Source organism: uncultured Dysosmobacter sp. (assembly GCF_947631635.1).
Lineage (GTDB): Bacteria > Bacillota > Clostridia > Oscillospirales > Oscillospiraceae > Oscillibacter.
Window position 1 is genome coordinate 1 of the sequence record NZ_CANRMB010000010.1, and the last position, 56,282, is coordinate 56,282.

52 protein-coding genes, 1 pseudogene and 1 riboswitch (1 of these 54 running past the window's edge) are annotated in these 56,282 nt (G+C 60.6%); of the genes and pseudogenes, 28 read left to right on the forward strand and 25 right to left on the reverse strand.

Annotated features, from left to right (window positions below; genetic code table 11):
• Positions 1–854, reverse strand: an 854-nt coding sequence (locus tag Q0Z71_RS06945) for a PEP/pyruvate-binding domain-containing protein (RefSeq protein ID WP_298019974.1), incomplete at its 3' end; no start/stop codon positions are given.
• A gap of 469 nt (positions 855–1,323) precedes the next feature.
• On the opposite strand from Q0Z71_RS06945, the gene Q0Z71_RS06950 reads away from it, so the two are divergent.
• The 3 genes from Q0Z71_RS06950 (at position 1,324) to Q0Z71_RS06960 (ending at position 4,652) form a co-directional block, all read left to right on the forward strand.
• Positions 1,324–2,184, forward strand: a complete 861-nt coding sequence (locus Q0Z71_RS06950) for a DNA polymerase III subunit delta' (protein ID WP_298019977.1) — start codon at positions 1,324–1,326, stop codon at positions 2,182–2,184.
• A gap of 5 nt (positions 2,185–2,189) precedes the next feature.
• Positions 2,190–3,482 carry a stage 0 sporulation family protein gene (locus tag Q0Z71_RS06955; protein WP_363316690.1) on the forward strand — a complete coding sequence of 431 codons (1,293 nt, stop codon included), beginning with the start codon at positions 2,190–2,192 and terminating at the stop codon, positions 3,480–3,482.
• A 324-nt stretch (positions 3,483–3,806) separates the two neighbouring features.
• Positions 3,807–4,652 carry an HAD-IIB family hydrolase gene (locus Q0Z71_RS06960; RefSeq protein ID WP_298019984.1) on the forward strand — a complete coding sequence of 282 codons (846 nt, stop codon included), beginning with the start codon at positions 3,807–3,809 and terminating at the stop codon, positions 4,650–4,652.
• A gap of 424 nt (positions 4,653–5,076) precedes the next feature.
• On the opposite strand, the gene Q0Z71_RS06965 is transcribed toward Q0Z71_RS06960, so the two are convergent.
• Both Q0Z71_RS06965 and Q0Z71_RS06970 read right to left on the reverse strand, forming a co-directional pair.
• On the reverse strand, positions 5,077–5,247 hold the full coding sequence (locus tag Q0Z71_RS06965) for a helix-turn-helix transcriptional regulator (RefSeq protein ID WP_298019987.1): 171 nt from the start codon (positions 5,245–5,247) through the stop codon (positions 5,077–5,079).
• Between the two features lie 39 nt (positions 5,248–5,286).
• Positions 5,287–5,508, reverse strand: coding sequence for a helix-turn-helix domain-containing protein (locus Q0Z71_RS06970; protein ID WP_298019990.1), 222 nt, complete (start codon positions 5,506–5,508; stop codon positions 5,287–5,289).
• A gap of 152 nt (positions 5,509–5,660) precedes the next feature.
• Here Q0Z71_RS06970 and Q0Z71_RS06975 point away from each other — a divergent pair, with 152 nt between their 5' ends.
• From Q0Z71_RS06975 to Q0Z71_RS06995, 5 genes are all read left to right on the forward strand, one after another.
• On the forward strand, positions 5,661–5,843 hold the full coding sequence (locus tag Q0Z71_RS06975; RefSeq protein ID WP_298019993.1) for a hypothetical protein: 183 nt from the start codon (positions 5,661–5,663) through the stop codon (positions 5,841–5,843).
• 105 nt (positions 5,844–5,948) lie between these two features.
• Positions 5,949–6,341: a GntR family transcriptional regulator gene (locus Q0Z71_RS06980; protein ID WP_298019996.1), complete on the forward strand. Its 393-nt coding sequence runs from the start codon at positions 5,949–5,951 to the stop codon at positions 6,339–6,341.
• A complete protein-coding gene (locus Q0Z71_RS06985; RefSeq protein ID WP_298019999.1) occupies positions 6,322–7,017 on the forward strand; it encodes an ABC transporter ATP-binding protein in 696 nt (231 codons plus the stop codon). The genes Q0Z71_RS06980 and Q0Z71_RS06985 overlap by 20 nt, the downstream gene beginning before the upstream one ends.
• A complete protein-coding gene (locus Q0Z71_RS06990; RefSeq protein WP_298020002.1) occupies positions 7,011–7,826 on the forward strand; it encodes a hypothetical protein in 816 nt (271 codons plus the stop codon). Before Q0Z71_RS06985 ends, Q0Z71_RS06990 begins: the two co-directional genes overlap by 7 nt.
• Before the next feature lie 66 nt (positions 7,827–7,892).
• Positions 7,893–8,363 (forward strand): small multi-drug export protein, encoded by a 471-nt coding sequence (locus Q0Z71_RS06995; protein ID WP_298020005.1) that lies wholly within the window; start codon positions 7,893–7,895, stop codon positions 8,361–8,363.
• A 46-nt stretch (positions 8,364–8,409) separates the two neighbouring features.
• Here Q0Z71_RS06995 and Q0Z71_RS07000 read toward each other — a convergent pair whose 3' ends face one another.
• The gene (locus Q0Z71_RS07000) at positions 8,410–8,598 is read right to left on the reverse strand and encodes a hypothetical protein (RefSeq protein WP_298020008.1); all 189 of its coding nucleotides are present in this window, start codon (positions 8,596–8,598) and stop codon (positions 8,410–8,412) included.
• Between the two features lie 99 nt (positions 8,599–8,697).
• Between Q0Z71_RS07000 and Q0Z71_RS07005 the strand changes: the two genes are divergently transcribed.
• The gene (locus tag Q0Z71_RS07005) at positions 8,698–8,940 is read left to right on the forward strand and encodes a helix-turn-helix domain-containing protein (RefSeq protein ID WP_298020011.1); all 243 of its coding nucleotides are present in this window, start codon (positions 8,698–8,700) and stop codon (positions 8,938–8,940) included.
• 33 nt (positions 8,941–8,973) lie between these two features.
• Here Q0Z71_RS07005 and Q0Z71_RS07010 read toward each other — a convergent pair whose 3' ends face one another.
• A complete protein-coding gene (locus Q0Z71_RS07010; RefSeq protein WP_298020014.1) occupies positions 8,974–10,245 on the reverse strand; it encodes an amidohydrolase family protein in 1,272 nt (423 codons plus the stop codon).
• 66 nt (positions 10,246–10,311) lie between these two features.
• A riboswitch (purine riboswitch) is annotated at positions 10,312–10,414 on the reverse strand.
• Between the two features lie 96 nt (positions 10,415–10,510).
• Between Q0Z71_RS07010 and Q0Z71_RS07015 the strand changes: the two genes are divergently transcribed.
• Together Q0Z71_RS07015 and Q0Z71_RS07020 are read left to right on the forward strand one after the other, a co-directional pair.
• Complete coding sequence (locus Q0Z71_RS07015) at positions 10,511–10,903, forward strand: hypothetical protein (protein WP_298020018.1); 393 nt, start codon at positions 10,511–10,513, stop codon at positions 10,901–10,903.
• Positions 10,904–11,034: 131 nt separating this feature from the next.
• Positions 11,035–11,793 carry a ZIP family metal transporter gene (locus tag Q0Z71_RS07020; RefSeq protein WP_298020021.1) on the forward strand — a complete coding sequence of 253 codons (759 nt, stop codon included), beginning with the start codon at positions 11,035–11,037 and terminating at the stop codon, positions 11,791–11,793.
• Between the two features lie 171 nt (positions 11,794–11,964).
• On the opposite strand, the gene Q0Z71_RS07025 is transcribed toward Q0Z71_RS07020, so the two are convergent.
• From Q0Z71_RS07025 to thiI, 3 genes are all read right to left on the reverse strand, one after another.
• On the reverse strand, positions 11,965–12,645 hold the full coding sequence (locus Q0Z71_RS07025) for a PHP domain-containing protein (protein WP_298020024.1): 681 nt from the start codon (positions 12,643–12,645) through the stop codon (positions 11,965–11,967).
• Between the two features lie 119 nt (positions 12,646–12,764).
• Positions 12,765–14,027: a competence/damage-inducible protein A gene (locus Q0Z71_RS07030; protein ID WP_298020027.1), complete on the reverse strand. Its 1,263-nt coding sequence runs from the start codon at positions 14,025–14,027 to the stop codon at positions 12,765–12,767.
• A gap of 58 nt (positions 14,028–14,085) precedes the next feature.
• Positions 14,086–15,264 (reverse strand): tRNA uracil 4-sulfurtransferase ThiI, encoded by a 1,179-nt coding sequence (gene thiI, locus Q0Z71_RS07035; protein ID WP_298020222.1) that lies wholly within the window; start codon positions 15,262–15,264, stop codon positions 14,086–14,088.
• Between the two features lie 518 nt (positions 15,265–15,782).
• Between thiI and Q0Z71_RS07040 the strand changes: the two genes are divergently transcribed.
• From Q0Z71_RS07040 to Q0Z71_RS07050, 3 genes are all read left to right on the forward strand, one after another.
• Positions 15,783–16,382, forward strand: coding sequence for a tyrosine-type recombinase/integrase (locus Q0Z71_RS07040; RefSeq protein ID WP_298020030.1), 600 nt, complete (start codon positions 15,783–15,785; stop codon positions 16,380–16,382).
• Between the two features lie 36 nt (positions 16,383–16,418).
• Entirely contained in the window at positions 16,419–17,048 is a 630-nt protein-coding gene (locus Q0Z71_RS07045; RefSeq protein ID WP_298020033.1) for a DNA glycosylase AlkZ-like family protein, read from the forward strand.
• Between the two features lie 305 nt (positions 17,049–17,353).
• Entirely contained in the window at positions 17,354–20,335 is a 2,982-nt protein-coding gene (locus tag Q0Z71_RS07050) for an S-layer homology domain-containing protein (RefSeq protein ID WP_298020036.1), read from the forward strand.
• Positions 20,336–20,405: 70 nt separating this feature from the next.
• Here Q0Z71_RS07050 and Q0Z71_RS07055 read toward each other — a convergent pair whose 3' ends face one another.
• On the reverse strand, positions 20,406–21,002 hold the full coding sequence (locus Q0Z71_RS07055; protein ID WP_298020039.1) for a hypothetical protein: 597 nt from the start codon (positions 21,000–21,002) through the stop codon (positions 20,406–20,408).
• Positions 21,003–21,317: 315 nt separating this feature from the next.
• Here Q0Z71_RS07055 and Q0Z71_RS07060 point away from each other — a divergent pair, with 315 nt between their 5' ends.
• From Q0Z71_RS07060 to Q0Z71_RS07075, 4 genes are all read left to right on the forward strand, one after another.
• Complete coding sequence (locus Q0Z71_RS07060; RefSeq protein WP_298020042.1) at positions 21,318–21,944, forward strand: flavodoxin family protein; 627 nt, start codon at positions 21,318–21,320, stop codon at positions 21,942–21,944.
• 122 nt (positions 21,945–22,066) lie between these two features.
• Positions 22,067–22,555 (forward strand): RNA polymerase sigma factor, encoded by a 489-nt coding sequence (locus tag Q0Z71_RS07065; protein ID WP_298020045.1) that lies wholly within the window; start codon positions 22,067–22,069, stop codon positions 22,553–22,555.
• A gap of 8 nt (positions 22,556–22,563) precedes the next feature.
• Entirely contained in the window at positions 22,564–23,391 is an 828-nt protein-coding gene (locus Q0Z71_RS07070; protein ID WP_298020048.1) for an RsiV family protein, read from the forward strand.
• A 10-nt stretch (positions 23,392–23,401) separates the two neighbouring features.
• A complete protein-coding gene (locus tag Q0Z71_RS07075) occupies positions 23,402–23,722 on the forward strand; it encodes a hypothetical protein (RefSeq protein WP_298020051.1) in 321 nt (106 codons plus the stop codon).
• A gap of 52 nt (positions 23,723–23,774) precedes the next feature.
• Here the strand turns inward: Q0Z71_RS07075 and Q0Z71_RS07080 are convergent, their stop codons facing one another.
• Together Q0Z71_RS07080 and Q0Z71_RS07085 are read right to left on the reverse strand one after the other, a co-directional pair.
• A complete protein-coding gene (locus tag Q0Z71_RS07080; protein WP_298020054.1) occupies positions 23,775–24,038 on the reverse strand; it encodes a hypothetical protein in 264 nt (87 codons plus the stop codon).
• A gap of 5 nt (positions 24,039–24,043) precedes the next feature.
• Positions 24,044–25,561: a YifB family Mg chelatase-like AAA ATPase gene (locus tag Q0Z71_RS07085; protein WP_298020056.1), complete on the reverse strand. Its 1,518-nt coding sequence runs from the start codon at positions 25,559–25,561 to the stop codon at positions 24,044–24,046.
• A 333-nt stretch (positions 25,562–25,894) separates the two neighbouring features.
• On the opposite strand from Q0Z71_RS07085, the gene nifJ reads away from it, so the two are divergent.
• Complete coding sequence (gene nifJ / locus Q0Z71_RS07090; protein WP_298020060.1) at positions 25,895–29,521, forward strand: pyruvate:ferredoxin (flavodoxin) oxidoreductase; 3,627 nt, start codon at positions 25,895–25,897, stop codon at positions 29,519–29,521.
• Between the two features lie 129 nt (positions 29,522–29,650).
• On the opposite strand, the gene Q0Z71_RS07095 is transcribed toward nifJ, so the two are convergent.
• The 9 genes from Q0Z71_RS07095 to Q0Z71_RS07135 form a co-directional block, all read right to left on the reverse strand.
• A complete protein-coding gene (locus Q0Z71_RS07095) occupies positions 29,651–31,381 on the reverse strand; it encodes a hypothetical protein (protein ID WP_298020062.1) in 1,731 nt (576 codons plus the stop codon).
• Between the two features lie 182 nt (positions 31,382–31,563).
• Complete coding sequence (locus Q0Z71_RS07100; protein ID WP_298020065.1) at positions 31,564–34,674, reverse strand: efflux RND transporter permease subunit; 3,111 nt, start codon at positions 34,672–34,674, stop codon at positions 31,564–31,566.
• Between the two features lie 6 nt (positions 34,675–34,680).
• Complete coding sequence (locus Q0Z71_RS07105; RefSeq protein WP_298020068.1) at positions 34,681–35,916, reverse strand: efflux RND transporter periplasmic adaptor subunit; 1,236 nt, start codon at positions 35,914–35,916, stop codon at positions 34,681–34,683.
• 78 nt (positions 35,917–35,994) lie between these two features.
• The gene (locus Q0Z71_RS07110) at positions 35,995–37,389 is read right to left on the reverse strand and encodes a TolC family protein (protein ID WP_298020072.1); all 1,395 of its coding nucleotides are present in this window, start codon (positions 37,387–37,389) and stop codon (positions 35,995–35,997) included.
• A gap of 11 nt (positions 37,390–37,400) precedes the next feature.
• Positions 37,401–38,024 (reverse strand): TetR/AcrR family transcriptional regulator, encoded by a 624-nt coding sequence (locus Q0Z71_RS07115; protein WP_298020075.1) that lies wholly within the window; start codon positions 38,022–38,024, stop codon positions 37,401–37,403.
• A gap of 357 nt (positions 38,025–38,381) precedes the next feature.
• Positions 38,382–39,131, reverse strand: coding sequence for a type 1 glutamine amidotransferase (locus tag Q0Z71_RS07120; RefSeq protein ID WP_298020079.1), 750 nt, complete (start codon positions 39,129–39,131; stop codon positions 38,382–38,384).
• Positions 39,132–39,135: 4 nt separating this feature from the next.
• Entirely contained in the window at positions 39,136–40,464 is a 1,329-nt protein-coding gene (locus Q0Z71_RS07125) for a Mur ligase family protein (protein ID WP_298020082.1), read from the reverse strand.
• Positions 40,461–41,132 (reverse strand): cyclase family protein, encoded by a 672-nt coding sequence (locus tag Q0Z71_RS07130; RefSeq protein ID WP_298020085.1) that lies wholly within the window; start codon positions 41,130–41,132, stop codon positions 40,461–40,463. Before Q0Z71_RS07130 ends, Q0Z71_RS07125 begins: the two co-directional genes overlap by 4 nt.
• 77 nt (positions 41,133–41,209) lie before the next feature.
• Complete coding sequence (locus Q0Z71_RS07135; RefSeq protein ID WP_298020088.1) at positions 41,210–41,434, reverse strand: helix-turn-helix domain-containing protein; 225 nt, start codon at positions 41,432–41,434, stop codon at positions 41,210–41,212.
• Positions 41,435–41,510: 76 nt separating this feature from the next.
• Between Q0Z71_RS07135 and Q0Z71_RS07140 the strand changes: the two genes are divergently transcribed.
• Positions 41,511–41,726 (forward strand): hypothetical protein, encoded by a 216-nt coding sequence (locus tag Q0Z71_RS07140; RefSeq protein WP_298020092.1) that lies wholly within the window; start codon positions 41,511–41,513, stop codon positions 41,724–41,726.
• An 8-nt stretch (positions 41,727–41,734) separates the two neighbouring features.
• Here Q0Z71_RS07140 and mnmG read toward each other — a convergent pair.
• The 3 genes and pseudogenes from mnmG to Q0Z71_RS07155 form a co-directional block, all read right to left on the reverse strand.
• Positions 41,735–43,597, reverse strand: a pseudogene (mnmG, locus tag Q0Z71_RS07145) (tRNA uridine-5-carboxymethylaminomethyl(34) synthesis enzyme MnmG); the annotation flags it as partial.
• A gap of 20 nt (positions 43,598–43,617) precedes the next feature.
• On the reverse strand, positions 43,618–44,067 hold the full coding sequence (locus tag Q0Z71_RS07150; RefSeq protein ID WP_298020095.1) for an aminoacyl-tRNA deacylase: 450 nt from the start codon (positions 44,065–44,067) through the stop codon (positions 43,618–43,620).
• Between the two features lie 54 nt (positions 44,068–44,121).
• A complete protein-coding gene (locus Q0Z71_RS07155) occupies positions 44,122–44,973 on the reverse strand; it encodes a metallophosphoesterase (RefSeq protein ID WP_298020098.1) in 852 nt (283 codons plus the stop codon).
• A gap of 112 nt (positions 44,974–45,085) precedes the next feature.
• Between Q0Z71_RS07155 and Q0Z71_RS07160 the strand changes: the two genes are divergently transcribed.
• The 8 genes from Q0Z71_RS07160 to Q0Z71_RS07195 all read left to right on the forward strand — a co-directional run bounded on the left by Q0Z71_RS07160 (position 45,086) and on the right by Q0Z71_RS07195 (position 53,348).
• Positions 45,086–45,316, forward strand: coding sequence for a hypothetical protein (locus Q0Z71_RS07160; RefSeq protein ID WP_298020101.1), 231 nt, complete (start codon positions 45,086–45,088; stop codon positions 45,314–45,316).
• Between the two features lie 431 nt (positions 45,317–45,747).
• A complete protein-coding gene (locus tag Q0Z71_RS07165) occupies positions 45,748–46,395 on the forward strand; it encodes a hypothetical protein (RefSeq protein ID WP_298020104.1) in 648 nt (215 codons plus the stop codon).
• A gap of 319 nt (positions 46,396–46,714) precedes the next feature.
• Positions 46,715–48,802, forward strand: coding sequence for a sodium-translocating pyrophosphatase (locus tag Q0Z71_RS07170; protein WP_298020107.1), 2,088 nt, complete (start codon positions 46,715–46,717; stop codon positions 48,800–48,802).
• A gap of 213 nt (positions 48,803–49,015) precedes the next feature.
• The gene (locus Q0Z71_RS07175; RefSeq protein ID WP_298020110.1) at positions 49,016–49,576 is read left to right on the forward strand and encodes an RNA polymerase sigma factor; all 561 of its coding nucleotides are present in this window, start codon (positions 49,016–49,018) and stop codon (positions 49,574–49,576) included.
• A complete protein-coding gene (locus tag Q0Z71_RS07180; protein ID WP_298020113.1) occupies positions 49,573–50,751 on the forward strand; it encodes a hypothetical protein in 1,179 nt (392 codons plus the stop codon). Before Q0Z71_RS07175 ends, Q0Z71_RS07180 begins: the two co-directional genes overlap by 4 nt.
• Positions 50,752–51,181: 430 nt before the next feature.
• Positions 51,182–51,874, forward strand: a complete 693-nt coding sequence (locus Q0Z71_RS07185; RefSeq protein WP_298020115.1) for an iron-sulfur cluster assembly scaffold protein — start codon at positions 51,182–51,184, stop codon at positions 51,872–51,874.
• 18 nt (positions 51,875–51,892) lie between these two features.
• A complete protein-coding gene (locus tag Q0Z71_RS07190) occupies positions 51,893–52,891 on the forward strand; it encodes a GGGtGRT protein (protein WP_298020119.1) in 999 nt (332 codons plus the stop codon).
• Positions 52,872–53,348 carry a hypothetical protein gene (locus tag Q0Z71_RS07195; protein WP_298020122.1) on the forward strand — a complete coding sequence of 159 codons (477 nt, stop codon included), beginning with the start codon at positions 52,872–52,874 and terminating at the stop codon, positions 53,346–53,348. The genes Q0Z71_RS07190 and Q0Z71_RS07195 overlap by 20 nt, the downstream gene beginning before the upstream one ends.
• 320 nt (positions 53,349–53,668) lie before the next feature.
• On the opposite strand, the gene Q0Z71_RS07200 is transcribed toward Q0Z71_RS07195, so the two are convergent.
• Both Q0Z71_RS07200 and Q0Z71_RS07205 read right to left on the reverse strand, forming a co-directional pair.
• Positions 53,669–55,093 (reverse strand): sodium:alanine symporter family protein, encoded by a 1,425-nt coding sequence (locus Q0Z71_RS07200; RefSeq protein ID WP_298020126.1) that lies wholly within the window; start codon positions 55,091–55,093, stop codon positions 53,669–53,671.
• Positions 55,094–55,127: 34 nt separating this feature from the next.
• Positions 55,128–56,282, reverse strand: the 3' portion of a protein-coding gene (locus Q0Z71_RS07205) for a PLP-dependent aspartate aminotransferase family protein (protein ID WP_298020129.1). The gene runs 36 nt beyond the window's last position; the window shows 1,155 of its 1,191 coding nt (coding positions 37–1,191); the start codon falls outside the window, past its right edge — the gene reads right to left on this strand; its stop codon occupies positions 55,128–55,130.

Here is a 56,282-nt window from a genome sequence, read left to right on the forward strand (position 1 = left end):
ACGCCGGCCACCACGTCCTCGCCCTGGGCGTTGGTCAAAAACTCACCGAACAGCTTCTTCTCGCCGGTGGCGGGGTTGCGGGTGAACGCGACGCCGGTGCCGCAGTCGTCGCCCATGTTGCCGAAGGCCATGGACTGCACGTTGACGGCGGTGCCCCAGGAATAGGGGATGTCGTTGTCGCGGCGGTAGACGTTGGCGCGGGGGTTATCCCAGGAACGGAACACGGCCCGGATAGCGCCCATCAGCTGCTCCTTGGGATCGCTGGGGAACTCGTCGCCGATCTTGCTCTTGTACTCGGCCTTGAACTGGCCAGCCAGCTCCTTCAGGTCCTCGGCGGTCAGCTCCACATCCTGGGTGACGCCGCGGGCCTCCTTCATCTTGTCGATCAGCTGCTCAAAGTACTTTTTGCCCACTTCCATGACGACGTCGGAGTACATCTGGATAAAGCGGCGGTAGCAGTCCCAGGCCCAGCGGGGATTGCCGGACTTCTTGGCCAGCACATCCACCACGGTCTCGTTCAGGCCCAGGTTCAGGATGGTGTCCATCATGCCGGGCATGGAGGCGCGGGCGCCGGAACGGACGGAGACCAGCAGGGGGTTCTCCATATCGCCGAACTTCTTGCCGGTGATGGCCTCCATTTTCTCGATGTACTCCATGATCTCGGCCTGGATGTCGGGATTGATCTGGCGGCCGTCCTCATAGTACTGCGTGCAGGCCTCGGTGGTGATGGTGAAGCCCTGGGGGACGGGCAGGCCGATGTTGGTCATCTCGGCCAGGTTGGCACCCTTGCCGCCCAGAAGCTCGCGCATGTTGGCGTTGCCCTCGGTGAACAGGTAACAATATTTTTTGCTCATTTTCATTCCTCCGTTTTTTGTCGCGGCCCGATGGCAGATAAAACTATCGACCATATTCGGTTAAACGATTAGCTAAATTGACGATAATATTATAATAGGAAGCCCTCTGGAAAACAATACATAAATAGCATAAGAAAAAGGCCAAAATTTCAAAGAATTCCACAAAAGCGTAGCAATTTTATACGAAAACAGCAGACATGGCTATGGGAAAAACACCACGTCCAGGAAAACGATTAAAGAATGAGACCCATCTCCGGGCGGTCATGGACCCGGTGAGAGCCGGTTGATCCGCCGATGGGAAAGAACATGCGGCCAGCTGCGGGGCCGGTTTCTTCTGTCCGCTCTGCCGCCGTGTCCGGCGGCTGCTTCCGTGCTTTCTTCCGTCAAGACGCAGTTTCCCGCTTTCTTTTTCCGGGAAATCGTGATAAAATATCAAAAGATTTGCAAGACCATGGAGAGGAGCGCCGCTATGACCCCATTTGGCCTGCCTGAAAATGACCCCATTTCCACCCGGATCCGGGAGGCCGCCACCCGGGGGACCCTGTCCCACGCCCTGCTGTTCACCGGCAGCGGAGACCGGCTGTCCGCCGCCCGCTACGCCGCTGCGGCCATGGAGTGCGCCGGAGCAGGGGCGCGGCCCTGCGGCGTGTGCCCGGCCTGCCGCAAGGTGCTGGGGGATATCCACCCGGATGTCGTCACCGTGCGGGACGATCAGCACAAAAATATCGCTGTGGACGTGGTGCGGGGAATTCGCGCGGACGCCTATATCCGGCCCAATGAGGGACAGCGGAAGGTCTATCTGTTTCCGGACTGCACCCTGCTGACGGAGCAGGACCAGAACGTCCTTTTGAAGATCGTGGAGGAGGGACCGCCCTACGCGGCATTCCTGTTCTGCGCGGAGAACTCCGCGGTGGTGCTTCAGACGCTGCGCTCCCGCTGTGTGGAGCTGAAGCTGCGTCCGGCGGAGGAGACGGCGGGCGGCGCATCCGAGGCGGGGGAGGCACTCTGCCGGGCCGTCGGAAAGCGGAAGCACGGCGCGGCGGCGGAGCTGTGTGTCCGGCTGGAGAAAAAACGCATTGCCCGGGAGGATCTGTCGGCCATGCTGGAGCGGAGCCGGGCCGCCTTCGCGTCGGCGCTTTTGCTGCTGTACGGCGGCCAACCGGAGGAAAATGACCGGGAAATCGCACCATATCTTGCGAAAAACTTGACAAAAAGCCAAATCATGCGCACAATAGAACTATTGCAGAAGTATCACGGGGAATGCGCCTACAATGTTGGCACCGGCCATGTGCTGGGCGCCCTCGCTGCGGAATTGGAGGGTATCCTTTGACGGAAGTGATCAGCGTCCGCTTTCGGGGCGGATGTAAGAATTATTATTTTGACCCCAAAGGGGTACAGGTGCGAATGGGGGACCAGGTGATCGTGGAGACCGCCCAGGGCCCGGAGTTCGCCACCTGCACGGAGGGCAACCACGAGGTGGCGGATTCCGCCATCGTCAAGCCCCTGTGCGCCATGCTGCGGAAGGCGACGGAGGCCGACTGCCGCACCGTGGAGCAAAACAAGAAAAAAGAGAGAGAGGCCTTTGACATCTGCGAGAGGAAGATCGCGGACCACGGCCTGGAGATGAAGCTGGTGAATGTGTCCGCCAGTTTTGACGGCAATAAGATCGTCTTCTATTTCACCGCCGATGGCCGGGTGGATTTCCGGGAGCTGGTGCGGGACCTGGCGTCTGTGTTCCGGGCCCGGATCGAGCTGCGGCAGATCGGCGTTCGGGACGAGGCCAAGATGATCGGCGGCCTTGGCATCTGCGGCCGTCCCTTCTGCTGCTCCCAGTTTCTGGACGGGTTCATGCCCGTCTCCATCAAGATGGCCAAGACCCAGAATTTGAGCCTGAATCCCACGAAGATCTCCGGCACCTGCGGCCGCCTGATGTGCTGCCTGAAATATGAGCAGAACGCCTATGAGGACGCGGCCAAGCGGATGCCCAAGGTGGAGTCCTTTGTCCAGACGCCGGACGGCCCCGGCAACGTGAAGAGCGTGGACCTGCTGCGGGAGACCATGAAGGTCAGCCTGGACTCCGCCCTGCCAAGCGAGCCGCTGAAGACCTACCGCAGCTGTGAGATCCGCGTTCTGCGCAACGGCAAGGGCAGCCGGGACGGCATCGAGATCCCGGAGCGCCCTGCCCGCTATGTGGAGGAGAAGCCGGAGGAGGAATTTATCACGCCGGTCATCACCGCCACGCCGTTCTATATGGATTCCCATCTGGAGGACGCGCCCATCCGGGAGAAGATGGGCGTAGAGGGCAGCGACAGCGGCAAGCCCCGCCGCCGCCACCGGGGCGGCCGCCGCCGGGGCGGGAAACCCGCCGGTGATCTGGTCAAGCCGGACGCCAAGCAGGCCCAGCCCAAGTCCGGCGAGGAGAAAAAGGGCGGCCAGGGGAGCCAGAAGCCCCGTCCGCCCAAGCAGCAGGGACCCAAACAGCCCCAGCAGCCCAAGCCCGAGACGGCAAAGGCCGCCGAGGGCGGCGACGGCGGAGAGGCCAAGCGCCGCCGCAGGCCCCACCACCGGGGCGGCCGCCGCCGGAACAAAGGCGGCGAGGGCGGCGGTCCCGCGCCCAAGAGCGAATAAGAGAAAGACAACCTGCCGTCCGCATTGCGGGCGGCGGGTTTCTTAAGAAAGAATGCCTATGGAGGACCGTATATTTCTGAAAGGGTACATGAGGGCACATAAAGGTACATGATAATCGGCGCCGCCACGCTTATCGCAGCGGCCATATTCCGGCGGGGATTCCGGCTGGGGACCGGCAGTGAATACCCTTGCCGGGATCAAAAAATGGCGAGGGACTGGCGGAACCTTTTATGGGCCGCCAATGGCGCAGAGATTTTTATTGGGCTGCTCTTCGGGGCCTGCGCCATTTTGTGACGCAATGTTTGATGATAAAGGAGAAGACTTATGGGGAAGTTTACCGGCGTACTGCTTGCCAGCGATTTTGACAACACCATTGTGGATACAGCCTCCTCATTCCGGGGCGGGGCCGATATGCCTGCGCCATCTGCAAGAACGCTGGAAGCGCTGGATTACTTTATGAAACATGGCGGGCGGTTTACCGTGGCCACCGGCCGGGCGCTGGCCTCCTTTATCCGGCTGGCGGACAGCGTTCCGATGAACGCACCGGCTGTTCTGTGCAATGGCGCGGCATTGTACGACTTTGCTGCCGGAGAGTATCTGGATACCAATTTCCTGGACGAAGAGGCGCATCAGCGGGTCCAGACGGTCCTGGACCGCTATCCGGCGGTGGCGGTGGAGGCGTACCATATCGGCAATACCATCCACGCGGTCCAGCCCAACGAGATCACCCGGCACCACGAGCACATCACCCATGTCGCGGTGACGGAGTCGCCTTCCCTGCTGGATGTGCCCGCCCCTTTGGGAAAGCTGATGTTTGAGGGCAGCCACGGGGAGTTGGCGGAGATCAAGGAGTACTTGGAGGGACAGGCTTGGTCGGATGCATACGAGTTGATTTTTTCCGACCCCACGCTGCTGGAGATGACGGCCCGAGGCGCCAACAAGGGCGGCATGGTCCGCCGTCTGGCGGCGCGGCTGGGCATTTCCATGGACCATGTGTACTGCGCAGGAGATGAGGGCAACGACATCTCGATGCTGACCGCAGCAGCGGAGGGCTTTGCCCCCGCCAACTGTGCGCCGCTGGTCCGGGAATGCGGCGCTACCATTGTGGCCGACGTCCGGGAGAGCGCCCTGGCGGACATTGTGGGGATTTTGGACAAGCGGTATTCTTAGAACCTGTATTCATAAGCGTTTAACACCGTCTGGGCGGGTCTTTTCCCGCCATACTGCGCTGCTTTTCCTTGAAATACACAAACTTCCTGCGTCAAAGCGCCTTGCCTGCCGGGAAAATCCCTCGTCCACCCGGCATTCCCCGCTTGTGAATACAGGTTCTTAAAAAACGGACCGGCCCTATGATGGGCCGGTCTGCTTTTTGGACGGATAGGGTGTGGGAATGTCTGTCAGCTCCAGGAGATAGTCGGTGCTGACATGGTATAGTCAATTAACTTGAAAAATAGCAAAGCTGTTTTTCAAGCGGGCAATGCCCACCGTGCGCGAAGCGCACGGTTAATGACTATGAAATCCAAATCAAGGCCGCTTTCGCGGCCTGTCACAGCGCATATGCGCTGTGACACTTGAAAAGTGGTTTTACCACTTTTCAAGTTATTTGATTATAAAACCGGGCCAGTGCGCAGAGCACCTGCGGCGGAAGCATCCGCTGGCCGTTTTCATAATAAGCGTATGTTCGCTGTGAAACGCCCACCGCGGCGCCGATCTGCGCCTGTGTCAGATCGTGATCCTCCCGCAGGGCGCGGATTCGCTGAAACATATCATCACCCACAGAGAGCATATAGCAGAAGGAGGGACCTCATTTAGGAGGATAAGGGAGAGAGATATCCGTCAGTCCCAGGAGATAATCCGTGCTGGTATGATAGATGTGCGCAATGGCAATGAGGATATCTAGCGGAAGCGCGTTTACACCGTTCTCATATGCGGAATAGGTCCTGCGGTTGATATGCAGCATATCTGCCAGCTCCTGCTGGGTCCAGTCTCTGTCCTCCCGCAGCGCGCGGATGCGTTCCAGTGTCATGCCATCACCTCACAGCCATCATAGTATGGCATGAATTCTGCCATTGTGCTTTGGCAGAATTTATGGCACAATGATTTGTGAGGTGATGATATGACCAGTTACAGGGAGCTTTCCTTTTATTTATTTGCCGCCATGCAGATGCGGTGGAGGATTTGGAGCGCGGGGAGGCCATCCTGGGGATCCGGCGGTTGACCACGGCCCTGCAAGAGGCGGAGGACCGCGCCACGGAGATGGATATCGTGCCGGAGATCTGCGAGGACCGCCTGGAGGGCGGCCCGGGCAGGACCCGGACGCCCGCTGGCCCCCCTGCGGGAAAAAACCATGGCCTTCCATAAAAAGGACCGCGCCCGGCGCAGCTTTTTTTATTTTCCCCCTTGACAAATTCAAAAGCTGTGTTATTGTACTATTTAGATAATACAAATGAAGCGGGAGGTGTATTCATGAAGTGGCAATTTTCCAACGATGCCCCCATCTATACACAGCTGATCCAGCAGATCAAAGTGGGGATCGTGTCCGGCGGGTTTCCGCCGGGGGAGCGTCTGCCGTCGGTGCGGGACCTGGCCACGGAGGCCGGCGTCAATCCCAACACCATGCAGCGGGCGCTGATGGAATTGGAGCGGGACGGCCTGGTATACAGCCAGCGGACCGCGGGCAGATTTGTGACGGAGGACAAGGCGATGATCGAGACAGCAAAACGCGGTCTGGCGGAACGGCATATCAAGACGTTTCTGGCGGCCATGACCAATTTGGGCTTCCAACGGGAGGAGATTGTGTCCCTGCTGCGGCAGGAGTCGGGAGAGGAGGAGACGGCGCATGTCGGTTCTGGAATGTAAGGACCTCTGCAAAAATTACGGCCACGCTCCGGCGCTGGACCAGGTGAGCCTCGCCGTGGAGCCGGGCCACATCGTGGGCCTGCTGGGCCCCAACGGCAGCGGCAAGACCACCCTCATCAAGCTGGCCAACGGCCTGCTGACGCCCACCAGCGGCGAGATCCTGGTGTGCGGCATGAGGCCGGGGAAGGAGACCCACGCCTGCGTCAGCTATCTGCCGGAGCGGACGGCCATCCCCACCTGGATGTCCACCGCCCAGCTGCTGGACTTTTACGGGGATTTTTACGCCGATTTCCGCCGGGACGCGGCGGAGGAGATGCTGGCCCACCTGAACATCCAGCCCAGGCAGCGCATCAAGCAGATGTCCAAGGGCACCCGGGAGAAGGTGCAGCTCATCATGGTCATGAGCCGGGCAGCCAAGCTCTATCTGCTGGATGAGCCCATCGGCGGCGTGGACCCCGCCACCCGGGATTATATCCTCTCCACCATCATCGGAAACTACAATCCGGAGGCGGCGGTGGTCATCTCCACTCATTTGATCTCCGATGTGGAAAAGGTGCTGGATGAGGTTATCTTTATCAACCAGGGCCGTGTGGTGCTCCAGTCCTCCGTGGACCAGATTCGGGAGGAGAAGGGCATGAGCGTGGATGAGCTGTTCCGGGAGGTGTTCAAATGCTGAGAAAACTGATGAAGCACGAGTTTCGTGCCACAGGGCGGATCATGCTGCCCCTGTTCCTGATCCTGCTGGTGACGGCCTTCGGCGCCAACCTCTCCACCCGGGGCCTGATGAGCACGCAGTACCGCATCCTGGATGTGCTGGGCGGTCTGCTGATAACGGCGTTCTTTGTCGCCATCGTGGGCGTGTGCGTCATGAGCTTTGTTTTGATGGTCCAGCGGTTTTACAAGAATCTTCTGCAGGACGAGGGCTATGTGATGATGACCCTGCCGGTGTCCGTGCACCAGCAGGTGTGGAGCAAGCTCATCGTCTCCTCGGTGTGGTTCATCCTCACCGTTCTGGCGGTGATCTTGGCGGCCTGCATCATGGCCTTCAACGTGAGCTTCCTGGGAGAGTTTTTCCAGGGCCTCCGGGGGCTGTTCCGGGAACTGCGGGAGATCGGCGCGTACTACGCCATCAACGGCACGGCCATCGCGGTGGAGCTGATCGCGCTGACCTTCCTGAGCCTGGTGGCCTTCTGCCTGCAGTTCTACGCCGCCCTGGCGGTGGGCCACAGCTTTGCCAACCACAAAATGGCCTGCTCCGTGGCCTTCTTCTTCGGCTTCCAGTTCGTCCTCCAGTTCCTGGGCGGCACGGGTATCTTCGCTTTCGACGCGCTGAACCTCTTTGATTTTCTGCCCAGCTGGCAGCTGAACGGCATGGCCGCCGTGCACGCGGTGCTGATCTTCTGCATCGTGCTGGTGGTGCTCTATAGCGCGATTTTCTACGCCATCACCACATTCTGCTTGAAAAAGCGCCTGAATCTGGAGTAAACTGTCCATAACGCTTCACGGGCCGGGAGCGTGTCCCGGCCCGTGTATCCTGTTTTGGAGGAACCTATGCCCTTTTTGGAGACTGCATTTGGAAAACTGGTGATGACCTTCGGCACCGCCATGGTGCCGGTGGTGGAGCTGCGGGGGGCCATCCCCATGGGCGTGGCGGCGGGACTGCCGCCCGCCGTGGCCTGCGCCGTGGCGGTCCTGGGCAATCTGCTGCCGGTGCCCCTCATTATGCTGCTGGCCCGCCGGGCGGCGGACTTTCTGCGGGGAACGGCGTTTTTCGGGCCGAAGATCGACTGGCTGGAGCGCCGGGCCCACCTGAAGGGCCGCATCGTGCGGAAATACCGCCTGCTGGGACTGGTGGTCCTGGTGGGAATCCCCCTGCCGGGGACCGGCGCCTGGACCGGCGCGCTGGTGGCCTCCGTGCTGGATATCCGGATGCGCCACGCCCTGCCCGCTATCTTTTTGGGCCTGGTCATCGCGGGGATGCTCATCACTCTTTTGACCATGGGATTGATCCACCTGTTTTGATGGATAGAAAGGAAAAAAGAGAGCCGAAAGGCTCTCTTTTTCACGTCTATCCAAAATCGTGCCTGCCGCCGCAGGAGATGCCCATATCCTCCAGCAGGGACACGATGGCCTCGATCCGGTGAAAGCACGCCGGATCGTCCAGGGAGTCGTCGGCCAGGATCTTTTGGATCGCCCGCAGCGCCCGGCTGCTGGCGTCAGAGGCCAGACAGCGGTAAAATTCCTGTTCGCTCTGCATCATATCACCTCATTGACAGAATAACATATTTTTCAAAAATACGCAAGTGCGTATACGCAGACGCGAAATGATGGATACCATATCCGTGAGGTGATGGATATGGCGGTCAAGGACGCTGTGGCAGCGCGCTTTTCAGCGATTTGCCGCCAGCGCGGCATACGGTATAACGAACTAGCGGTTTGTGCCGGAGTTACGCCGTCTACGGTATACAGCATGATGGACCCTAAGCGCAGAAATGTGTCTATCACAACGATCAAGATATTGTGCGACGGACTGGAGATATCCTTGGAGGAATTTTTCTCCGGCCCGGAGTTTGCAGACCTGGAACAGGAGATCCGATAGAACAAGGACCGTCCATTTGGACGGTCCTTGCTGTTATTCTGCGGAGAACACCTTCCGCCCGGCGCTCCACACCGCCCGGACAGCATCTTTTTGCCGCAGGTAGACGCACCGCTCCAGCCGCTCCGCCGGGGTCAGGGGGTGGGGCTGGGGGAGCCGGCTGTCGTCCAGCACAATGGCGTGGAGGGGATTTCCCGGCGCAAAGCCCGGCTGTTCGCCGAAGAACGCCGCGCCGGAGGAGGTGGCCAGGAACCACGCCTCCGGGACAGTGAGGAAGTCCGTCTCCCAGTTGTCCAGCACCCGGCGGGCCTTGGAGGCCCGGAGGGCGGCGGCGGTCACGTCGAACATACACAGATGGTCGCCTCCGGCGATGTCGCTGCCCAGGGCCACCTTGCCGCCCTCGTTCAGCATCGCCCGCACCGGGGCCACGCCGGAGCAGAGGTTTTGATTGGAGTCCGGGCAGTGGACCATGGTGACGCCTGCGTCCCGCATGGCCTGCCGCTCCCGCTGGTCGGACCAGACGCAGTGGGCCATGACGGTGCGGTCGTTCCACATGCCGTATTTGGCATAGGTCTCCCAGTACTGCCGGCAGTCCGGATGCAGCTCCCGCACCCAGTCCATCTCCGCCCGGTTTTCCGACAGGTGGGACTGCACGGGAAGTCCCCGCTCCGCCGCCAGCCTGCCCAGAAAGGCCATCAGCCCGTCGGTGCAGGAGGGGGTAAACCGGGGCGTCAGCATGGGCTTGATGTGCCGGAGGTCCTGACATTCCTCCAGCCACCGCAGGGTCTCCCCCATGGAGTCCTCCGTGGTCTCCTCCAGCACGCCGGGGAGGGCGTTGCGGTCCATGTTCACCTTGCCCACATAGCCGGTGACGCCCGCCTTTTCCAGCTCCTCCATCAAGATGAGGGTGGCCTGGCGGTGGAGGGAGGAGAACATGCACACCCGGGTGGTGCCGTTCTCCACCAGCTCCCGGGCCAGCCCTTGGTAGATCTCCCGGGCGTAGTCCGGGTCCGCGAACCGGGCCTCGGTGGGGAAGGCGTAGGCGTTCAGCCAGTCCAGCAGGGGCAGGTCCATGCCCATGCCCAGCATGGGATACTGGGGGGCGTGAAGGTGCAGGTCCGCGAAGGACTGGAGGATGAGGGCGTCTCCAAAGTCCTCCACAGGCGCGCCTGCGTATTGCTCCGGCAGAACGGGGAACACGCCGGTGATCCTTCCGTCCTCCGCGATCAGATATCCGTTTTCCGCAACGTCCAGTTTGCCCAGGGCGGGGGCGGACACAATAGTGCCCTTCAAGATCGCAACAGCCATACAAATACCTCATTTCACAGGATTTCGACACAAAAGAAAAGGAGCGCCCGCCCGAACAGAGATCCTCTCCATCGGTCAGACACTCATAGCAGAGCCTTTCGGCGGCTCCGTAGAAACTTTCGCGCCATCCGCACAGCGAAATTATATGAGCCCTTTTCACTTGTATGCCGCTGTCTATACTGTAGCACGGGGAGAGCGGAAAAGCAAGATGCGATTGAAAATGAGGACGGAGATATGATATGGTGGAAAAAAGGGGGGGCGGCGTATGAAGATCTATAACAAGTCCGATTTTTTCCGGGGACTGGGCTGCCTGCTTATTGCCGTGGCTTCGGGAGCCGGCGGCGTATTGCTCCATAAGGGGGTCTACATGCTGATGGCCCTTGCGTGGGCCGGGCAAGCTGTGTTCAACCTGTACCGCGCCATGCATGAAAAGCGGGCGGGGGAGAGCCGGGAGGCCTCTGCCCGGCGCGAAGCCGCGGCCCGGAAACTGTTCGGGAAATGGCGGCTGGCCGTGGAACTGTTCGGAGTGGTTCTGGTCGTGCTCTCCCTTGCATTGGCGGCTGTTTTGCGCGAGAGCGGGATCCCCGTTTTGCTGATGCTGGGGGGATTCCTTTACACGGTCGCCGTCTTGAACTGGATCACAGACGAAATGGAATAAGCTGCGGGATGCAGCGGCGATCAGGACCGGGCGGCGGCAGCCGCCCGGTCTTTGCACCTTCTCCGGGAACGGCGCTTATACTGGCATACGGGCGGTGCTCCGCCCGAACCCAAGAAGAAGGCGTTGATAGTATGCTGCGATCTTTACAGTGGGCGGCGCTGGGCACCGGGTTCACCTTTCTGATGACCACCCTGGGCGCGGCCATGGTGTTTTTCTTCGCCGGGGAGCCGAAGCCCCGGTTCCAACGGGCCATGCTGGGCTTTGCCGCCGGCGTGATGACAGCGGCCTCCGTGTGGAGCCTGCTGCTGCCCGCCATCGACCAGGCGGCGGCGGACGGGAGCTTCCCGGGCTGGCTGCCCGCGGCGGCGGGGATGCTGCTGGGCGTGGTGTTTCTGGCGGCGCTGGACGCACTGCTGCCCTATCTGCGGCGGGAACAGAAGGACGCCGCCTGGAGGCAGAACACCCTGCTGATGACGGCCATCACCCTACATAATGTGCCGGAGGGCATGGCGGTGGGCCTGGCCTTCGCGCTGGCGGCGTCCGGGGAGAACTTTGCCGGAGCGGCGGCGCTGGCCCTGGGCATCGGCATCCAGAATTTCCCGGAGGGCGCCGCCATCTCCCTGCCCCTGCGGCAGGAGGGGCAGTCCCGGCGGAAGGCCTTTGCGGGCGGGATGCTGTCCGGCATCGTGGAGCCTGTGTTCGGCATCCTGGTGGTGCTGGCTGCGGGTTGGGCGCATCCCCTGATGCCCTGGCTGCTGAGCTTTGCCGCCGGGGCGATGCTGTATGTGGTGGTGGAGGAGCTGGTGCCCCAGGCCCACAGCCGGGCGGGCACCTGCGGCTTTGTGGTGGGGTTTCTCATCATGATGGTGCTGGACGTGGCTCTGGGCTGACCACGCGCGGAGAGGACGCTGTCCTCCCTGAAACCGTCCCAGGTAGAGGCAGTCCTGGTGCAGGGGCTCTGGAGATCTGCTGTCCTGAAAAGAACCGGCACGGAGAAAAGTCTCCGTGCCGTCTTTCATTGTCAACCGCTGTGCGCTTTTTCAAGTAAATTGACTATATAGTCAGTCCTTGGGCGGTTCAATCAGCGTGTAATTTCCGGACCGGATCAGGTCCGCAAATGCAAAGGTGTTGGCGGGCAGGGTGTCGGACAGGATGCCGCTGCGGGCGATGTCCGGCGTCTGGTGGCAGTCGGAGCCGGCGGTCTGGATCAGGCCGAACTGCTCGGCGTAGGCCTTGGCCCAGTCGTTGTGGCTGTCATGCCGGGGATGGGCGTTGATGACCTCCACACCGTCCAGATAGCAGGCGATGGCGGGGGTGCACTTCTTCCGGTAGGGGTGGGCCTGGATCAGCAGGGCACCTGCCTCCCGAGCCAGCCTGGAGAACTCCACCACGCTCATTTTCAGATTCCGGGGCATGTCCCGCAGCAGCTCATCGTGCCAGCCATAGAGCAGATAGTCGTTGTCGCACTCGTCAAAGCGCAGTTCTGCGCCCTTGTAGACGCGGATGCCAAGCTCGCCGCAGGCGTCCTCCATCCGGTGGAAGCCGTCCAGAAATTTTTCCAGCAGGCCGTCGGTGCGGGTGAGGTCCAGGTGCAGGTATTCCACCGTGTCCCGGTTGTAGTGGTCGGTGACAGCGATGGCGTCATAGCCCGCTTCCTTGTAAGCTTTGGCCAGGACGGGGGCCTCCAGATGGCCGCATTTGCTGGTGTGGGTGGTGTGGAGATGGGTTTCGATCTTGTACATGGCAAATACGCTCCTTTTCTCAGCTTTCAGCGTCCCAGAAAGGGCGCAAACGTTTTCGATATACAAATACACGAAATCATCCCGCCTGTCAAGAGAGCAGGCGGGATTTTTAAAGCTTTTCAGCGGATCTGGATAGGCAGGCCCGTGAGATAGCGCCGCAGGACGTCAAAGGCGTGGTTGGCGGCCAGGTCCTGGATGCGGTCCCGGCGGCGCTTGCCGAAATCACAGGGGCGGCAGAAGGTGCCGTCCGGCGTCGCCAGACCGATATACACAATGCCCACGGGCACGCCGCGCTCGTCCGGGTCCGGTCCCGCCACGCCGGTGACGGACACGGCGATCTCCGCACCGGTGATGGTCCGGGCGCCCTCCGCCATGGCCCGGGCGGTCTCCTCGGATACCGCGCCACAGGTGTCCAGGATTTCCTGGGGAACGCCCAGTACACGGGCCTTCACGCTGGTCCAATAGCTCACCGCGCCGCCCCGGTAGACGGCGGAGGCGCCGGGGAGAGCGGTGATGCGCTCCGCGATCCGCCCGCCGGTGCAGCTCTCGGCGGTGGCAAAGGTCCTGCCCTGTTTTTTCAGCAGGTCCATGCAGACGTTTTCCAGACCGGGGACGTCGATGCCATACACGACATCGCCCAGGAGAGCGGTGATCTCCTCCACCACCGGAGCCAGCATGGCCTCGGCCTCCTCCCGGCCGGCGGCCTTGGCGGTGGCCCGGAGGCGCACCTCGCTGGGCTTGGCGTAGGTGGCCAGGGAGGGATTTTCCATGTGGGACATCTTTTCCCGCAGCAGCTCCTCCATAGGGCTCTCCCCCAGGCCGAAGGTCATGATGTCGTGGGAGACGATGACCTCGCTGGAAAGGCCCCGGAGATAGGGGAGGGCGTGATCCCTCAGCATGGTCAGCATCTCAAAGGGCGGGCCGGGCAGCATCAGCACATGGATGCCGCCGGTCTCAAAGGCACAGCCCGGAGCGGTGCCCACAGGATTGCCGAATACGGTGCAGTCCTCCGGCAGCTCCGCCTGCTGAACGTTGTTCTCCGGCATGGCCATGTGGACGTTTTTCTCGAAGTAAGCGCGAATGTTGTCCAGAATGTCCTGGTGCAGCACCAGCTTGCGGCCAAAGGCCTCACAGATGGTCTGCTTGGTCAGGTCATCGTAGGTGGGGCCGAGGCCGCCGGTGGTGATGATGATATCCGCCCGGCGGCGGGCGATATCCAGGGCATCCTTCAGACGGGCGGGGTTGTCCCCCACCACGGTGTGCCAAAAGACATTGACGCCTACGGCGGACAGGGCCTGGGAGATGTCCCGGGCGTTGGTGTTGACGATATTGCCCAGCAGCAGTTCCGTGCCCACGGCGATGATCTCAGCGGTGTGTGACATAAAAACCCCTTCCTGCATGAATGATTGGCAGTTGATGGTTGCACAGAAAGCCCCCTGGTTACGGCTTCACCCGCACCCAGGTCTCGCCCTCCAGGGCCTTTGCCACCAGGGCGTCCACATCCAGAGCGGATTCCGCCTTCCGCACGTCCTCCAGGTGGGGGCGGGTGCAGGGATGGCGGGGGGTAAACACGGTGCAGCAGTCCTCGTAGGGCAGGATGGAGGTGTCGTAAGTGCCGATCTCCCGGGCGATGCGGATGATCTCCACCTTGTCCATGCCGATGAGAGGCCGCAGGACGGGCATGGTGGTCACGTCCTCCGTGACGCCCAGGGCCATCATGGTCTGGCTGGCCACCTGGCCCAGGGATTCACCGGTGATCAGGGCCTTGGCTCCGGCCTTTTTCGCCACGGCCTCCGCCAGGCGCATCATGAACCGCCGCATGATGAGGGTGAAATACTCCTCCGGGCAGTTTCTGCGGATCTCCTCCTGGATTTCCGTGAAGGGCACGATGTGGACGATCATGCGGCCGCAGTAGGCCGTCAGCAGATGGGCCAGCTCCAGTACCTTGTTCTGGGCCTGCTGGGAGGTGTAAGGGGGGGAGACGAAGTGGACCATCTCCAACTCCACGCCCCGGCGGGCCATCATCCAGGAGGACACAGGGGAGTCCAGACCGCCGGACAGCAGGGAGACGGCATGGCCGCCCATCCCCACCGGCAGGCCGCCGGCACCGGGGACGGAGGGAGCGTGGACATAGGCGTACTTCTCCCGGATCTCCACATAGACGGTCAGGTCCGGATGGTGGACGTCCACCGCCACATGGGGGAACAGCTCCGCCAGATCGCCGCCCACGGCCTGGCTGATCTGAATGGAGTTCATGGGGAAATTCTTGTCCGCCCGCTTGCTCTCCACCTTGAAGGACCGGGCGGCGGCAAAGGCGTCCGCCAGATAGGTCTTTGCGGTCTCCACGATGGCCTCCATGGTTTTCTCACAGGGGACGGCCCGGGCCACGGAGACGACGCCGAACACCTGCCGGGCGGCGGCATAGGCCGCCTCCATGTCGCAGTTTTCGGTGGTGGGCTCCACGTAGATGGTGCTCTGACGGATATAGACCTGGAAGCTGCCGCAGCTTTTCAGCCGCCGGCGGACATTGGACACCAGCTTGTCCTCAAAGGATCTGCGGTTCAGGCCCTTCAGGACCACCTCGCCCAGCTTCAGCAGCAGCATTTCGTTGTTGTTCATCATGGGAAGTTCCTCCAAATCGGTTATTTCAACATACGAAAGCATGATATCACATTCAGAGCCGAAGGAAAAGTCTGATTTTTGCAAAAAAGTGTCCAGCATCCACTTACCGCGCGCACAGGGCTCCCGCAGTCAAAACAGCTGGGGACCTGTTCCGCCAGCCGCGGCTCCTGGAGCGTACATGGGACCGGCAGGGCGTTTCTGACAGGCAGGCCCCGCTGGTTCCGCTCCCATGCCGCGGCCCATTGTGGGCCGCGGAAACATAAAATATGCGATGTGATATTGATTTTTGCTATCTGATGATGTATTTTGCAGATATAGAAAACTTTGGAACCGTTGCGGCGCAACGGTTTCAGCAATTTTGTTATAAAACAATAAATGTATTCCATAGTTGTACCAAATAATTTGAATGGATTTTACTGGATTTTTTCGGATAAACCTGGAAATTTCCGAAAAAGCAGGGAGAAAATGACAGTCAATTATGAGATACATAATTGTAACAAAACTGGAGGGGCACTATGCAGGAATATGTCGTCAACCGCCCGGATGAGGGGGCCATGGATCGCATTCTGAAACAAAATTTTTACAATGCGGCGGGGGTCATTCTGCGCCTTGCCTGGCAGGCGGGGCTGCTGCGGGACGAGATCCAGCACCTGACCTGGGCGCAGATCGATTTCCTGGACCAGCAGATCCTTCTGCCGGACCGCGCCGTCCCGGTTCCGGATGGATTGGCAGACTGGCTGGCCGGTTTGAGAGACAGCCGTAACCGCCGCTCCGAGGTGGTGGTGCTTTCAGACCGGGACCAGAGGCCCCTGACGCCCCAATCCATCTCCCGGCTGGCCCGGACGGCCCTGGACAAGGAGGGCCAGACCGGCATCCGCCTGATCGACCTGCGCCACGACTTCATCCTGCGGCAGCTGGAGGAGCACGACTGGCAGTACGTCTCCCGCATCACCGGCGTGGAGGCTGCCGCGCTGAACGTCCACTTCGGCGCGCACCTGGAGGAGAAAAGGGTCTCCACCCGCATTCGCCGGGACGAGCCCGCCCAGATCGACGAATTTGCCCTTTGGAAGCTGCTGCAGGCGGAAAAGTCCACCCCGGCAGGGGTGACGCTGTGACTGACATGGCAGCTGGGCCTGCGGCTGGAGGAGATCGTGGCGCTGACCTGGGACCAGGTGGACCTGGAGGGCGAGGCGCTGTGCCTGCCGGACCGGAGGATCGCCCTGACCAGTGGTGTGTATCACGTTTTAAAAGATTGGAAGGCGGCTGGGCCGGGCAGCGGCTTTGTCCTGACCGCGCCCCGCAGCGGCCAGCCCTACGACCGCACCCGCCTGTCCAAGCTGGTCCGGGCGGCGCTGATCCGGGGCGGGCTGGACGACGTGACCCTGCGGGACCTGCGGCTGGACTGCGACATCCGGGTGGGCGGCGAAAACCAGATCGTCTCCGCCCTGCGCCGCAGGCAGTCCATCACCCGGAACGAGGTCATGGACCTGCTGGGCGTGTCCAAGACCACGGCGTACAACCGCCTGAAGCAGATGGTCCGCCGGGGCAAGCTGACCCAGGTGGGCGCGCGGTATTACCTGCACGACGCGGTGGTGCCGCCGGAGCGGCAGGAGGCGGTCATCCTGGAGTATTTGACAAAGGAGGGCTTCGCATATCGGCAGGATATCGCCCGCATCCTGCGGATCGATCCCCGCCAGTGCCGCCCCATTCTGCAGAAGATGGTGGCCCGGGGCCAGATCGTCCAGAAGCGCCAGCGCTACATATTGAAAAAGGAGGCATGAGCCTCCGGAATGCGGCGGCCGCGCCCCTGGCCCGCCGTGTTCTGCTGCTCTGATTGTTACAACTATTTTTCACAAAAATACCGGAAGAACATCCCGTTTATCAATCAAATTACAACTTCGGCGAATCTATAGACAAATAAAACCGGGCTTGGTAAATTGAACCTGCGAAGGCCGAACGGGAGGCCAGCTCCGGCATAGATACGGGGTACGGCTAGCCACTGTATGTGCGCCGGAGACGGCGGGCCGGGCGGCATTCGTAAAATAAGGCGGCTCTTCACCGCCGAATCTTACAAGGAGGAAAAACCATGAAGAAGTTCCTTTCTCTGGTTCTGGCTCTGGTGATGGTCATGTCCCTGGTCACCATCGGCGCCGGCGCCAAGGACTTCACCGACGACAGCAAGATCAACTATGAAGAAGCTGTTGACGTGATGTCCGCCCTGAAGGTTATCGACGGTTATCCCGACGGTTCCTTCGCTCCCCAGGGCAGCCTGACCCGTGGTGCTGCCGCCAAGATCATCTGCAACCTGATCCTTGGCCCCACCACCGCTTCCGCGCTGTCCGCCGACACGGCTCCCTACAAGGATGTCCCTGTCAACCACACCTTTGCCGGTTACATTGCCTACTGCCAGGAGCAGGGCATCATCTCCGGCTACGCTGACGGTTCCTTCCGTCCCGCCGCTACTCTGACGAACTACGCGTTCCTGAAGATGCTGCTGGGCGCTCTGGGCTACAACGCCGAGATCGAGGGCTACGTTGGTGACAACTGGTCCATCGCCGTTGCCAAGCAGGCCCTGCACATCGGCCTGACCAAGGGCTTGGAGGGCGACCTGAACGGCACCGAATACGCCACCCGTGAGCAGGCCTGCCTGTATGCGCTGAACACCCTGAAGGCCACCATGGTGGACTACGAGGCCAAGATCACCGCCAATGTGAACGGCGCTCAGGTCATCGTGGGCAACTCCGTGGCCAACGACGTGAAGTGGAACATCTCCAAGAACACCGACGGCCACATCAAGGACGACGGCTATGTTCAGTTCGCTGAGAAGTACTTCGAGAAGCTGGAGCTGGAGATCGGCAACGGTATGTATGGCCGCCCCGCCAACACCTGGAAGCTGAAGAAGTCTGAGATCGGCACCTACACCTCCATCGATCCCACTCTCGTCTACACCGAGGGCACCAAGAACAAGGACGTGTACAAGGACCTGAGCAAGGACGTTATCGAAGACTATGACTGGACTGCCTTTGTCAACGGCAAGGAAGTCGACGAGGCTGTCACTCCCGTGAAGAACGGCAGCAAGGAGTACATCTACACCGGCGAGGGCACTGTCACCGAGATCTATGTGAACGACGACGACGAGAGCGTCACCGTGGTTGAGATCAACTACTACCTGGGCCAGGTCTCCAAGGTCAAGACCGACGACGACGGCGAGTACATCACCGTCAAGGAGCTGTCCAAGGGCTCCAAGCTGGACGACAAGACCTTCTATGTTGAGGACTATGCTGAGGACGACTATGTGGTCTTCACTGTGGACTATGACGAAGAGGACGAGGACTATGTCATCGGCGAGGTCTGCGAGCCTGAGGTCGTGACCGCCGAGGTCACCCGCGTCGAGAACGACAAGGAAGAGGTCTCCACGGAGAACGGCGGCGTTCACGGCAACACCTATCTGAAGGCTGACGGCTCCAAGTACACCTATACCGATGGCGCGAACTCCTGCAAGACCGACGTTCAGGACCATATGGTCTATGACGTGGAAGATCCCACCGAGCCTGAGCATCCCGAGCTGAACGAGGAGTATGTCCTCTATCTGGATCCCAACGGCTATGTTCTGGGCTTCGAGAAGGCTGAGGCCGACGCCTCCAAGTACCTGTGGGTCAAGGACTCCGACGAGGAGCTGCGCGACTGGATCGCCAAGGTCGTTCTGGACGACGCCACCTCTGCCAAGGTCGAGGTGAAGGATGAGGTCGTTGGCCTGGATGAGAACAACGACGACGAGGACGATGAGATCAAGTGGACCGTCAACAAGGATACCGACGGCAAGAACATGACCAACATCGACGAGCACATCTGGAAGTACACCGTCAATGACAAGGGCGTGTACACCCTGAAGAACGTCGAGACCCTCTTCCTGCCTCACGGCGATGAGGAAACCGACCGTAAGGCCGACTTCGATCCCGATGCGGATGGCGTTAAGGTGAACAACGGCCGCGCCTACATCACCAGCGATGGCACCACCTTCATCGTGGACAACAAGACCATCTTCGTGGATGTGGAGAACGAAAAGGCCTATGTGGGCTACAAGAACGTTCCCAATGTGGATCATGCCGAGCTGGCCTATGTCCTGGACAAGGACGGCAAGAAGGCTGACGTGGTGTTCATCCTGCAGGGCGACGTTTATGACAAGGACTCCACCTACTTCGTGCTGGAGAAGACCGACCGTGAATCCCTGAAGTATGACGGCGACAAGTACTGGGAGTACACCAAGGCCTATGTCAACGGCGAGAAGACCAGCGTGTACGTCTCCTATGACGCCGCGAACAAGACCGTTCTGAAGACCGGCGTTGTCTACAAGGCCACCAAGACCGTTGATGAGCAGTACATCATCGAGCTCAAGGCCGTGACTGACAAGAAGTTCGTCGCCAATGAGGTCGGCCTGGATGCGTTCTGGCTGCTGGATGAGGACGCTGATCCCGTCAAGACTGTCCAGTACGACACCAACGAGGAGACCGTCTTTGTTGTGGTCGAGCAGACCAAGGACAATAAGTGGAAGATCTACGACGGCGATATCAAGGACATCCTGGATGAAGACGATCTGGATGATCCTGACTGCGACTACAGCGCCTGCCTGGTCCAGGTCCTGGAGAATGACGAGGAGACCGCCGAGCTGGTCTACATCTACCTGACCGAGAAGGGCTCTGATAAGGTTGAGATCACCGAGGGCGACGGCACCATTGATGTCACCGTTCAGAAGGGCGACAAGGACGGCGACAAGACCGTCGTCACCCTGGAGAATCCCCTGTATGAGGGCGGAGATGCTAGTGGTTGGAACACCGTGGATGCGGTTGTCACCATTGAGATGACTGTTGACGGTGAGACCTACTCTGAGGTGACCAAGTTTGAAGGTTCCCATACGCTGTCTGACGTCCTGTCTGGCGCCAACACTCCCAAGGTGGGCGTGGCTCCCACCGGCACCCACAAGCTGGTCGTGAGCGCTACCGTCAAGTTTGACGGCTCCTTCAACGACGCTTACACCTTCGTGGGCGAGAGCAACGTTCTGTATTGGTAATCTATTGATTCCAAACTGAACGCCATGCGAAATAAAAGGTCCCCGGGCTTTTGCCCGGGGACCTTTTTCCCTATTTCTTCAATCCGTATAAAACCGCGTAGGTCCCGGCAGAAAAATTGCCTTTCCCCGTCAGCACAATTTTATGGATGTCAGACAGGGGCACGCCGTCGCCGAAAAAACCGCCGTCGCTCACATAACAGTAATCCCGACCACAGCGGTGGACCGTCTCATAGCCGCCGAAAAAGCGGGTCCCGCCGTTGCAGAGCCATACCGACCCGCTGGCGGTGAGGGCGGTATTTGCCGTGGCGATGGTGAGGGACGACCGCGTGGAGTTGCTGCCGTTGGTGTAAAAGGACGTGCCGTCATTAAGCGAGAGGTTAATGCTGGTGGGACCTTCACACCCTAGATGAAGCTCCAGCTTCTGGAAGTTTCCCGGTCCGGAGACCAGAAACTCCATCACATCTGTTTCCGCGTCAAGCGCCGTCTCCGCGATCTTGCACCATAGATTTTCCCTGCGGACGGTAGCCAGGTCTGCCTTTTGCTCCAATTCCGCCGCCTGCGCTGTGAGGGCGGCTTCTATTTTTTGATTGTCGCTGTTGAAATCCGCCATTTGAATGCGGTCCGCCGCATCCCACTGGCTCAATTGATAATGACTCGTTTGCTGCAAAAAAATTCTCCTTACACACAAAATTGGACGCCCCAGGGCCGGGGAAAGGCCCTGCGCTCCCTGGGAACAGAGACCCTCTGCTCCGCCTGTTATGCAGGGCGGGGAAGATGCCCTACACTACCTCCGGTAGTGTAGGAAAAAGTTGCACGTTCCCGTGCATCCTGCAAGCAAAAAATTTCCGCCCCCGGTCCGCCTTGACCGTGCCGCGGCAATGCCCTTTCCGGTCCCATAGGAACATAAAACCCGAGGGCCATTGTCAATTTGAACAGGCTGCGGTATAATCGTATCACTACATCAAAAAACAGGAGGTCCCCCATGAAGATCGTCGCCATCAACGGAAGCCCCCGCAAAAACGGAAACACCGCCCTGCTGCTGGACGCCGTGGGCAGGGAGGTGGAGGCCGCCGGTGTGGAGTTTGAAGTCCTTCAGCCCGGCCCCAACGTCCACCCCTGCATGGCCTGCTACCACTGCCTGGACACCGGAAGCCTCCGCTGTGTCCGGAATGACGACGGCGTCAACGACATCATCGCCGCCTGCATCGAGGCCGACGGCATCCTGCTGGCCTCTCCGGTGTACCACAGCGGCATCGCCGGAGGCATGAAGTGCGTCATCGACCGCCTGATGCTGGCCGCCGGGTGCGGCAACAACCAGCTCCACCACAAGGTGGGCGGCGCGCTGTGCACCCTCCGCCGCTCCGGCGGCGTGGAGACCTACCACCAGCTGCTGGCCGCCATGGACGCCATGGAGATGGTACTGGTCACCTCCGATTACTGGGGCGTGGTCCACGGCGCGGACCCCGGCGAGGTGCTGAAGGACACCGAGGGCATGGAGGTGGCCGCCAAGCTGGGCCGCAACATGGCCTGGATGGTGAAGGTCCTCCATGAGAGCAAGGTGCCGGTCCCGGAGACGGGCCACCGGACCATGACCAATTTTATTCGGTAATATTTTCCCCCGCATGTCACCTTTTGCCGCTGAAAAGCATCTTGCATATATGACCGGTCATTTCGGGGCGCGATGGTCAGCCATCGCGCCCCTTGCCAAGGAAAGGAGCAAACCGCTGGACCATGATATCATCCAAGCTGGACAAGGAGACATTCTGCACCCAGGTCGTCCGCTGCCAGGAGGCCATGTTCCGCACCGCAAAGGCCATCCTGAAAAACGACCAGGACGCCGAGGACGCGGTGCAGGAGGCCATCTGCGCCGCCTTCGCGGGGCGGGAGGCCCTGCGGGACCTGGAGCGGTTCAAGCCTTGGATGCTGCGCATCCTTGCCAATAAGTGCTACGACGCCTGCCGGAAACGGCGGCCCACCGTGGGCCTTGAGGAGGTGGCGGCCTATCTGCCCGCCTCCGGCACCGACCCCACGGAGCGCATGACGCTGTGGCAGGCGATCATGGCCCTCAGCGGCGACCTCCGGGCTGCGGTCACGCTGTTTTACTATGACGGGCTGTCCGTCCGGGAGATCAGCGGGATTTTGAATATCAGCGAAGCGGCGGTTAAGGCCCGCCTGTCCCGGGGCAGGGCGCGGCTGCGGCAGCTGCTGGAAGAAAAGTGAGGTGCAGTATGGACCAATTCGACAAGATGCTGAAGGAGCGGGCCAAAGAGGAGCCGTTCCCCCTGCCGGAGGGCTATGCCGGACGGGTGTTTGCCGCCTGCGCGGCGCTGGACGAACATGAGAGGGCGCGGAAAAAGCCCCGCCTCCGCTGGACAGGCTGGACCGCCGCGGCGCTGGCGCTGTTCATCGCGGTGCCCAATGTGTCCCCCGCGGCGGCCGCCGCCATGGCGAATGTGCCGGGGCTGGGCGCCATCGTGGAGCTGATCACCCTCCGCCGCTACACCTATGACGACGGACATAAGAGCGCGGAGATCACCGTGCCGGAGCTGGGCGGCAGCGAGGCGGCCGGGGAGGTCAGCGAGCAGGTGCGGGCCTACACGGACCAGCTCATCGCCCGGTTCGAGGAGGACCGCCGAAAAGCGGACGGCGGGGAATATCACGGCCTGGATGTGGCATATGATATTGTCACGAACACAGACCGGTGGTTCACCCTCCGGATCGACACCACCGAGACACAGGCCAGCGGCTATGAGACCAGCCGGTTTTATCACATCGACAAGGCCACCGGCGAGGTGGTGACACTGAAAGACCTGTTCCGGGAGGACGCGGACTATGCGGCGGCGCTGTCCGGCGAGGTCCGGCGGCAGATGGAGGAGGACGAATCAGAGACCTATTTCCCGGAGGAGTTCACAGCCGTCGATCCGGAGCAGAACTTCTACTGGAACGGGGATGGGGAGCTGGTGCTGGTGTTCGATGAATACACCGTCGCGCCGGGGTCTATGGGGATGCCGGAATTCACCATCCCGGCGGATGTGTATGGATCACTTTTGAAATGAGGGAATGGGTATGATGAAGAAGATGCTGGCCTGCCTGCTGGCGGCCTGGCTGCTGCTGCTTGCGGCGGGCTGCGGTGGAAAGGACGAGCCGGAGGCAGAGACGGGCGGCGGGGAAAAGACCCTGACGGGCACGCTGGACGAGGTGAAGGACTTTATGTTCGTCGTCACCGATGACAGCGGCGAGAGCTATGCGTTCACCTATGAGAATGAAAAGCCGGAGGGTCTGGCGGAGCAGGCGGTCGGCGGTCAGGTGAAGGTGACCTACACCGGAGAACTGTCCGTCGTGGACCCGTTTGAGGGGGAAGTGCTCTCTGTGGAAGCGGCGGAGTGACAGCGGACCACCGCAACAAGCGCGAAAAAGAGACGGCGGATGCCGTCTCTTTTTATCCATTTTCAGGAATGTCGGGGCAGGGCAGGGCGCGGAAAAAGCCTGTGATGCGTTTCAAGCCGGAGAGGAAGCAGTCATAGCCGTTCTTTTGGTACGTTTGGCCGTTCCAGGTGAAGGTGATGGACCAGCCGTCATTACCACCGGCCCAGCCGTGGCCGCTCTCGTAAGAAAAAGACGTGATGGTCCCGGCGGGCAGAAATCGAAGGGCGGCCGGGAGAAGGCATAGGGCGAACAGCACCGGAGCGCATCGCCTTTTCATCAGATTTACCCCTTCAAAATATCCGTGTTCCGGTATTGGATGGCCTCCGCCAGGTGGGCGGTGCCGATGTCCGTGTCACCGTCCAGGTCCGCGATGGTCCGGGCCACCCGCAGGATGCGGTCATGGGAGCGGGCTGTCAGGCCCATGCGGTCAAAGGCATTTTTTAGAAGCGCCTCTCCGGCGGCGTCCAGGCGGCAGAATTCTCCCACCATGGCAGGCGTCATATAGGCGTTGCAGGTGACGTCCGTACCCTGGAACCGCTGGGCCTGAACGGCCCGGGCGGCGTCCACCCGCTGCTTGACCTGGGCGGAGGACTCCGGCGTCTCCCGCCGCCGCATGGCCTCGTATTCCACCGAGGGGACGCTGACGTGGAGGTCGATGCGGTCCAGCAGGGGACCGGAGATCTTTTCCACATACTTGGCAACCTCCCGGTCAGAGCAGGTGCATTTCCCGGAGGGATGGCCCCGCCAGCCGCAGCGGCAGGGGTTCATGGCGCACACCAGCTGGAATCGGGCGGGGAGGTGCAGCGTCCCGCCCGCCCGGGCCACCGTGACCTCGCCGTCCTCCAGGGGCTGGCGCATAGCCTCCAGCACGTCCCGGTGGAACTCCGGCAGCTCGTCCAGAAACAGGACCCCGTTGTGGGCCAGAGAGATCTCGCCGGGCCGCATGGCGGGGCCGCCGCCGGACAGCGCGGTGGACGATGTGGTGTGGTGGGGTCTGCGGAAGGGGCGGCGGGTCAGCAGGGGATGCCTGGGGTCCGACAGGCCCGCCACGGACCAGATACCGGAGACGGCCAGGGCCTCCTCCCGGGTCATGTCCGGCAGGATGGAGGGCAGGCGCTTGGCCAGCATGGACTTGCCCGCGCCGGGGGAGCCGATGAGCAGCAGGTTGTGGCCGCCCGCCGCCGCGATCTCCAGGGCGCGCTTGACATTTTCCTGCCCCATGACGTCCCGCAGGTCCGGGAGATCGCCATCATCCGCCTCCGGAGCCCAGGCCGGAGCGGGGGTGAGGCGCTCCTCGCCCTTCAAATGAGCGACCAGGGCCCGTACGTCCGGCACGCCGTACACCGTCAGGCTGCCCGCCAGGGTGGCTTCGGCGGCGTTTTCTGCCGGGACGAACAGCTGGCGGATACCGGCCCCCTGCGCGGCCATTGCCATGGGCAGCACGCCGGAAACGCCCCGCAGGGCGCCGGTCAGGGACAGCTCCCCGATAAACGCCGCATCGGACGGCAGGGCGGGCAGGTCGCCGGAGGCCGCCAGGATGCCCACGAAGATGGGCAGATCGTAGATGGTGCCGGCCTTTTTCTGCCCGGCGGGGGCAAGGTTGACGGTGATGCGGCTGACGGGGAATTTGGCGCCGCAGTTTTTTACTGCCGCCCGGACCCGTTCGCGGGCCTCCCGCACAGCGGCGTCGGGAAGCCCCACCACGTCAAAGGCAGGCAGGCCGCCGGATAGAAAGCATTCGGCGCTGACCTCATATCCGGTGATGCCGTTGAGGCCCAGAGAACGTACTGTAACGACCAAAATGAGTCCCCTCCCGCAATCCTGCTCACAAAAAGGACTTTGTGACACAGGGCCGTAACCATGGGATACGGCGTTTTTGATAGGTAAATCTTATCATAAAATGCAGCAATATGAAACCTATGCCATCAAAAAAAGTGGAAAAACCCCTGAAAGACGCCTGAGATTTGCGGTAAAGGGAAAATTTTGTACAAAAAATGACGAAGCAGCCGTTTACAGCAGGAAATACAAGTGATATAATGAATCCGCATGAGAATTCGGGGGGAGAGAGACCGAGTTTCGTGTTTTGGAAGATTGCTGCCCCCGGGCAGCGAGATTTATAGGAGGTAAGAGTTTATGGCAAGAAAGTTCAAGTCCATGGACGGTAACAATGCCGCTGCATATGTCAGCTACGCATTTACCGAAGTGGCGGGTATCTATCCGATCACCCCGTCCTCTCCCATGGCAGACTTGGTTGACCAGTGGTCCGCCGCTGGTCAGAAAAACATCTTCGGTACCACCGTCAAGGTGTGCGAGATGCAGTCCGAGGCAGGTGCGTCCGGCACCGTTCACGGCTCCCTGGCCGCCGGTGCGATGACCACCACCTACACGGCCTCCCAGGGCCTGCTGCTGATGATCCCCAACATGTATAAGATCGCCGGCGAGTTGCTGCCCTGCGTGTTCCACGTGTCCGCACGTACCGTTTCCACTCACGCGCTGAACATCTTCGGCGATCACTCCGACGTCATGGCCTGCCGTCAGACCGGCTTTGCCATGCTGTGCGAGAACGATCCCCAGGAGATTATGGACCTGGCTCCCGTGGCCCATCTGGCCGCCATCGAGGGCCGTGTTCCCTTTATCAACTTCTTCGACGGTTTCCGCACTTCCCACGAGATCCAGAAGGTCGCCTGCTGGGATTACGCGGACCTGAAGGAGATGTGCGATATGGACGCCGTGGCGGCTTTCCGCAAGCACGCCCTGAACCCCGAGCGTCCCAACATGCGCGGCTCTCACGAGAACGGCGATATCTTCTTCCAGCACCGTGAGGCCTGCAACCCCTACTACGACGCTCTGCCCGATGTGGTGGAGAAGTACATGGGCAAGATCAACGAGAAGCTGGGCACGGACTATCAGCTGTTCAACTACTACGGCGCACCTGACGCCGAGCGCGTCATCATCGCCATGGGTTCCATCTGCAACGTCGCTGAGGAGGTCATCGACTACATGACCGCACAGGGCGAGAAGGTCGGCATGGTGAAGGTCCACCTGTACCGCCCCTTCAAGGCGGACAAGCTGATCGCCGCCATCCCCGCCACCTGCAAGAAGATCGCCGTGCTGGACCGCACCAAGGAGCCCGGCTCCCTGGGCGAGCCTCTGTACATGGACGTCGTCACCGCTCTGGCCAACGCCGGCAAGACCGACATCAAGGTCATCGGCGGCCGCTACGGTCTGGGCTCCAAGGATACGCCTCCCGCCTCCGTGTTCGCCGTCTATGACGAGCTGAGCAAGGACGAGATGAAGCGTCAGTTCACCATCGGCATCGTGGACGATGTCACCCACCTCAGCCTGGAGGAGAAGCCCGCTCCCAGCGTGGCTCCTGCCGGCACCATCGAGTGCAAGTTCTGGGGTCTGGGCGGCGACGGCACCGTGGGCGCCAACAAGAACTCCATCAAGATTATCGGCGACCACACCGACAAGAACGTCCAGGCCTATTTCCAGTATGACTCCAAGAAGACCGGCGGCGTCACCATCAGCCACCTGCGCTTTGGCGACAAGGCCATCAAGTCCTCTTACTACATCAACAAGGCCGACTTTGTGGCCTGCCACGTGCCCGCCTACATCGTCAAGGCCTTCCCCATGGTCCGCGACGTGAAGCCCGGCGGCACCTTCCTGATCAACTGCCAGTGGAGCGACGAGGAGCTGAACAAGCACATGCCCGCCGTCGCCAAGCGCTACATCGCCAAGAACAACATCCAGGTCTACACCATCAACGCCATCGACCTGGCCAAGGAGATCGGCATGGGCAAGCGCACCAACACCATCCTGCAGTCCGCCTTCTTCTCCCTGGCAAAGGTCATGCCCGAGGCAGAGGCCATCCAGTACATGAAGGATGCCGCTACCCACTCCTACCTGAAGAAGGGCCAGGATGTTGTGGACATGAACCACAAGGCCATCGACGCCGGCGCCACCGCCTACAAGAAGTTCGAAGTCCCTGCTGACTGGGCCGACGCGGTGGATACCGCCGAGGAGGTGACCCTGGCCGGCAAGCCCGAGCTGGTGGAGCAGGTCAAGACCATCCTGAACCCCGTGGGCAAGATGGACGGCGACAGCCTGCCCGTCTCCGCCTTCGTCAAGCACGCGGACGGCCAGTTCGAGCTGGGTGCCGCCGCCTATGAGAAGCGCGGCGTGGCCGTGACCGTTCCCACCTGGGATTCCACCAAGTGCATCCAGTGCAACAACTGCGCCTATGTCTGCCCCCACGCCACCATCCGTCCCTACGCGCTGACCGGGGAGGAGGCCGCCAAGGCTCCCGCCGCCGCCAAGATCGTGGACGTGAAGGCCGGCAAGGGCAAGGGCGTTTACAAGTACACCATGGCCGTGTCTCCGCTGGACTGCATGGGCTGCGGCGTCTGCGTGGGTGTCTGCCCCGTGAACGCGCTGACCATGGTCGCCCAGGAGCAGGAGGCCGCGCAGCAGGACGTGTTCAACTACTGCGTCGCCGAGGTCGCTGAGAAGAAGGACATGCAGGACGACACCGTCAAGGGCAGCCAGTTCAAGCAGCCCATGCTGGAGTTCTCCGGCTCCTGCGCCGGCTGCGCCGAGACCAGCTATGCCCGCCTGATCACCCAGCTGTTCGGCGACCGGATGTACATCTCCAACGCCACCGGCTGCTCCTCCATCTGGGGCGGTCCTGCCGCGACTTCTCCCTACTGCACCAACAAGGAAGGCCACGGCCCCGCCTGGTCCAACTCCCTGTTTGAAGATAACGCCGAGCACGGTCTGGGCATGTTCCTGGGCCAGCAGGCCATCCGCAACAGCCTGGCTGACAAGACCCGCGCCCTGATCGCTGTGGAGTGGGCCCGTCCCGAACTGAAGGAGGCCGCTCAGAAGTGGCTGGATACCATGGAGGACGGCGACGCCAGCGCCGAGGCCAGCAAGGCATATGTGGCCGCGCTGGAGGCCAGCATCTGCACCGTTGACGAGCTGATCGCCTGCCCTGATGACAAGTTCCAGACCCACGGCAAGGAACTGAAGGCCGCCGGCAAGCAGTTCTGCGACTGCGACGCCTGCAAGCTGGTCGCTGAGATTCTGGAGAACAAGGAATACCTGTCCAAGAAGTCCATGTGGATCTTCGGCGGCGACGGCTGGGCTTACGACATTGGCTTCGGCGGCGTGGACCACGTCCTGGCCTCCGGCAACGACGTGAACATCTTCGTCTTTGATACCGAGGTCTATTCCAACACCGGCGGACAGGCTTCCAAGGCCTCCAACATCGGCCAGGTCGCCCAGTTCGCGGCTGCCGGTAAGGAGATCAAGAAGAAGTCCCTGGCTGAGATCGCCATGAGCTATGGCTACATCTATGTGGCCCAGGTGGCCATGGGCGCCAACCCCGCCCAGACCCTGAAGGCCATTAAGGAGGCCGAGGCCTATCACGGTCCCTCTCTGATCATCGGCTACGCTCCCTGCGAGATGCACAGCATCAAGGGCGGCATGATGAACTGCCAGAAGGAGATGAAGAAGGCTGTGGAGTGCGGCTACTGGAACCTGTTCCGGTTCAACCCCGCTGCCGAGGGCGCCAAGTTCACCCTGGACTCCAAGGAGCCCAAGGGCGGCTATCAGGAATTCCTGATGAACGAGGCCCGTTACAGCCGTCTGACCCGCGAGTTCCCCGAGCGTGCCACCGAGCTGTTCCAGCGGAACGAGAAGGCCGCCATGGACCGCTACGAGCACCTGCTCAAGCTGAAGGCCATGTACGAGGGCTGATCTCTCCCACAAGCGTAAAAAAGAGCCACGGGTATTACCCGTGGCTCTTTTTTTGCGCAGAGCAGCAGAACGGCCGAAGTGCGGAAAAAGCCCGGTTCCGTGTAAAAACCGAACGGGGCTTTTTCGCGGTCAGCGGTGAGCTATGGCGGCCAGGGCGGCGGCCATGGCATCCCCCTGGGCCCGGGTGGGCGTTTTGCCGAAGTCCGCATCCTCCGGCAGCAGACCCCAGGCCCAAGCCTGTTCCAGCGCTGCCCGGTCCCAAACGCCGTTTGCCAGAGCGCCGGGCAGCGGCGTTGTCCGCACAGTCCCGGGCGTGAGCTTCCACCCATTGGCGGCGCGTGTCAGAAACACCGCGGCCTCCTGCCAGGTGACGGGCCGGGCGGCGGCAAAGCCGCCGTCAGCGGTTCCCTTCGCAATGCCGGTCTGACAGGCCCAGCTGATGGGATGGAGATACCATTCGATTCCCAGCAGGTCCTGGAAGGGGGGATCGTCCCAGGAGGCGTTGGGCTGGCCCAGAGCTTCATACAGCTGGGCCAGGAAACGGCCCCGGGTCAGCGGCGCGGCGGGGCATGCCTTTTGGGACAGCCTTTCCGGGTGGGCCAGCAGCCACTCCACAGCGGTATCCCGCCCGGCCAGGGTGTCCGCCATGGTCTGGGGCACGGAGACGTCCGGCTCCAGAGGCACCACGCCCCGGCCCGCATCGGCGTCCAGCAGCGTGCCCAGGTCGATGTATTTGGAGGATACGCCCACCTTGAATTTCGAGTTGGGCAGCTGGAAGCTCCTGACGGAGCCGAAATGGTCCACGCTGCCGCTGGTGCTGTCGCCCACCAGAACGGCGCCCATCTCCTGGAGCTCCACGGCGTTGATGATGGCGGAGGAGAAGGTGGTCTCGCCGATGAGACATACCACCTCGCTTCCCAGGTCCATCTGCTCCCGCAGGACCCGCAGCAGCGGCCAGATCACGCCGTCAGACCCGCCGCCGTTGTTCCGCAGATCCAGGACCACGCGGGCCGGCGCCTTGGCGTCCAGGGCGCTCCACACCTGGGCGGCGAACGTCTCCATAGGCAGCTCCGGGTCCTCGCGGCAGGTATTGTACTGAATGTAATAGGTCCCATTTTGGGCGCTGCCGTCCAAAAATGCGGACCAGTATGCCTCGTCCGTCTGGGCCGTGGCGGGAGTTTGGGTGATGGTTGCTCCCAGGTAGGCCAAGCTGTCAAGCTCCTGAGCGGAAACGGGGGAGAGGGACAGCGTTTTGCCGCCGCCCAGGGTGAGGACCAACGGGTCCCCGGCTTCTGCCAGGCCCAGGTATTCATAGAAATCCGCGGCCATACAGCTCTGCCGGAATTCCCGCCGCAGCTTGACGGGGTTGTCGGCGCTTAAAATGGCGCGGAAGCGGTCCATGGCCTCCGCCACGGTTTTGCCGTTGAGGGCGGTGACCTCCTGCCCCAGCAGAGCGCTGTCAGCGGACGGCGCCGCGGTGAGATACCACCTGCCGTCCCGCCAGGAGAGCATCATGGGATAAAAGTGCATCTGCGCCATCAGGCTCCCGGTGCTGCCGAGGGAGGTGTGGGAATCCTTGACCAGCGCCGTGAGGCGCATCAGGTCCAGGGCAAAGGCCACATCGCTCTCTGTCTCCAGCCGCCCTTCGATCTCGGCCTTTTGGGCCAGGAATTCCGATTCCGGCGTGTTGGCGAACAGATCGGGATGAACAGACTTCAGCCCCGCATAGAGCGCGTCCAGGTCCTCCTGCCGGGCCTGGGTCCGGGATGGTCCAGCGGCCAGTGCGGTGGCACCCAGTGCCAGGACCACCGCGAGACACAGGGCGGCCGCTCTCTGTATAAAATGTAGTCTGATTCGCATAAGATTCCCCCCGAAAATTGTATTATAAAACTAGTTTAATAATACAATAGTACGTAGATTTGGAAATGTCAAGTCCTGCTTCCGATTTCCCCTTTCTAGATCATACGGGGCAGCGGCGCCTTTTTCTTCAAATGCCTCCAAAAAACCAGTCCCCATCCGGATGGATGGGGACTGGTTTCAAATCACTGGACCTCCGCGGGAAGCCCTTCCTCCTGGGCGGGAGGAGCCGGAGGCTCTTTGCGTTTTCTCCGGCGGAAATACTTGGGCAGGTCGTCGATAACAGAGTAGTACACCGGTGTGAACAGCAGGGTGATGACGGTGGAGATGATCATGCCGCTCATCATGGTGATGCCCATGTCGCTCATCATCTCGTTGGTGTCGCCGATGCCCAGGGCCATGGGGACCATGGCCAGGACCGTGGTCAGGGTGGTCATCATAATGGGCCGGATGCGGAGGGGGCAGGCCTTCAGGATGGCCTCCTCCCGGCTCTCGCCCATCTCCCGGCGGATCTTGATGTACTCCACCAGGATGATGGAGTTGTTGACCACAGTGCCCGCCAGCATGATAAGGGCCACCAGGGAGATCATGGACAGGTCCCGGCCTGTGACGGGCAGGGCAAACAGCGCGCCGGTAAAGGCCACCGGCAGGATCATCATCACGATGACCGGCATCAGGAAGGACTCAAACTGAGCGGCCAGCACGAAGTACACCAGACCCATGGCGACCAGCAATGCCAGCAGCAGGTCGGAGAAGTTTTCCATCATGTCGGAATAGCTGCCCGTCAATTCAGCGGTATAGCCCTCCGGCATCTGATAGCGGTCCAAAAGCTCCGTGAGCTGCCTGGTCATCTCCGTGGCGTTGCCGCTGATGGTGTCGCCGGTGATGTTCACCTGGCGGGACTGGTTGACCCGGGTGATGGTCTGGGGGGCCTGGACGATGTCCACATGGGCCACGGAGGACAGGGGCACATAGCCGCCCATGGCGGTGGCCACCGGCATGGAGCGCAGGGCGTCCAGGCTGGCGGCGGCCGAGCCGTCGCCCTTGACCACCACATCCAGCTCCTTGTTGTCGATGGTGACGGTGGTGGCGGTGCTGCCGGTCAGCTCCGAGCGGACGGCGGCGCCCACCTGGGCCGCCGTCAGGCCATACTGGGCGGCGGCCTCCCGGTTCATGGTGACCTTCACCTGGGGGACCTGCTCCGCCACGGAGCTGGTAACGTCCACGGCGTCTTCCAGCTGGCGGATCTCCGCCATCAGGTCGTCGGCGATCATGGTCAGGGTGGCGTAATCGTCGCCGGAGATCTCCACGCTGATATCGTCGCCGCTCATCATGGCGGTCATGCCGGAGGTATCCACAATGATCTCACAGCCGGCGATATCCGCCAGGGGAGCGCGCAGGCTGTCCGCCACGTCGCGGCTGCTGCGCTTCCGGTCGCCCCGGTCCACCAGGTTCAAGGTGACAGAGGCGGATTCCGGCTGGCAGGTGTAATACATACTGTCCAGTTCCGGCACCTGGGCCTGGGCGATGGCGGTCACCCGGTCGGCGATGGCGGAGGTCTCACTGATATCTGAGCCGATAGGGGTGCTGATGGAGACGGAGATCATGCCCATGTCCATCTCCGGCATTAGGACCATGTTGGTGGTCAGGCAGCTGATGATAAAGATCGCCACCAGGGCCACAGAGGCCAGCATCCCGGCCTTCAAGTGATGGACGAAGTAGTCCAGCAGCTTGATGTAGCGGTCATACAGCTTGCCGATCCACTGGCCGCAGCGGGCCGCGATGGCGTTGGGCTGCTTTCCCGCCTGCTTCAGCTGCCGTGCCCGGACCTTGTCCGTGTCCAGCAGCATGTAGCACAGCAGGGGGACCCAGGTCAGGGCGATGACCAGGGAGCCCAGGATCAAAAATGCGATGGTCAGACAGAAGTCCTTGAACAGCATGCCGGCCATGCCGCCGGTGAGGCCCAGGGGCAGGAACACGGCCACGGTGGTCAGGGTGGAGGCCATGACAGAGGTGGTGACCTCCTTGGTGCCGTCCACGCAGGCGCTCATGCGGTCATGGCCCTCGGCGGCAAAGCGGTAGATGTTTTCCAGCACCACGATGGAGTTATCCACGATCATGCCGACGCCCATGGCGATGCCGCCCAGGGACATCATGTTCATGGTCAGGTCGAACACGTTCATCAGCACGAACACCGCCAGGATGCAGACGGGCATGGACACGGCGATGGTCATGGTGGCGCCCCAGCGCCGCAGGAACAGGAATACCACGATGGCGGCCAGCAGAACGCCCAGCATAATGTTCTGCAGGGCGGAGTCCACAGCGATGTTGATGTATTCAGAGGCCAGATAGGGCGTGGAATACCGGATGCTGGGCTGGTCCGCCGCCAGCTCTGCCATCCGCTCCTCCACAGCGTCGGCCGTGGCGACCTCGTTGGCGCCGGACTGCTTGGAGACCTGGAGGATCACACAGGGGCTGCCGTTCATCTGGGCCAGGGTGTCCGTGTCCTGGGTGGCCAGCGCCACGTCCGCCACCTCGCGGAGACGGACGGTGCCGCCGGTGGGCAGGGCCACCAGCATATTGGCCACGTCCTCCACGGACTGGAACTTGGCGTCGGTGGAGACGGTCAGGGTCTTGGAGCCGCTCTGCATATCGCCGCCGGGATACAGCAGGTTTTCCGCTGTCAGGAACTGGGAGATATAGCTGCTGGAAAGGCCGAAGCCCGCCGCCCGGGTGGGGTCAATCCGCACCTCGATCTGCTGCTCCACGCCGCCGCTGACGGTCACGGAGGCCACGCCGTCAATGCGCTCCAGAGCGGGGGAGATGGTGTCCTCCGCCAGGGCCTGGAGGTCCGCCAGATCCTCGCCCATCAGGGCAATGATGGCGGAGGGCATCAGGTCGCTGATGTTGATGTTGACGATGATGGGGTCCATGGCGCCGTCCGGCAGGGAGAGCATGTCGAACTTCTCCCGCAGCTTGGTGGCGGCGATGTCCAGGTCCGTGTCCTCCACATAGGTGATCTGGACCTGGCTGACCCCGTCCGACGAGGTGGAGGACACCGCGTCCACGCCGGGGACCGACATGATGGCGGTCTCCAGGGGGCGGGTCACCAGCTCCTCGATGTCGCTGGGGGTGGCGCCGTTGTAGTAACACATGACCAGGGCCATGGGCGCCTCCATGTCCGGCAGCAGGGACATCTGGAGCTGGGTGGTGAAGACCACGCCGAAGATGGCGATCATGATCACCGCCAAAAGGGTGGACACCTTATGCTTGATGCAAAATCTTGCCGTACTCATGTGCCGTTATGCCTCCCCGGCAGGGGCCTGTTCATCCGCGGGGGCGGTCTCACCGTCCGCCCCGGACTCTGCGGGGATCTGGGTATTCTCCTCGGTGACGATCCGGACAGGCGCACCGTCGGACAGATAGGCCTGGCCCACGGTCACCAGCTGCTGTCCCTCGGAGAGGCCGGAGAGGACCTCCGTGACGCCGCTGCCGGTGAGGCCGGTGGTGACCTCCACATACTTGGCGGCGCCGTTTTCCACCACATAGACATACTGCGTGTCGCCGCTGGTGAGGATGGCCTCGGTGGGGACCACGATGGCGTTTTCAGAGACGTCCGTGTGGAAGGTGACGTCGGCAAACATGCCGGAGAGCAGGTCCGTCACATCGGCGGGGACCGTGAGGGTGACGGTGTACAGCTTGGTCTGCATGTTGGCCGCCCGCTCCACGGAGCGGATGGTGGCGGTGAAGCGCTTGTCGATGGCGCTGACATACACATCCGCCTCCCCGCCGGCGGCCAGCTTGGGCACCAGCGTCTCGGAGACGGAGACCGTGACCTTCATCTGGTCCGCGCCGTCGATGACGGCCATGGGCATGGAATTGGAGATGAAGCTGCCCTCCACGGCGTTCATTGTCACCAGCGTGCCGGACATGGGGGCGATGACATTGCCGTCAGTGTCCACATTTTCCAGCGCGGTGTCCAGCTGTTCCAGGCTGGATTTGGCGTTCTGGATCCCGGCCTCCAGCTGGCTGAGGGCGGAGTTCCGCCCGGCCACGGCGTTCAGGTAGTTCAGCTCCGCCTGGTCCACCTCCAGCTGGGAGGCGGCGCCGATCTCAAACAGGGCCTTGGTGTTGCTGACATTGTCAGCCGCCAAACCGACCTGTTTGTCCAGAACGGCCTTCTGGTCCTGATAGCTCTGCACTGTGGAGTGATAGCTGATGCGGGCGGCGTTGTAGGACGCCAGAGAGCTGCCCAGGTCCAGCGTGCAGAGGATGTCGCCGGCCTCCACCAGGTCGCCGGCCTGGGCGTATACGGCGGTGCACTTGGCGGCGGAGGCGATCAGGATAGTGGACTCATTGTCCGCGGAGACCTTGCCGGAGACCTTGTTCTCCGTGGAGATGGTGTCGGCGGATACCGTCTCCACCTGGACGGCGGTGCCCGCGGCAGGGGCCTCCTCCGGCTCCTCGCCGCCGCAGGCCGTCAGGGACAGGGCCAGGGCGGCGGCTGTCAGCACGGCGGCAATACGATGATATTTCATGTGATACGGGTCCTCCTATGATAAAGTATCGGGTCCCATCGGCGTGACGGGACAAAAGCTGCGTGTCCGGCTGCGGCGTCAGTTCAAAACGCCGTGCTGCACGGCCCAGCAGTAGGTGTTGTAGGAAGAGAACAGGTCATTGGCGGAGGTGCGCACCTTTTCCTCGGCTTCCTGCAGCTTATCCCCGGCGTCCAGAAGGGCGTTTTGGGAGATGGTGCCCTGCTGGAATTTCAACTCCATGGATGCGTAGGTATCCTGCTGGCAGGCCAGCGCGATCTTGGCGGCATCCCAGATCTGCTTGTAGTCGTGCACCTGGGCGTACAGCGTGCGGAATTTCAGCGCATAGTCCTGCATGGTGTTGCTGTAGGTATACTGCGCGGCCTGCCAGGTGTGCTTGGCCGCCATGAACTCGTATTTTTTCTCATTGTATCCGTACTTGCGCCCGGACTCCTTATAATCCTCCTGGGCGTCCTCCAGCGTTTTGGCGGCGGCATAGAGGTCATAGCTCTTCTCCTTGGCGGCCAGCAGATCGGCCTCCTGATCCATGGCCTCCAGCTGTTTGCCGGTCACATTCGGCACAGGGCCCAGCTGGATGGCACCGGTCTGCTCCGCGCCGATCAGCATCTCCAATTGGAGCTTGTAGTTCCGGATGTTCATGCGCAGGGTCTCCAGGCCGCTGGCCAAGGCGGCCTGACCAGACTTGACCTCGGAGAGCTGCAGGGCGGAGATCTGCCCCATCTGGTAACGAAGCTCCATCTCCTCCACGGTCCGGTTCAGGGAGTCCAGCTGCCGCTGCAGGGCGCCCTCCTGGATATCCATGGCCTTTACCGCCACATACAGAGCCTCTCCGGCAATGACGATCTGGTCCTGTAAGGCCCTCAGCTGGCGGATGGTGGCGGCGTTGTCCTCCTGCATCTCACCGTCCCGGATGGCGTCGAACTGCTCCCGCAGGGCGTCGTACTGGGTCTGCAGATTCTGGGAGGCCAGGCTGCCCGCCATCGGCTCGTTCATCATCCCGGAGGCCTCCAGCATGGACCACTGGGCGTCGGCAATGTCGTTCAGGGCCTCCCGGAGGCTCTGCTCCATTTTGTCATAGTCGATCTCCTCCAGGGTCCGGATGTTCTCCTCCAGGACCAGCAGCTGTAAGTTCTTCTCCCGGATCCGGCGCTCCAGGTTGGCGAAGGTAACGGTGCCCACCGCGTCGGGGACGATCTCCACCGCCTCCGTCAGCAGCTCTCCGGTCTCCGGGTCCACCTCCGGCTCCGCGTCCGGCCCCGCCGGGGAGGGCGGCTCTTCCGCTTCATCGTTTTCGTCAACCCCGGCGGTTTCTCCGTCCTGACCGCCTTCGGCGGGGACGGCCTCCTCTGCGGTCTGATCCTCTGCCTGCCCCTCCTCGCCCGCAAGGGCGGAGACCGCGCACAGGGAGAGCGTCAGGGCAAGGACCAGCAGAAGCGCTGTGATTCGCTGTTTCATATGTACCTCCTTTATTGGGGCCGTTCAGGGGCCTGTTTCAGGCTTCCGTATTGAATGATCTCCAGACGGGCCTGCAATTCCCGCCGGTATGTATCGGAGCGCTCCGGTCGGATCAGACTGTCCATCACCGCGGAGCAGAGTGCCATGATTGACAGGGAAAAGACATGCCGGATAAAGGCGGCGTCCTGCCGGCGGAGCATCGAGACATCCAGATGGTTGTCGAGGTCCTCTACCAGCACCTGCTCCGGCTTTTCGGCGATCATTTTCCGCAGGTCGAATCCCGGGTTTATGCGCAGAATGCGCATAAAACGCTCCAGACAGGGATCATCGCTGCCCCGCTGTAAAAACCGGTCGTATGCAGCGATCTGAAGCTGAAACAGATCGCCGTGACACTCGTCCAGCAGACGGCGGTACGCCCCGGTAAAGCGGAGCCGCACGCTCTCCAGCAGATAGGAGAACAGGTCGTCCTTGTCGGTGAAATACTGGTAAAAGCTGCCCCGGGAGATCCCGGCGTCCTTGATGATATTGTTGATGGAGGTCTCCGTATAGCTCACGCGGGAGAACTCCGCCCAGGCCGCCTGGATAAAGCGGGCCTGCTTCTCTTCCGGCAGGCGCAGGAAGGTCTTTGTCGGCATGTTCCGTTTAGCCTCCTTCTCATGAAGTGACAGACTGTCATTAAAAAGTGACACGCTGTCATTATAAGCAGGCGGCGGGTGAGTGTCAACGAACTTCCGGAAAAAAATAAAATCTTCACAGAATCGTTACATTTCTGCCAATCCCTGGATGGCTTTCCTCAAAAATATCCCGCAGACAGCGGTGCCGTCTGCGGGACTTGAGTTGGTCAGTTCTTAGAGCTTATCCGCAAATTAGGACGCCCACGTCTTGCGGCCATATTTTTCGTCATATTTCGTTGATTTTCCTTGCCGGGCGTCAGCCCGCCTGCAAAAAATCGCCTTGTCTGGCAAAAAATCTGTCTCGCAATCCGTATGCGCCTAATTTACGGATAAGCTCTTATTTTGGCAGCGCAGGGAGAGCTGCTCCGCCGTGATGGCGTAGCCCTCCTCGGCCCAGCGGTCCACGGGGCGCTCCGCCGGGAGCGTTTCGCCCCTTTGCTGGTAGATGGCGGCGGCCACGACCTCCAGCAGCCGGGGGTTCTTCACCAGGATAGGGCCGGTGAGCTGGGAGGCAAACACGTTTTTCCAGTGGAAGCCCTCGGGCGTGCCCGTCCCGTCGTTGCCGTATCCCATGGAGAGGGAGGTCAGCAGGGGCGTTTCCAAGCCCTTGACGATGCCGCACTTGTTCATAAAGCCCACCACAGCCTGGGGATAGAGGTCGGTCTTGCCGTACACATCCTCCACAAAGCGCTTTTTGCCCTGCACGGAGGTGAACCCGGCCAGACCGATGCCGTCATAGACCTTCCCACCGGCGTCGGTGACGGACTTGCCCAGCAGCTCCATGGCGGTCCCGGCGAAGAGCATGGCGGTGCCCGCCTCCGCGGCGGCCTTCACAGCGCCGCCGAACCGGATAAAGTCCGCCAGAGCGGCCTTCTGGCTCCGCTCCGTACCGGCCCCCATATAGAGAAAGTCGGCCTGGGAGAGATCGGCCTCCTGCCCGGGGGCCACCGTCTCCACAGTCACGGTGTTGCCCAGCGCCTCCAGGTACCGCCGCAGGACGGACACGTTGGCGTAGCTGCCGTACAGGCTCATGAGATCGGGGTAGAAGTGGATGATCTTCAGTTCCATGGTCTCAGCCCTCCTTTACCACGTGGGCCAGCAGCTTGTCCCGGTCGGAGAAGCAGGTCACCACATACAGGTCCTCGCTGCCATCCTCTTTCAAAGCTGCCGCCGCGGCGGCGATGTCCGGCTGAACGGACCAGACCGACGGAGCAATGGCGGTGAAGGAGAACCGCTCCGCCAGGTCATTGCAGTACCGGCCGGAGAGGACGATCTTCTTCACCTGGGGGACGTTCAGCTGGTCGAAGTCGATGTCCCACAGCCAGCTGGTCTCGCTGGTGAAGTACTTCCGGCTCACCGCGTCCACAATGATGAGCACGGCGCAGTCCGCTTTGGTGGAGGCCACATACCGCAGGTTGGTGTCGTAGGCGATGCTGTTTTCATGCTTGCTGGTCAAAAGGGTGCCGTGGTGCTGGCCCAGGGTGAACTTCTGCATCCGGCCGTTTTTCAGGATATAGTTGTTGATGACCCCGGCGATCTTCTCCGGGGCCGCGCCGGCCCGGCGGCAGGCGGCGTAGGCCGCCAGGATGTTGTACACATTGTAAATGCTGCGGAAGGCCAGCTGGATGGTCACGGTCCCGTCGATGGTCAGGGTGCCGTTCTCCAGGTCCACCGCCGTGGCGGTGTAGTCCGTGGCGGGCTTGGCGTGGCCGCACCTGGTGCAGCGGTAGGCGCCGATGTGGTTGTAGTGCACATAGTCGTATTCCATCGGGGCGCGGCAAACCGGGCAGTAGGCCCCGTCGTGATAGACGCCGGTGGGGGCGTCCGTGGAGAGGGAGCACCGGTCCAGACCGAACCACCGCACGCTGCTGTGTCCGTTGGCAAAGCAGCTGGACAGGGGGTCGTCGGCGTTCAAGATCAGCTCCGTCTCGGGATGGATGGCGGGCAGGATGGCGTCATACACCCACTCAGGATGGCCGTTGCGGGTCAGCTGGTCCCGGTACAGGTTGGTGACCACGAACTCCGTGGGGTGGAAGAACTTGAAGCTGTGGGCGGCATAGCGCTCGTCGGACTCGATCAGCAGCACGTCCGCCTTGACCTTTCCGCCCAGGGTGGCGTGGGTCAGCACCAGGGTGGTGACGCCCTCGATCTGGTTGGAACCCTCCTCGTTGTAGACCACGTTTTTCCCGTCAGCCCGGAGGATGGCGGCGATCATCTCCACCGTGGAGGTCTTGCCGTTGGAGCCGGTGACGGCGATGATGTGAGGCGGCAGCTGCACCCGGGCCAGGATGTCCGGGCAGATCTTCAGGGCGAACTTGCCGGGCATGGAGCTGCCCTTGCCCACCAGCCTGCCCACAAAGCGGCCCAGCTTGCACACGATGATGGCGAGAAATTTTCTCATGCCTGTTCCATCTCCTTGTCAGAAAAATCCCGGAATTCCGCGATGGCGCGGACCGGCGCGCCGTCGGCGTTTTTGTATTTCAGAGGCAGGGCGAAGAACATGAGGTCGTTCCGGCCCGCCACTTTTTTCAGGCACAGGCTCTCGATGATGACCAGGCCGCCGTTTAGCAGGATCTTGTGAGCGGAGAGACTGTCGCTTTGGAGCGTATCCACACTGAGCGCGTCGGTGCCCACGCCCTTCAGCCCGCAGGAGACCAGATATCTGGCGGCCTCCTCGTCCGGCACCGGGAAGGTGTCCTCAAAGTAGGCGTCCGTGCCCCATCGCTTCTCCCATCCGGTGTAGAACAGCACAAAGTCCGCGGACCGTACCGTACCGTTCTGCTGCCGCAGAAAGTCGGCGGTGATGACGCGGTCCGGCGCCAGGTGGGACACATCCAGCACAATGGCCCGCCCGCAGAACTGGGAGGCGGGCAGCACCTCCAGGGAGGAGCCGTCCCGCAGCAGGTGGGAGGGGGCGTCCATATGGGTGCCGGTGTGGGAGGAGAGGGTGATCTGGGTCTCCCGGTAGCCGGTCCGGGTCAGGGAGCCGGCGGCGGTCATGGTGGGCGCGGAGGAGCCGGGATACATGGGCATCTCCGGCGTGATGGTGTGCGTCAGGTCAATAATCATGGCGCAATTCCTTTCCTTATGTGGTGCAGTATGATAAACGTTCCCCGGATACCGGGGATGGCAGACAAAAGAAGGAGTCAGCGTTCGTCCCGGAGGCCCAGCAGATAATCGGTGCTGACATGGAAATATTGGGCCAGCGCGATGATGGTGAGCGCTGGGATATTTACTTGGCCATACTCAATCTTTTGGTAGTTGCTGGTGGTACAGCCCAAGTATTCGGCCATAGATTTTTGCGTTTTACCGGATTCCAAGCGCAGGCTTTGTAAGCGGCGGCCTAAAGTGACCAGAAAATGTTGTTCCATGAGAACCTCCTGTTGACACACAATTATATTGTGTGTTATAGTGAAAGCACAATAAAATTGCGCTAGGGGGATTCTTATGCGGGAGACCTATGAATGGCTTTATGATTACTACGCGGAACCGCAGCTCCAAAAACTGCCGGAGTTTGACAGCGAACGGCTGGAGCGGCTGGCGGAGGCGGCGCCGGAATTGACGCGCATTGACCTGCTGGACCGCCTGTACGCCCTGCGCCTGGTATGGTGCACCGCCGCCTTTGAGACCGGCGTGCGGCTGGGGCTGCACATGCTGGAGTAGGCGGCCTATTTTTCCAGATAGATCATCAGCGCCGCCACATCCGCCGGGGACACGCCGGAGATGCGGGAGGCCTGTCCCAGGTCCAGAGGCCGGACGGCGTTCAGCTTTTCCCGGGCCTCCAGACGCAGTCCCTGAATGGCGCTGTAATCCAGATCGGCGGGGAGCTTGTGGGACTCCATTTTGCGGAAGTCCTCCACCTGCTTCTGCTGGCGCTGAATGTAGCCCTCGTATTTCACGGAGATCTCCACCTGCTCGGCCACGTCGTCCGGCAGGGCGGGCCGCTCCGGGTCAAAGGGGGCCAGCTCCCCATAGTGGAGCCGGGGCCGCCGCAGCAGGGAGATCAGCGGACAGCCGTCGGTGACGTCCGCCGTGCCCTTTGCCTGCAAAAAGGCGGACAGGGCGGGGGAGGGGGACGCGCCGGTGTGGGTCAGGCGTTTGATCTCCCGGTCCACGGCCGCGTATTTCTCCTCCACGGCCAGAAGGCGCGCGCCGGAGACCAGGCCGATCTCATAGCCCCGGCGGGTCAGCCGCCGGTCGGCGTTGTCCTGCCGCAGCAGCAGGCGGTATTCGCTGCGGGAGGTCATGATGCGGTAAGGCTCGTTGGTGCCCTTGGTCACCAGATCGTCAATGAGGGTGCCGATATAGGACTCCGACCGGGAGAGGATGAAATCGCCCTTGCCCAGCAGCTTGCGGGCGGCGTTGACCCCGGCCGCAAAGCCCTGGACGGCGGCCTCCTCATAGCCGGAGGAGCCGTTGAACTGTCCCGCGCCGTACAGGCCGGACACAGCCTTGACCTCCAGCGTGGCCCGCAGGGCCAGGGGGTCGATGCAGTCGTATTCGATGGCGTAGGCGGGCCGGGTCATGACGGCGCGGCGCAGGCCCGGCACGCTGTGGAGCATTTGCAGCTGCACCTCCTCCGGCATGGAGGAGGAGAAGCCCTGGATGTACAGCTCCTCGGTGTTCAGCCCCATGGGCTCCACAAACAGCTGATGGCGGAGCTTGTCCGGGAAGCGGACGATCTTCGTCTCAAAGGAGGGGCAGTACCGGGGGCCTATCCCCTCGATCAGGCCGGAATACATGGGCGCCCGGTCCAGGTTCTCCTGGACGATGCGCTTGGTCTCCTCTGTGGTCCAGGTCAGCCAGCAGACGGCCCTGTTGGCCGGCTGCTCCGGCGTGGAATAGGAGAAGGGCACCGGCAGCTGGTCGCCGGGCTGGACCTCCATCTCGTCAAAGTCCACCGTCCGGGCGTTGACCCGGGGCGGGGTGCCGGTCTTGAACCGCCGCAGGGGCAGGCCCAGCTTCAGCAGGGAGTCTGTCAGCCGGAGGGCGGCGTGCATCCCATCGGGGCCGGAGTCCTCCACGCACTCGCCCACGATAGTGCGGCCCGCCAGATACGTGCCGGTGGCCAAAATCACGGCCTTTACATCGAACACCGCGCCGGTGGACAGGACCACGGCGGAGACCGCGCCGTTCTCCGCGCGGACCTCCACCACCTCGCCCTGGCGGACGGTCAGGTGCTCCTGCCGCTCCAGCGTGTGCTTCATCCGCTCCTGGTACCTCCGGCGGTCCGCCTGGGCCCGGAGGCTCCACACGGCGGGACCCTTGCCGCGGTTCAGCAGGCGGTACTGGATGCAGCACTCGTCGGCGGCTTTCGCCATCTCGCCGCCCAGAGCGTCCAGCTCCCGGACCAGATGGCCCTTGCCGGTGCCGCCGATGGCGGGGTTGCAGGGCATGTTGCCCACCGCGTCCAGATTGATGGTGAACACGATGGTCTCCAGCCCCAGCCGGGCGGCGGCCAGCGCCGCCTCGATCCCGGCGTGGCCCGCGCCGACCACGGCGATATCAAATTGTCCGGCGTGGAATTCAGTCATCATATATTCCTCTTTGGGGCTCAGCCCAGGCGGAAAACCACGGCGTTCAGCCGCTCCACATCCCGGGGAGAGATTTTTAAGGTATGCAGCGGATCACCGCTGCCGCCATAGATGTATGCAAAATCGAGAAGACGGGCGTCGAATACGCAGGGCAGACCCGATCCGACCAGAGGGATGGCCCCGGCTGGATAGCCTGTGGCCTTTTCGGCCTTTTTCCGGTCGGCCAGCTTTAATTTGGAAAGCCCCAGCCGTGCCTTGAGCGCTTCAAAGTTTACCCTGCCCCGCTGGGCGCTGACGATCAGAGACATCAGCCCGGTCTCCGTCTGGAGGACAAGGGTGGGCGCGGCATATTGCAGATCAAAATGCCGCGCCGCGTCCTGGGTGGCGAGAATGGGGGAGTCCTGGCGGATCAGCTCGTAATCCGCCCGCTGTTCCCGCAGATATCGGTCCAGCGCTTCCAAGGTCATCATCATTCACACTCCTGTGCCGGTTTGCCCGCCGTTGTGTGCCGCATTCTGTCCGCCTTATCCTCTCCGCAGCGTCACCACCGCCACTTCGGGCCGGTTGAACAGGCGGAAGGTGGAGCCGGAGTTGCCCAGCCCCCGGGTGACGAACAGGGTGGAGCCGTTTTTCTCATAGAGTCCCGCCGTGTAGGAGGGGAACAGGGTGCGCTCCACCGAGATCACCCCGTCGGTAAAGGGCAGGCGCACCAGCCCGCCGTGGCCGTGGCCGGAGACCACCAGGTCTGCCCCCAGCAGGCTGTAATGCGCGGGGAAATAATTGTTCCGGTGGGCCAGGAGGATCCAGAAGGGATCGCCATAGGCGGCATAGATCTCCGCCGCCACGGTCTCCGGCGGTTTCTGGTCCGCGTAGCCGTTGGGATCGTCGATGCCGGCCAGTACGATGGTGTCGCCGTTCCGCTCCAGCGGCAGAAACTGGTTGGACAAGACCGTCACGCCGTGTTCCGCCAAGCTCTCCTTCAGCTCCGGCACGCCGCCGATGGCCCACTCGTGGTTGCCGGTGATGTAATACGTGGGAGCGATGGCGGAAAGCCCCTCCGCCGCAGCGGCGGCATAGCCTTCAGGAATCTCATGGAAGGCGTCCAGCAGGTCCCCCACGAAGAAAATGTAATCCGGCGCCGCTTCCCGGACGGCGTTCAGCAGGCCGGTGTTGTCCTCGCCGAAACAGGCGGTGTGCAGGTCGCCCAGCACCACGATGCGGCAGCCGTCGAATCCGGCGGGCAGGTCCGCCAGGGACGGCTCAAAATGTGTGACCTGCAAAGCGCTGTTGTCCCAGCGGATAAAAAGAGCAGCCAGAGCCGCCAGAAACAACAGCGTCAAGACCGCCCGCAGGGGGCGGTGTTTCCGGTTTTTCATAAAAGAGCGGCCCCCTTTTGCCGCGGGATCCGAAACACACGTCAGAGACGTGAAAAAAGCATAAGTCGTGCCGGACCGGCACGATTTATATTATAACATAAGGAGTATTTACGTGGCGAGAGAAAAAATGTACAAAGAAGCGGGAAAAACCGGTTTGAATTCCGCACGTTTCAAGGCTTTTTTCACACAGGAAGCGGGGAAGAGGCGTTTGCGCCCGCCGGAGAGGACGGTTTTGAAATCCTGCGGGGCTGGGGGACATGACTGCCAAAGAAAAATGTCAAAACACACAAGAGAGAAAATAAAATTTTATATAAAAAGCCGAAAATACTTGACTTCATCATAAACCTCTGTTATAGTAGACATAACCTGAAAAGAAAGGGGTGATTGGAACATTATGATGAAGCACGCTCTGTCGCGTGGGGATATCGACGATTTGATCTTTTTAGATGACGTCTGGACGCTCAGTGAGCGATGATCAATGGAAGCCACGCCTGTTGGGCGTGGGTTTTTCTTTTGTACGGCAGTTTGACAGGCGGGAACACCCGTTTACGATAAATGACCCGAAAAACAGAAACTTCAAAAAGAGCTGGTCAGGACACCCTGGCCGGCTCTTTTGGCGAAAGGGCGCAAAAAGGAAGAAAAAGTGGGAAAAAATGAAAAAAGCCCGTAGCATTTTTGCTGAAAATATGATACGCTGAAAGCAAGAAAAGCCCCTGGCTGAGTCAGCCGGCACGTTGGGAGCGTGCGGGGCTTTGCAGCAGAGGAGAGAGAACGATGGGAAGGAAGGTTTGGCTGGCGCTGCTCCTGATCCTGCTCTTATCAGGATGCGGAAATTCCACGGAGGAAACAGAGAAAACGGCCGCAGACCCGCCAACACAGGCGGAGGAGACACTGCCGGCGGCGGAGACGGCGGCCCTGCGGACCGCCCAGGTGGAGGCGGACGCCCGGCCCTTGACGGAGGAGGAGCTTTTGGCGGCGTATGACCGGGCGGTCCGGGTATACAGCTGGTTCGACCTGTCGCCGCTGGCGACCACCGGAGAAGGTGTGGAGGCGGACGGCGCGCTGTACCGCATGGTGGACGTCCGGGGCCTGTATGACCTGGAGGATCTGCGGAACGACCTGCGGGCCGTGTTTTCGGAAGATGTGACGGAACAGCTGCTGGCCGCCGGCGGGGACCGTCCCCTGTACCGGGATATTGACGGCGCGCTTTACGGAAGAGGGAGCGGCCGGGAAAAGGATCCCTATAAGGGCGCGGTGCAGATCCAGACGGAACAGGTCGGCGAAACGGCATATGCGGTCGATGTCATGGTGGACCTTCTGGATGACGACCAGGTCACGGTGACAGGGGTGGAGTGCTGGTCCTTCCCCTATGTCTTTGAAAATGGGCGCTGGGTGTTCACGGAATTCAGCCTGGTGTATTGAAACGCAAAAAAAACGCAAAAAGCGGAGGAAATATCAACGCAAAATTTACAAAAGTCCTAAAAGCCTTTTGGAAGATTTTCTTTCAAAAGGCTTTTTTATAAGAAACGTCATTTTTTTGCGCTATAAAACTGCGAAATTTGCGAAAATTTGCCTGAATTTAAGAACAATTTTACCGGAAGTTTGTGTTAATTTTTGGATAAAACGTAAAAAATACAACGTTTGCGCAAGAAAAAGCAAAAGTGTTACTTGAAAAAACGTTCACGTGTGTTAGAATGATATAGCACTGTAAAACACACAAAACCAATAAGGAGTGGAAAAAATGGAAAACATGTTCTGGATCGGCTTTATTGGCGCGATCGTCGCTCTGCTCTTCGCGGCGCTGCAGCGGAACAAGGTCATGGCCTATTCCGAGGGCAACGAGAAGATGCAGAAGATCGCGGCATCTATCCGGGCAGGCGCAAATGCTTACCTCAAACAACAGTACACCACCGTCTTTAAGGTGTTCGTGGTGGTGTTCATCATCCTGCTGGTGATCGCATTTGCCACTGGCGGGCAGATGCTCTCCAAGTTCACCCCATTCGCCTTTGTCACCGGCGGTATCTTCTCCATGCTGGCCGGCTTCATCGGCATGAAGATCGCCACCAACTCCAACGCCCGGACCGCTCAGGCCGCTTCTGAGAGCCTGAACAAGGGCCTGCGGGTGGCCTTCTCCTCCGGCTCCGTCATGGGCTTCACCGTGGTGGGCCTGGGCATGCTGGACATCACCATGTGGTTCTTCCTTCTGCGCTATGCCTTCGGCGTGAATGACCCCACCGCCCTGGGCAACATCATGGTCATGAACGGCATGGGCGCTTCCTTCATGGCGCTGTTTGCCCGTGTGGGCGGCGGCATCTACACCAAGGCCGCCGACGTGGGCGCTGACCTGGTGGGCAAGGTCGAGGCCGGCATCCCCGAGGACGACCCCCGCAACCCCGCCACCATCGCTGATAACGTGGGCGACAACGTGGGCGACGTGGCCGGCATGGGTGCCGACCTGTACGAGTCCTATGTCGGCTCCATTCTGGCGACCTTCGCTCTGGGCGGCGTGGCCGGTTATGGCTTCAAGGGCATGCTGCTGCCCCTGGCTCTGGCGGTCACCGGCATCATCTGCTCCATCCTGGGTTCCTTCCTGGTAAAGACCAAGGAGGACGCCACCCAGGAGTCCCTGCTGAAGAGCCTCCGCACCGGCACCTATACCGCCGCGATCCTGGCCGCCGTCATCGCCGCCCCTCTGACCTATGTCATCCTGGGCAACATGGGCGTGTACGTGGCCATCCTCTGCGGCCTGATCGGCGGCTGCGCCATCGGCTACTTCACCGAGTACTACACCTCCGATACCTATAAGCCCACCCAGGAGCTGGCTGCCGCTTCCGAGACCGGCTCCGCCACCATCATCATCGGCGGTATCTCCCTGGGCCTCAAGTCCACCATGGCCTCCATCCTGATCGTGGCGGCCGCCGTGGTCGTCAGCTTCTTCGCCGCCGGCGGCGGCACCGCCTACGGCATGGGCCTGTACGGCATCGGCATCGCCGGTGTCGGCATGCTGTCCACCCTGGGCATCACCCTGGCTACCGACGCCTACGGCCCCGTGGCCGACAACGCCGGCGGCATCGCCGAGATGAGCGGCCTGCCTGAAAGCGTCCGTGACCGCACCGACGCACTGGACTCTCTGGGCAACACCACTGCCGCCACCGGCAAGGGCTTTGCCATCGGCTCCGCCTCCCTGACCGCCCTGGCCCTCCTGGTCAGCTACGTGGACATCGTCCAGAGCAAGACCGAGGAAGTCCTGGACCTGTCCCTGACCAATCCCCTGGTGCTGGTGGGCCTGTTCATCGGCGCCATGCTGACCTTCGTCTTCTCCGCGTTCACCATGAGCGCCGTGCAGAAGGCCGCGCAGTCCATCGTCGTGGAAGTCCGCCGTCAGTTCAAGACCATCCCCGGCATCATGGAGTACAAGGCTGACCCCGACTACGCCTCCTGCGTGTCTCTGTGCACCAAGGGCGCCCTGCATGAGATGGTGGCTCCTGCTCTGCTGGCCATCATCGTCCCCATTGCCACCGGCATCGTCCTTGGGCCTCTCGGCGTCATCGGCCTGCTGGGCGGCGTGTCCGTCACCGGCTTCGCCATGGCCGTGTTCATGTCCAACGCCGGCGGCGCCTGGGACAACGCCAAGAAGTACATCGAAAGCGGCCACCACGGCGGCAAGGGCTCCGAGCAGCACAAGGCTGCCGTCGTGGGCGACACCGTGGGCGACCCCTTCAAGGATACCTCCGGTCCCTCTCTGAACATCCTGATCAAGCTGTGCTCCACGGTCTCCATTGTGTTCTCCGGCCTGATCCTGGCCTTCAACCTGATGAACATACTGTAAGCACTGCTTGACAGCGTTCGCCACATACGAAAAGACGCCCTCCGTTTCCCGGCGGAGGGCGTCTTTTTGCGCTCAATCAGAATCCCTTGTATCAGTAATCATCACATTTGCAAGCCATGCAGTCAAATGTGATATGATAAAGAAAAATATTTTTGAAAATAGATGTCAGGTTTCCTTTTAGAAGCTGTGTATATAGGTGAAAGGAGGATTCATATGGATGATGAGAGCATTATCCAGTTGTATTGGGATAGAAACGACCAAGCCATTCGTATAACGTCCGAAAAGTACGGCCACTATTGCAAATCCATAGCAAGAAATATTTTGGACAATGATGAAGATGCGGAGGAATGTGTCAATGATACTTATTTGAACGCATGGAACTCCATGCCAATGCATTGGCCTAAACAGTTATCAACATTCCTTGGTAAAATCACTCGAAATTTGTCCTTTAACAAGTATAAACACAACCGTGCCGAAAAGCGAGGCAGTGGAGAGATAACACTTGTTCTGGATGAATTAGCAGATTGTGTATCAGATACGGAAAATATCGAACAGATCATTGACCGCCGAGAATTGGCAAAAGCAATCAATTCATTTGTAAGAGGCCTTTCAACAGGAAAACGGAATCTATTTATTCGGCGCTATTGGTATGCGGATCCCGTCTTAAAAATCGCAGCAGACTATGGAATGCTGCAAGGAAGCGTGTCAAAGACCCTGGAGCGGACAAGGAAGCAGTTAAAGGCGTATTTGACAGAAAGGGGCTTTGAATTATGAAGAAAGAGGATTTTTTTGAAGCCCTCTGCGAGCTTGATGACGATCTTTTGAGGGGGGCTGAAACACCTGTGAGAAAGAAAATGAATTGGAGGATTTGGGGAACAATAGCCGCTTGCTTTGCCGTATTCGTTGCTATTAGCGGCATATTATCTTACTTTAACAGTGGAATGGTTGTAACGGCTTATGCATGTGGAACGGATGAAGAGATCACAGAGGCAGGGGCTGTTATCCATACAGGAACGATCAGCGATACCGGAGAAATGAAAGGGCATCCGTTGATGTTCTATCTTTCCGGCGAGGATATTGAAACTGTCCGGTTCTCTTGCAAAAACCATCAAATCAACTTTATGGACTGGACGGAAACGAGAGATGAGTATGGGGAAGCTCAAAACTTCACGGTGACTTATGGTGAGGACGAGAGCGAGTATTATTATTTGACGATTGATTGGGTGCCCAACACGATAATCCGTGCTCTGACGGATAACCCGGAAACTACTATTGCGACACTTCCGGCGGAATTGCGCGAGGATATTATCGTTATGGAGATTACCTTTGCGAATGGTAAAACCGCGACAAAGGCCATTACCGTTTCTTTGCTGGAAGATGGAACTTTTTTTGCCACCTTTGATAATTACAAAGTCAGTGAAGCTGATGATTTCATTAAGCGTACTGACAGTGTGGCAATTCCCCGGAATATTCTTTATGGTCAAGGTTCCGACCCTGCTGGTGAGGGAACTCCGGGCAGCGGAGGACCGGTTAGAGGCGGCGCAGTGGATGATATGCCCCAGGTGGAAAATCGCAGATCTGATGATGCGGAGACGGCGCAACCAGCTGCGATTTCAACCCACGGTGTGGCTGACGCACCACCAATGGTTTATGTAAATGGTGTACTTTACAAACAAAGCACCGAACAGATTTCATATGGGGAGATGAAAGAAGAATTTATCTGCTTGGGAAAGATTGAAAGCACAGCTTCTGAAGAGGGGGTGCCGAAAGAGGATCTCCAAGCGAATGATTCTATTGTCGGCTGCGAGGTATATCAATACGGCGAGAACATCGTTGTTCATATCGGTGACGCGTATTGGTTATATACACAGTATGGCGAACGTGAAGTCAGCTGGGGCAACCTTTCTGAGCAGGAAAAGAAAAATTTAGACCCTGCTTATAGGAGATAGCATACGGCGTTCCAACGATACGATAGCATACGTCAAGAAGGAAGCTGTTCCGATTTTGGGGCGGCTTCCTTCTTCAAATCCGCGCACGCACCATGGACAAGGCGGATTTGTATAATTTTGCAGGTATATACCAGAGAATCGGATTTAACGCACCGGGAACACAAAAGCCGTCGGCCTGTCTAAAAACGCGAACATGCCGGTATCTCTTTTTTCAAAACAGCAAACGGCCGGATGAGACACAAGGCTCCTCTTTCGGATGTTTTCAAGAGGAAAATCCTCTAAAAATTAAGCGGGAAAAGGCGACAACAAATCGCGCTCTTTGCTTGACAGGGTAATCGTTTACCGATATAATGTTTAACGGAAAACCTGTGAAAGCCGCCTAAAACAGCGGTTTTTCCTAAAATACAGATCAGGAAAGGAAAGCACGAACATGATTTATTCTACCGAAGTGCAGAACATGTGCCCCGTTGCCAAGGGCGCGTACCATGGTCCGGCGCCCATTCCCGAAGAGGGCAAATGGGTCCAGGCCAAGGAGATCAAGGACATCTCCGGTCTGACTCACGGTGTGGGCTGGTGCGCTCCCCAGCAGGGCGCCTGCAAGCTGACCCTGAACGTGAAGGACGGCATCATCGAGGAGGCCCTGGTGGAGACCCTGGGCTGCTCCGGCATGACCCACTCCGCAGCCATGGCGTCCGAGATCCTCATCGGCAAGACGCTGTTGGAGGCCCTGAATACCGACCTGGTGTGCGACGCCATCAACACCGCCATGCGGGAGCTGTTCCTCCAGATCGTCTATGGCCGCACCCAGACCGCGTTCTCCGAGGGCGGCCTGCCCATCGGCGCCTCCCTGGAGGACCTGGGCAAGGGCCTGCGGAGCCAGGTGGGCACCATGTTTGCCTCCAAGGCCAAGGGTCCCCGCTATCTGGAGATGGCCGAGGGCTATGTCACCCGCATCGCCTTGAACAAGGATGACGAGATCATCGGATATGAGTTCATCAATCTGGGTAAGATGATGAACAGCATCAAAAAGGGGCTGGATGCCAACGCGGCGCTGGAGAAGGCCAAGGGCCACTACGGCCAGTTTGAGAATGCCGCCAAGTACATCGACCCCCGTCACGAATAAAAAAGGAGGAATTGACCAATGGCTCTGTTTGAAAGCTACGAGAGAAGAATCGACAAGATCAATTCCGTCCTGTCCCAGTACGGAATTTCCAGCGTGGAGGAGTGCCGCGAGATCTGCACCGCCGCTGGCTTCGACCCCTATGAGATCGTCAAGGGCATCCAGCCCATCGCCTTTGAAAATGCCGGCTGGGCGTACTGCGTGGGTGCGGCCATCGCGTTGAAGAAGGGTGTCAAGACCGCCGCCGAGGCCGCCGAGTGCATCGGCGTGGGCCTCCAGGCCTTCTGCATCCCCGGCTCTGTGGCCGAGGACCGCAAGGTGGGCCTGGGCCACGGCAACCTGGGCGCCATGCTGCTGCGGGACGAGACCAAGTGCTTTGCCTTCCTGGCGGGACACGAGTCCTTCGCCGCCGCCGAGGGCGCCATCGGCATCGTCCGCAACGCCAACAAGGCCCGCAAGGAGCCCCTGCGGGTCATCCTGAACGGCCTGGGCAAGGACGCCGCCCAGATCATCAGCCGCATCAACGGCTTCACCTATGTCCAAACCAAGTTCGACTACTACACCGGCGAGCTGACCATCGTCAAGGAGATCCGCTACTCCGAGGGCGAGCGGGCCAATGTCCGCTGCTACGGCGCCGACGATGTGCGTGAGGGCGTGGCCATCATGCACAAGGAGGGGGTGGACGTGTCCATCACCGGCAACTCCACCAACCCCACCCGTTTCCAGCACCCGGTGGCGGGCACCTACAAGAAGGAGTGCATCGAGCAGGGCAAGAGGTACTTCTCCGTGGCCTCCGGCGGCGGCACCGGCCGCACCCTGCACCCTGACAACATGGCCGCCGGTCCCGCCAGCTACGGCATGACCGACACCATGGGCCGCATGCACAGCGACGCCCAGTTTGCGGGCAGCTCCTCCGTCCCCGCCCATGTGGAGATGATGGGTTTCCTGGGCATGGGCAACAACCCCATGGTGGGCGCCACGGTCGCCGTGGCTGTGGCGGTTGCCGAAAGCCAGAAGTAAGAAAAATTCGAAAGACACACAGTTTTCGCAACTTTTTGAGGAATATAAAAACTGCCCGTTTCTGTATGAAACGGGCAGTTTTATCTGGGCTTCTGAAACCGGAGGACATGCTCCGGCACCGTCTTCATATTCCGCTCTCAGCGGCAGTGGCGGCAGGGGGAGAGTCGTCAACTACCACCCGATCACGGTGCTTGCCGACAGCAACGTCGATAGCCGCTGCTGTGCCGCGGAAGCTGGTGTGGTCACGAGACCTGTAAAGGGCTGCAAAGACCTTGGCTGCGGCGGTATTCAGGGAGCCGGAAAGGCGGTTCAAGAAGGTGCAAAACGCGGTGCGCTCAAAGCTGTAGTGGATATTGCTTGTGCGGCAGAACAAACGTCCTTTTATCGAAGCCCCGCCGGACTGGCAGCCATTTACAGCTGGGCGCTCATGTTTATTCCACGCTGCGGGGCTTACTGATGGGGCCTGCCCAGGGGCGATTGACGTTCCAGCGGGGAGACGCCGCCTTTGTTCCCGCAGGCACCCGGCGTCATGTGGTACACGGGAAAAACACCTCTAAAGCCCCGCTCCATCTGTGCGCCGCCTGCTATCCCCACAGGACAGGGCACCGGACAAAGGCAGATGGGAGATATGACGGAGCTAAGACAGCGACAGGAGGAGCCGCGGCAGACAGCCGGGGCTCCTCCTGCTTTTTTAGGGGGGGAGAGTTTTTAGGTGACCGCACAAATTTCGCGGCCGACTTTTAAAATGAACCTATGGCGCTTGAGCTTTCGCAGATATCAGCGCTTTTCCACGGTCTCATAGGCCACCTTTTCGGGCTTTTCGCCGCGCTCAATAGCCGGGATGAACCGATCCCAGAAGTCATTAAACAGGCGGAAGATCTCTTTGCGCTTGCCGTAGATGAACACCAGGGTGATGACGACATAGAAGCCGGTGAGGATATCGGTGGCAGCCCACAGCTCCGCTGCATCCACCCAATAGAACACAGAGGCGGGAAGCAGGAAATAGATCATATAGACCGGAGTCATTTTCTTATTCAGCGCCGTGTCGCCCAGGAAATAATTCACGGATTTCGCACAGCTGTAATACATGCCGACGATGGTCGTCCACGCAAACACTGTGATGGCACAGGCCATAAAGCCGCTGCCCAGGTTTCCGTATGCCTCCCGGAAAGCCACAGTCGTCAGCTGGGCGCTGGTGATGTCGGGATGGGTGATATAGCTGTCGGTGAGAATGATGGAGAGAGCGGTCACGGTGCAGACAACGATGGTGTCCAAAAACACCTCGCCCCAGCCCCAGGAGGACTGGCGGACCGGGTGGTCGGCCTTGGCTGCCGCGTGGGCGACGATACCGTAGCCCGTGCCGGCGTCATTGGAATAGAGGCCTCTGGCAACACCATAGCGGATAGCGTCACGCACAGTCGCGCCGGCAAAGCCGCCTACACCGGCCATGGGGGTAAAGGCGCTTTTAAAGATCAAGGCAAAAGCCGCGGGGACCTGGGTGATGTTCATGACCAGGATGCCGATGCCCGCCAGAATGTATGCCATGGCCATGAACGGCACGATTTTCTCCATGGTGCTGGAGATCGATTTTAAGCCGCCTGCAATCGTGATCAGGCAGGTGATGGCGATGACGGCCGCGGAGATGGCCGGATTGATGCCGAATGCCTCTTCCAGAGAGGAGGTCACAGACTGGGTCTGTACCGCGTTCGTCCAGGGGCCCAGCATAAAGACAAAGACTGCCAGAACCGCTGCGCCCTTTTTCCAGCCAAAGGCGTTCTTCATAACAAAGGAGCGGTCGCAAAGATATTCGTCCATGGATACGTCATATTTCACGCGGTATCTCTGGCCCAGAATGATCTCGCAGGCTTTCGTGGACATGCCCAGCAGGCCGGAGACCCACATCCAGAAAACGGCGCCGGGGCCGCCCATGGAGATGGCGGTGGCCACGCCGCCGATGTTGCCGACGCCGATGGTATTGGCCATGGCTGTGCATGCCGCCGCAAATCCGGACACGGTTCCCTCGCCCTCACCCTTGGTAAACATCTTTCCAAAGGTGTTTTTGAAATGGAAGCCCATTTTGGTGATATAGCGGAATTTGAACATGATGGACAGGAAAAGGCCGGTGCCTACCAGCGCCACTGTCATCGGAGTACCCCACATAAAATCAGCTACTGCTGTCAGTGCTGCAGAAATAACGTTCATACGATTTCCTCCCGTTTCGCTCTTTATTTAATTTTCAAAGAGCCACACATTTGTCAAACGCCCCAAGGGCTTGGGTAAAGTCCTCAATTAGGTCTCGGATATCCTCCGCGCCTACGGAGACGCGGATCAGACCCTCGTACATCCCCATCTCCTCCAGCTCCTGCTGGGTGAATTCATCGCGGAAAGCGGTGGCGGGGTGCGTATAGGTGGTGCGGATGCCGCCCAGCGTTCCCAAATATTTCACAAGCTTCAGCCTGTGCATGAAATCATTGACCTTTTCCCGGGAGTCCTCCACACGGAAGCTGATGATGGCTCCGCAGCCGCAGTCAAAAATTCTGCTGGCCAGCTCATGCTGCGGATGGCTGGGAAGACTGGGGTGATGAACGGCCCTGACGCGGCTGTCCTCGCTCAGCGCTTTTGCCAGCAGCCGGGCGTTTTCATTCTGCTTTTTCACCCGCATCCCCATGGTTTTGATGCTTCTCTGGGTCAGCCAGGCCGTGTTGGGGTCCAGGCAGCAGCCCAGCAGCAGATATTGGGGCCTGAGCTTCCGAATCAGCGCTTCAGAGGCGGTTATGGAACCGCCGGTGATATCGCTGTGGCCGCCGAAGTACTTTGTCAGGCTGTGGATGACAATATCGGCGCCGTGCTGCAGGGGGCGAAAGACAAAGGGGGTGGTAAAGGTGCTGTCCACCACCAGCAGAATGTCCTTTTCCGCCGTCAGCTGATGGACCGCATCCAGGTCCACCACCAGCGTAAGGGGGTTGGCGATGATCTCGGTGTAGAGCATCCGCGTGTTGGGGCGGATGCTGTCGCTGACCGCTTGGATGTCGGTGAAGTCCGCGAAGGAGACCTCGATGCCGAAGTTTTTCAGCATGCGGTCCGCCAGTTCAATGGTCTCGCCGTAAATGGCCTTGCTCATCAAAATGTGATCGCCCTGGCGCAGCAGTCCCAAAAGGACCGTGGAGATGGCTGCCATGCCAGAGGAGCAGATCAGAGTGTCCTCACCCTGCTCCAGGTAGGAAATGGCTTTGCCCAGCCCGTCCCGGTTGGGATTGGCGGTGCGGCTGTAATAATAGCGTCCGCCCTTACTGGCGTAGTCGTAATCATCCATGTCGTCGATGATATACGCGGTGGACGGATAGATGGGGGGGACCTCCGGATTGCGGATCTCCCCGCACGGCTCTGTGCC

Excerpts from the sequence above, each read along its gene's own strand:
- Q0Z71_RS06985 (WP_298019999.1), top strand. The coding sequence starts at position 6,322 with ATGTCGGTTCTGGAATGTAAGGACCTCTGCAAAAATTACGGCCACGCT.
- Q0Z71_RS06960 (WP_298019984.1), top strand. The coding sequence starts at position 3,807 with ATGGGGAAGTTTACCGGCGTACTGCTTGCCAGCGATTTTGACAACACC.
- Q0Z71_RS07070 (WP_298020048.1), top strand. The coding sequence starts at position 22,564 with ATGGACCAATTCGACAAGATGCTGAAGGAGCGGGCCAAAGAGGAGCCG.
- Q0Z71_RS07100 (WP_298020065.1), bottom strand. The coding sequence starts at position 34,674 with ATGAGTACGGCAAGATTTTGCATCAAGCATAAGGTGTCCACCCTTTTG.
- Q0Z71_RS07130 (WP_298020085.1), bottom strand. The coding sequence starts at position 41,132 with ATGATTATTGACCTGACGCACACCATCACGCCGGAGATGCCCATGTAT.
- Q0Z71_RS07040 (WP_298020030.1), top strand. The coding sequence starts at position 15,783 with ATGCAGGAATATGTCGTCAACCGCCCGGATGAGGGGGCCATGGATCGC.
- Q0Z71_RS07005 (WP_298020011.1), top strand. The coding sequence starts at position 8,698 with ATGGCGGTCAAGGACGCTGTGGCAGCGCGCTTTTCAGCGATTTGCCGC.
- Q0Z71_RS07065 (WP_298020045.1), top strand. The coding sequence starts at position 22,067 with ATGATATCATCCAAGCTGGACAAGGAGACATTCTGCACCCAGGTCGTC.
- Q0Z71_RS07115 (WP_298020075.1), bottom strand. The coding sequence starts at position 38,024 with ATGCCGACAAAGACCTTCCTGCGCCTGCCGGAAGAGAAGCAGGCCCGC.
- Q0Z71_RS07120 (WP_298020079.1), bottom strand. The coding sequence starts at position 39,131 with ATGGAACTGAAGATCATCCACTTCTACCCCGATCTCATGAGCCTGTAC.
- Q0Z71_RS06995 (WP_298020005.1), top strand. The coding sequence starts at position 7,893 with ATGCCCTTTTTGGAGACTGCATTTGGAAAACTGGTGATGACCTTCGGC.
- Q0Z71_RS07125 (WP_298020082.1), bottom strand. The coding sequence starts at position 40,464 with ATGAGAAAATTTCTCGCCATCATCGTGTGCAAGCTGGGCCGCTTTGTG.
- Q0Z71_RS07135 (WP_298020088.1), bottom strand. The coding sequence starts at position 41,434 with ATGGAACAACATTTTCTGGTCACTTTAGGCCGCCGCTTACAAAGCCTG.
- Q0Z71_RS06970 (WP_298019990.1), bottom strand. The coding sequence starts at position 5,508 with ATGACACTGGAACGCATCCGCGCGCTGCGGGAGGACAGAGACTGGACC.
- Q0Z71_RS07165 (WP_298020104.1), top strand. The coding sequence starts at position 45,748 with ATGGGAAGGAAGGTTTGGCTGGCGCTGCTCCTGATCCTGCTCTTATCA.
- Q0Z71_RS07175 (WP_298020110.1), top strand. The coding sequence starts at position 49,016 with ATGGATGATGAGAGCATTATCCAGTTGTATTGGGATAGAAACGACCAA.
- Q0Z71_RS07185 (WP_298020115.1), top strand. The coding sequence starts at position 51,182 with ATGATTTATTCTACCGAAGTGCAGAACATGTGCCCCGTTGCCAAGGGC.
- Q0Z71_RS07050 (WP_298020036.1), top strand. The coding sequence starts at position 17,354 with ATGAAGAAGTTCCTTTCTCTGGTTCTGGCTCTGGTGATGGTCATGTCC.
- Q0Z71_RS07190 (WP_298020119.1), top strand. The coding sequence starts at position 51,893 with ATGGCTCTGTTTGAAAGCTACGAGAGAAGAATCGACAAGATCAATTCC.
- thiI (WP_298020222.1), bottom strand. The coding sequence starts at position 15,264 with ATGAACAACAACGAAATGCTGCTGCTGAAGCTGGGCGAGGTGGTCCTG.
- Q0Z71_RS07060 (WP_298020042.1), top strand. The coding sequence starts at position 21,318 with ATGAAGATCGTCGCCATCAACGGAAGCCCCCGCAAAAACGGAAACACC.
- Q0Z71_RS07080 (WP_298020054.1), bottom strand. The coding sequence starts at position 24,038 with ATGAAAAGGCGATGCGCTCCGGTGCTGTTCGCCCTATGCCTTCTCCCG.
- Q0Z71_RS07025 (WP_298020024.1), bottom strand. The coding sequence starts at position 12,645 with ATGTACAAGATCGAAACCCATCTCCACACCACCCACACCAGCAAATGC.
- Q0Z71_RS07140 (WP_298020092.1), top strand. The coding sequence starts at position 41,511 with ATGCGGGAGACCTATGAATGGCTTTATGATTACTACGCGGAACCGCAG.
- Q0Z71_RS07010 (WP_298020014.1), bottom strand. The coding sequence starts at position 10,245 with ATGGCTGTTGCGATCTTGAAGGGCACTATTGTGTCCGCCCCCGCCCTG.
- Q0Z71_RS07020 (WP_298020021.1), top strand. The coding sequence starts at position 11,035 with ATGCTGCGATCTTTACAGTGGGCGGCGCTGGGCACCGGGTTCACCTTT.
- Q0Z71_RS07075 (WP_298020051.1), top strand. The coding sequence starts at position 23,402 with ATGATGAAGAAGATGCTGGCCTGCCTGCTGGCGGCCTGGCTGCTGCTG.
- Q0Z71_RS06965 (WP_298019987.1), bottom strand. The coding sequence starts at position 5,247 with ATGTTTCAGCGAATCCGCGCCCTGCGGGAGGATCACGATCTGACACAG.
- Q0Z71_RS07105 (WP_298020068.1), bottom strand. The coding sequence starts at position 35,916 with ATGAAATATCATCGTATTGCCGCCGTGCTGACAGCCGCCGCCCTGGCC.
- nifJ (WP_298020060.1), top strand. The coding sequence starts at position 25,895 with ATGGCAAGAAAGTTCAAGTCCATGGACGGTAACAATGCCGCTGCATAT.
- Q0Z71_RS07000 (WP_298020008.1), bottom strand. The coding sequence starts at position 8,598 with ATGCAGAGCGAACAGGAATTTTACCGCTGTCTGGCCTCTGACGCCAGC.
- Q0Z71_RS07015 (WP_298020018.1), top strand. The coding sequence starts at position 10,511 with ATGAAGATCTATAACAAGTCCGATTTTTTCCGGGGACTGGGCTGCCTG.
- Q0Z71_RS07170 (WP_298020107.1), top strand. The coding sequence starts at position 46,715 with ATGGAAAACATGTTCTGGATCGGCTTTATTGGCGCGATCGTCGCTCTG.
- Q0Z71_RS07155 (WP_298020098.1), bottom strand. The coding sequence starts at position 44,973 with ATGAAAAACCGGAAACACCGCCCCCTGCGGGCGGTCTTGACGCTGTTG.
- Q0Z71_RS07200 (WP_298020126.1), bottom strand. The coding sequence starts at position 55,093 with ATGAACGTTATTTCTGCAGCACTGACAGCAGTAGCTGATTTTATGTGG.
- Q0Z71_RS06990 (WP_298020002.1), top strand. The coding sequence starts at position 7,011 with ATGCTGAGAAAACTGATGAAGCACGAGTTTCGTGCCACAGGGCGGATC.
- Q0Z71_RS07095 (WP_298020062.1), bottom strand. The coding sequence starts at position 31,381 with ATGCGAATCAGACTACATTTTATACAGAGAGCGGCCGCCCTGTGTCTC.
- Q0Z71_RS07030 (WP_298020027.1), bottom strand. The coding sequence starts at position 14,027 with ATGTCACACACCGCTGAGATCATCGCCGTGGGCACGGAACTGCTGCTG.
- Q0Z71_RS07180 (WP_298020113.1), top strand. The coding sequence starts at position 49,573 with ATGAAGAAAGAGGATTTTTTTGAAGCCCTCTGCGAGCTTGATGACGAT.
- Q0Z71_RS06980 (WP_298019996.1), top strand. The coding sequence starts at position 5,949 with ATGAAGTGGCAATTTTCCAACGATGCCCCCATCTATACACAGCTGATC.
- Q0Z71_RS07150 (WP_298020095.1), bottom strand. The coding sequence starts at position 44,067 with ATGATGACCTTGGAAGCGCTGGACCGATATCTGCGGGAACAGCGGGCG.
- Q0Z71_RS06950 (WP_298019977.1), top strand. The coding sequence starts at position 1,324 with ATGACCCCATTTGGCCTGCCTGAAAATGACCCCATTTCCACCCGGATC.
- Q0Z71_RS07110 (WP_298020072.1), bottom strand. The coding sequence starts at position 37,389 with ATGAAACAGCGAATCACAGCGCTTCTGCTGGTCCTTGCCCTGACGCTC.